At 69.3% G+C, this 56,750-nt stretch carries 50 protein-coding genes (1 of these 50 cut by a window edge); 18 read left to right on the forward strand and 32 right to left on the reverse strand.

Translation table 11 applies throughout. From position 1 onward, the window contains the following. Positions 1 to 402, forward strand: partial view of a sigma-70 family RNA polymerase sigma factor gene (locus tag AC5P1C_RS15800; RefSeq protein WP_493866450.1) — the 3' portion only. It extends 606 nt beyond the left edge of the window; 402 of the gene's 1,008 nt are visible here — the last part of the coding sequence; its start codon lies beyond the left edge, outside the window; the stop codon is at positions 400 to 402. Here the strand turns inward: AC5P1C_RS15800 and AC5P1C_RS15805 are convergent. The 13 genes from AC5P1C_RS15805 to AC5P1C_RS15865 form a co-directional block, all read right to left on the reverse strand. Next, positions 289 to 648 (reverse strand): STAS domain-containing protein, encoded by a 360-nt coding sequence (locus AC5P1C_RS15805; RefSeq protein ID WP_493866451.1) that lies wholly within the window; start codon positions 646 to 648, stop codon positions 289 to 291. The genes AC5P1C_RS15800 and AC5P1C_RS15805 overlap by 114 nt on opposite strands. 248 nt (positions 649 to 896) lie before the next feature. After that, positions 897 to 2,174 carry a thymidine phosphorylase gene (locus AC5P1C_RS15810; protein ID WP_493866452.1) on the reverse strand — a complete coding sequence of 426 codons (1,278 nt, stop codon included), beginning with the start codon at positions 2,172 to 2,174 and terminating at the stop codon, positions 897 to 899. 109 nt (positions 2,175 to 2,283) lie between these two features. Further along, positions 2,284 to 2,673: a cytidine deaminase gene (locus AC5P1C_RS15815; protein WP_493866453.1), complete on the reverse strand. Its 390-nt coding sequence runs from the start codon at positions 2,671 to 2,673 to the stop codon at positions 2,284 to 2,286. Further along, complete coding sequence (locus AC5P1C_RS15820; protein ID WP_493866454.1) at positions 2,670 to 3,932, reverse strand: ABC transporter permease; 1,263 nt, start codon at positions 3,930 to 3,932, stop codon at positions 2,670 to 2,672. Before AC5P1C_RS15820 ends, AC5P1C_RS15815 begins: the two co-directional genes overlap by 4 nt. Further along, the gene (locus tag AC5P1C_RS15825; RefSeq protein ID WP_493866455.1) at positions 3,929 to 5,080 is read right to left on the reverse strand and encodes an ABC transporter permease; all 1,152 of its coding nucleotides are present in this window, start codon (positions 5,078 to 5,080) and stop codon (positions 3,929 to 3,931) included. The genes AC5P1C_RS15820 and AC5P1C_RS15825 overlap by 4 nt, the downstream gene beginning before the upstream one ends. Next, complete coding sequence (locus AC5P1C_RS15830) at positions 5,077 to 6,678, reverse strand: ABC transporter ATP-binding protein (RefSeq protein ID WP_493866456.1); 1,602 nt, start codon at positions 6,676 to 6,678, stop codon at positions 5,077 to 5,079. Before AC5P1C_RS15830 ends, AC5P1C_RS15825 begins: the two co-directional genes overlap by 4 nt. Positions 6,679 to 6,865: 187 nt before the next feature. Then, positions 6,866 to 7,921: a BMP family lipoprotein gene (locus AC5P1C_RS15835; protein WP_493866457.1), complete on the reverse strand. Its 1,056-nt coding sequence runs from the start codon at positions 7,919 to 7,921 to the stop codon at positions 6,866 to 6,868. Positions 7,922 to 8,129: 208 nt separating this feature from the next. Next, positions 8,130 to 9,230 (reverse strand): BMP family lipoprotein, encoded by a 1,101-nt coding sequence (locus AC5P1C_RS15840; protein ID WP_493866458.1) that lies wholly within the window; start codon positions 9,228 to 9,230, stop codon positions 8,130 to 8,132. 171 nt (positions 9,231 to 9,401) lie between these two features. Continuing rightward, a complete protein-coding gene (locus tag AC5P1C_RS15845) occupies positions 9,402 to 10,667 on the reverse strand; it encodes a M20 family metallopeptidase (protein WP_493866459.1) in 1,266 nt (421 codons plus the stop codon). A 170-nt stretch (positions 10,668 to 10,837) separates the two neighbouring features. Continuing rightward, positions 10,838 to 11,962 (reverse strand): hypothetical protein, encoded by a 1,125-nt coding sequence (locus tag AC5P1C_RS15850; protein ID WP_493866460.1) that lies wholly within the window; start codon positions 11,960 to 11,962, stop codon positions 10,838 to 10,840. Positions 11,963 to 12,031: 69 nt separating this feature from the next. Continuing rightward, positions 12,032 to 12,964, reverse strand: a complete 933-nt coding sequence (locus AC5P1C_RS15855; RefSeq protein WP_493866461.1) for an N-acetylneuraminate synthase family protein — start codon at positions 12,962 to 12,964, stop codon at positions 12,032 to 12,034. 14 nt (positions 12,965 to 12,978) lie between these two features. Beyond that, positions 12,979 to 14,265: a cytidylyltransferase domain-containing protein gene (locus tag AC5P1C_RS15860; protein WP_493866462.1), complete on the reverse strand. Its 1,287-nt coding sequence runs from the start codon at positions 14,263 to 14,265 to the stop codon at positions 12,979 to 12,981. A 98-nt stretch (positions 14,266 to 14,363) separates the two neighbouring features. Continuing rightward, positions 14,364 to 15,701, reverse strand: coding sequence for a DUF6716 putative glycosyltransferase (locus tag AC5P1C_RS15865; RefSeq protein ID WP_493866463.1), 1,338 nt, complete (start codon positions 15,699 to 15,701; stop codon positions 14,364 to 14,366). A 198-nt stretch (positions 15,702 to 15,899) separates the two neighbouring features. Here AC5P1C_RS15865 and AC5P1C_RS15870 point away from each other — a divergent pair, with 198 nt between their 5' ends. Genes AC5P1C_RS15870 through AC5P1C_RS15880 form a run of 3 tightly spaced genes read left to right on the forward strand, consistent with a single transcriptional unit; the run spans position 15,900 to position 19,368 of the window. Further along, on the forward strand, positions 15,900 to 16,877 hold the full coding sequence (locus tag AC5P1C_RS15870) for a glycosyltransferase family 2 protein (RefSeq protein WP_493866464.1): 978 nt from the start codon (positions 15,900 to 15,902) through the stop codon (positions 16,875 to 16,877). Further along, a complete protein-coding gene (locus AC5P1C_RS15875; protein ID WP_493866465.1) occupies positions 16,877 to 18,226 on the forward strand; it encodes an alpha-2,8-polysialyltransferase family protein in 1,350 nt (449 codons plus the stop codon). The genes AC5P1C_RS15870 and AC5P1C_RS15875 overlap by 1 nt, the downstream gene beginning before the upstream one ends. Continuing rightward, a complete protein-coding gene (locus AC5P1C_RS15880; RefSeq protein WP_493866466.1) occupies positions 18,223 to 19,368 on the forward strand; it encodes an acyltransferase family protein in 1,146 nt (381 codons plus the stop codon). Before AC5P1C_RS15875 ends, AC5P1C_RS15880 begins: the two co-directional genes overlap by 4 nt. Here AC5P1C_RS15880 and AC5P1C_RS15885 read toward each other — a convergent pair. Both AC5P1C_RS15885 and AC5P1C_RS15890 read right to left on the reverse strand, forming a co-directional pair. Next, positions 19,352 to 19,528 carry a hypothetical protein gene (locus AC5P1C_RS15885; protein ID WP_493866467.1) on the reverse strand — a complete coding sequence of 59 codons (177 nt, stop codon included), beginning with the start codon at positions 19,526 to 19,528 and terminating at the stop codon, positions 19,352 to 19,354. The two genes, AC5P1C_RS15880 and AC5P1C_RS15885, sit on opposite strands and share 17 nt — an antisense overlap. Before the next feature lie 9 nt (positions 19,529 to 19,537). Continuing rightward, positions 19,538 to 20,194: a TetR/AcrR family transcriptional regulator C-terminal domain-containing protein gene (locus AC5P1C_RS15890; protein ID WP_493866468.1), complete on the reverse strand. Its 657-nt coding sequence runs from the start codon at positions 20,192 to 20,194 to the stop codon at positions 19,538 to 19,540. A 62-nt stretch (positions 20,195 to 20,256) separates the two neighbouring features. Between AC5P1C_RS15890 and AC5P1C_RS15895 the strand changes: the two genes are divergently transcribed. Both AC5P1C_RS15895 and AC5P1C_RS15900 read left to right on the forward strand, forming a co-directional pair. Further along, a complete protein-coding gene (locus AC5P1C_RS15895) occupies positions 20,257 to 21,747 on the forward strand; it encodes an FAD-dependent oxidoreductase (RefSeq protein WP_493866469.1) in 1,491 nt (496 codons plus the stop codon). Positions 21,748 to 21,780: 33 nt separating this feature from the next. Continuing rightward, positions 21,781 to 22,245, forward strand: coding sequence for a MarR family winged helix-turn-helix transcriptional regulator (locus AC5P1C_RS15900; RefSeq protein WP_493866470.1), 465 nt, complete (start codon positions 21,781 to 21,783; stop codon positions 22,243 to 22,245). Between the two features lie 2 nt (positions 22,246 to 22,247). Here the strand turns inward: AC5P1C_RS15900 and leuE are convergent, their stop codons facing one another. Both leuE and AC5P1C_RS15910 read right to left on the reverse strand, forming a co-directional pair. Then, positions 22,248 to 22,907 (reverse strand): leucine efflux protein LeuE, encoded by a 660-nt coding sequence (leuE, locus tag AC5P1C_RS15905; protein ID WP_493866471.1) that lies wholly within the window; start codon positions 22,905 to 22,907, stop codon positions 22,248 to 22,250. A 77-nt stretch (positions 22,908 to 22,984) separates the two neighbouring features. Continuing rightward, entirely contained in the window at positions 22,985 to 24,565 is a 1,581-nt protein-coding gene (locus AC5P1C_RS15910) for an acyl-CoA mutase large subunit family protein (RefSeq protein ID WP_493866472.1), read from the reverse strand. A 206-nt stretch (positions 24,566 to 24,771) separates the two neighbouring features. Here AC5P1C_RS15910 and AC5P1C_RS15915 point away from each other — a divergent pair, with 206 nt between their 5' ends. Continuing rightward, entirely contained in the window at positions 24,772 to 25,620 is an 849-nt protein-coding gene (locus AC5P1C_RS15915) for a L,D-transpeptidase family protein (RefSeq protein WP_493866473.1), read from the forward strand. A 208-nt stretch (positions 25,621 to 25,828) separates the two neighbouring features. Here the strand turns inward: AC5P1C_RS15915 and AC5P1C_RS15920 are convergent, their stop codons facing one another. The 5 genes from AC5P1C_RS15920 to AC5P1C_RS15940 all read right to left on the reverse strand — a co-directional run bounded on the left by AC5P1C_RS15920 (position 25,829) and on the right by AC5P1C_RS15940 (position 30,246). Continuing rightward, positions 25,829 to 26,896, reverse strand: a complete 1,068-nt coding sequence (locus AC5P1C_RS15920; RefSeq protein ID WP_493866474.1) for a hypothetical protein — start codon at positions 26,894 to 26,896, stop codon at positions 25,829 to 25,831. Continuing rightward, on the reverse strand, positions 26,896 to 27,597 hold the full coding sequence (locus tag AC5P1C_RS15925; RefSeq protein WP_493866475.1) for an RNA polymerase sigma factor: 702 nt from the start codon (positions 27,595 to 27,597) through the stop codon (positions 26,896 to 26,898). The genes AC5P1C_RS15920 and AC5P1C_RS15925 overlap by 1 nt, the downstream gene beginning before the upstream one ends. A gap of 472 nt (positions 27,598 to 28,069) precedes the next feature. Beyond that, on the reverse strand, positions 28,070 to 28,684 hold the full coding sequence (locus AC5P1C_RS15930) for a hypothetical protein (RefSeq protein ID WP_493866476.1): 615 nt from the start codon (positions 28,682 to 28,684) through the stop codon (positions 28,070 to 28,072). Further along, on the reverse strand, positions 28,681 to 29,310 hold the full coding sequence (locus AC5P1C_RS15935; protein ID WP_493866477.1) for an RNA polymerase sigma factor: 630 nt from the start codon (positions 29,308 to 29,310) through the stop codon (positions 28,681 to 28,683). Before AC5P1C_RS15935 ends, AC5P1C_RS15930 begins: the two co-directional genes overlap by 4 nt. 108 nt (positions 29,311 to 29,418) lie before the next feature. Further along, positions 29,419 to 30,246, reverse strand: coding sequence for a hypothetical protein (locus AC5P1C_RS15940; protein ID WP_493866478.1), 828 nt, complete (start codon positions 30,244 to 30,246; stop codon positions 29,419 to 29,421). Between the two features lie 257 nt (positions 30,247 to 30,503). On the opposite strand from AC5P1C_RS15940, the gene AC5P1C_RS15945 reads away from it, so the two are divergent. Continuing rightward, complete coding sequence (locus tag AC5P1C_RS15945) at positions 30,504 to 33,284, forward strand: FG-GAP-like repeat-containing protein (RefSeq protein ID WP_493866479.1); 2,781 nt, start codon at positions 30,504 to 30,506, stop codon at positions 33,282 to 33,284. A gap of 461 nt (positions 33,285 to 33,745) precedes the next feature. On the opposite strand, the gene AC5P1C_RS15950 is transcribed toward AC5P1C_RS15945, so the two are convergent. From AC5P1C_RS15950 to AC5P1C_RS15970, 5 genes are all read right to left on the reverse strand, one after another. Then, complete coding sequence (locus AC5P1C_RS15950; RefSeq protein WP_493866480.1) at positions 33,746 to 34,300, reverse strand: hypothetical protein; 555 nt, start codon at positions 34,298 to 34,300, stop codon at positions 33,746 to 33,748. Between the two features lie 18 nt (positions 34,301 to 34,318). After that, on the reverse strand, positions 34,319 to 34,975 hold the full coding sequence (locus tag AC5P1C_RS15955) for an RNA polymerase sigma factor (protein ID WP_493866481.1): 657 nt from the start codon (positions 34,973 to 34,975) through the stop codon (positions 34,319 to 34,321). 75 nt (positions 34,976 to 35,050) lie between these two features. After that, a complete protein-coding gene (locus tag AC5P1C_RS15960; protein ID WP_493866482.1) occupies positions 35,051 to 35,485 on the reverse strand; it encodes a hypothetical protein in 435 nt (144 codons plus the stop codon). Positions 35,486 to 35,658: 173 nt separating this feature from the next. Beyond that, a complete protein-coding gene (locus AC5P1C_RS15965; RefSeq protein WP_493866483.1) occupies positions 35,659 to 36,183 on the reverse strand; it encodes a hypothetical protein in 525 nt (174 codons plus the stop codon). A 90-nt stretch (positions 36,184 to 36,273) separates the two neighbouring features. Then, entirely contained in the window at positions 36,274 to 43,056 is a 6,783-nt protein-coding gene (locus AC5P1C_RS15970; protein ID WP_493866484.1) for a DNRLRE domain-containing protein, read from the reverse strand. Between the two features lie 333 nt (positions 43,057 to 43,389). Here AC5P1C_RS15970 and AC5P1C_RS15975 point away from each other — a divergent pair, with 333 nt between their 5' ends. Together AC5P1C_RS15975 and AC5P1C_RS15980 are read left to right on the forward strand one after the other, a co-directional pair. Continuing rightward, positions 43,390 to 43,902, forward strand: a complete 513-nt coding sequence (locus AC5P1C_RS15975; protein ID WP_493866485.1) for a hypothetical protein — start codon at positions 43,390 to 43,392, stop codon at positions 43,900 to 43,902. Positions 43,903 to 44,019: 117 nt separating this feature from the next. After that, positions 44,020 to 45,414 (forward strand): hypothetical protein, encoded by a 1,395-nt coding sequence (locus AC5P1C_RS15980; protein WP_493866486.1) that lies wholly within the window; start codon positions 44,020 to 44,022, stop codon positions 45,412 to 45,414. A 156-nt stretch (positions 45,415 to 45,570) separates the two neighbouring features. Here AC5P1C_RS15980 and AC5P1C_RS15985 read toward each other — a convergent pair whose 3' ends face one another. The 3 genes from AC5P1C_RS15985 to AC5P1C_RS15995 all read right to left on the reverse strand — a co-directional run bounded on the left by AC5P1C_RS15985 (position 45,571) and on the right by AC5P1C_RS15995 (position 48,669). Then, positions 45,571 to 46,158 (reverse strand): hypothetical protein, encoded by a 588-nt coding sequence (locus AC5P1C_RS15985; protein WP_493866487.1) that lies wholly within the window; start codon positions 46,156 to 46,158, stop codon positions 45,571 to 45,573. A 93-nt stretch (positions 46,159 to 46,251) separates the two neighbouring features. Next, positions 46,252 to 46,758, reverse strand: a complete 507-nt coding sequence (locus AC5P1C_RS15990; RefSeq protein ID WP_493866488.1) for a hypothetical protein — start codon at positions 46,756 to 46,758, stop codon at positions 46,252 to 46,254. Between the two features lie 303 nt (positions 46,759 to 47,061). Further along, positions 47,062 to 48,669 (reverse strand): beta-N-acetylhexosaminidase, encoded by a 1,608-nt coding sequence (locus AC5P1C_RS15995; RefSeq protein WP_493866489.1) that lies wholly within the window; start codon positions 48,667 to 48,669, stop codon positions 47,062 to 47,064. Between the two features lie 241 nt (positions 48,670 to 48,910). On the opposite strand from AC5P1C_RS15995, the gene AC5P1C_RS16000 reads away from it, so the two are divergent. The 7 genes from AC5P1C_RS16000 to AC5P1C_RS16030 all read left to right on the forward strand — a co-directional run bounded on the left by AC5P1C_RS16000 (position 48,911) and on the right by AC5P1C_RS16030 (position 54,293). Continuing rightward, the gene (locus tag AC5P1C_RS16000; protein ID WP_493866490.1) at positions 48,911 to 49,462 is read left to right on the forward strand and encodes a 2-oxo-4-hydroxy-4-carboxy-5-ureidoimidazoline decarboxylase; all 552 of its coding nucleotides are present in this window, start codon (positions 48,911 to 48,913) and stop codon (positions 49,460 to 49,462) included. A gap of 149 nt (positions 49,463 to 49,611) precedes the next feature. Further along, positions 49,612 to 49,992, forward strand: coding sequence for a succinate dehydrogenase, cytochrome b556 subunit (gene sdhC, locus AC5P1C_RS16005; RefSeq protein ID WP_160506796.1), 381 nt, complete (start codon positions 49,612 to 49,614; stop codon positions 49,990 to 49,992). Between the two features lie 8 nt (positions 49,993 to 50,000). Next, entirely contained in the window at positions 50,001 to 50,483 is a 483-nt protein-coding gene (locus tag AC5P1C_RS16010; RefSeq protein WP_493866491.1) for a succinate dehydrogenase hydrophobic membrane anchor subunit, read from the forward strand. Positions 50,484 to 50,499: 16 nt separating this feature from the next. After that, positions 50,500 to 52,254, forward strand: a complete 1,755-nt coding sequence (sdhA, locus tag AC5P1C_RS16015) for a succinate dehydrogenase flavoprotein subunit (protein WP_493866492.1) — start codon at positions 50,500 to 50,502, stop codon at positions 52,252 to 52,254. Next, positions 52,254 to 53,024, forward strand: a complete 771-nt coding sequence (locus tag AC5P1C_RS16020; RefSeq protein ID WP_493866493.1) for a succinate dehydrogenase iron-sulfur subunit — start codon at positions 52,254 to 52,256, stop codon at positions 53,022 to 53,024. Before sdhA ends, AC5P1C_RS16020 begins: the two co-directional genes overlap by 1 nt. 179 nt (positions 53,025 to 53,203) lie before the next feature. Continuing rightward, entirely contained in the window at positions 53,204 to 53,629 is a 426-nt protein-coding gene (locus tag AC5P1C_RS16025) for a hypothetical protein (RefSeq protein WP_493866494.1), read from the forward strand. Between the two features lie 205 nt (positions 53,630 to 53,834). After that, the gene (locus AC5P1C_RS16030; RefSeq protein WP_493866495.1) at positions 53,835 to 54,293 is read left to right on the forward strand and encodes a VOC family protein; all 459 of its coding nucleotides are present in this window, start codon (positions 53,835 to 53,837) and stop codon (positions 54,291 to 54,293) included. A 15-nt stretch (positions 54,294 to 54,308) separates the two neighbouring features. Here AC5P1C_RS16030 and AC5P1C_RS16035 read toward each other — a convergent pair whose 3' ends face one another. Further along, a complete protein-coding gene (locus AC5P1C_RS16035) occupies positions 54,309 to 54,872 on the reverse strand; it encodes a MarR family winged helix-turn-helix transcriptional regulator (protein ID WP_493866496.1) in 564 nt (187 codons plus the stop codon). A 79-nt stretch (positions 54,873 to 54,951) separates the two neighbouring features. On the opposite strand from AC5P1C_RS16035, the gene AC5P1C_RS16040 reads away from it, so the two are divergent. Beyond that, complete coding sequence (locus AC5P1C_RS16040) at positions 54,952 to 56,265, forward strand: MFS transporter (protein ID WP_493866497.1); 1,314 nt, start codon at positions 54,952 to 54,954, stop codon at positions 56,263 to 56,265. Here the strand turns inward: AC5P1C_RS16040 and AC5P1C_RS16045 are convergent. Beyond that, positions 56,202 to 56,648 (reverse strand): Lrp/AsnC family transcriptional regulator, encoded by a 447-nt coding sequence (locus AC5P1C_RS16045; protein WP_493866498.1) that lies wholly within the window; start codon positions 56,646 to 56,648, stop codon positions 56,202 to 56,204. The genes AC5P1C_RS16040 and AC5P1C_RS16045 overlap by 64 nt on opposite strands. Positions 56,649 to 56,750: the final 102 nt, after the last annotated feature.

Genomic DNA, 56,750 nt, shown 5'->3' on the forward strand with positions numbered 1-56,750 from the left:
GACGAGCAGCAGAAGCTGCTCGAGCGCTATGTCGCCGCCTTCGAGGGGTACGACATGGCGGCGCTGACGGCGTTGCTGCACGAAGACGCCATCATGACGATGCCCCCGTTCGACCTGTGGCTGCGCGGCACGTCCGACATCACCGGCTTCATGTCGACCATGGGCGCCTCCTGCGCCGACAGCCGTCTGTTCCCGGTCAACGTCAACGGCACGCCGGGCTTCGCCCACTACAAGCCCGACCCCGAGAAGGGTGGGTTCGCGCCGTGGGCGATTCAGGTCATCGAGATCTCAGAGGGGCGGATCGCGGGCTTCCACTGCTTCCTGGACACACCCCGGTGGTTCCCGCTGTTCGGCATGCCGGTCCACCTCGACCTCCATGGGGAGCCCGACGAGGTGCAGTAGCTCGCGCAGGTCCGGGGCCGGATTCCGCAGGCGGATCCGGCCGCCTGCGCGGCGGGCGGTGAGTTGCAGTCGGGCGAGGGCGTCCACCGCGGCGAGGACGGGTGGGCCGAGGCCGGCCACGTCGCATACGAGGACGTCCGCGTCGCTCGCTTGCAGCGTGACGCGGGCCTCCTCGCAGAGGCGGTGCGTGGCCTCTCGGCTGAGGGTGCCGGTGAGGGTCAGGTCTGGCGGGCTATTGGCTTCCACGTTGAGGGAGACCGTGCGGGGGCCCGGAACTCATCGGTAGGTGCGCCGGTGCGCCTGCGGCGGCCCGTCCCCAACCCCGCCCCTTCCCGAAAACCGTGCCTGCGCCCCGGGCCTACCTGGGACTCCGCCCCAGACCCCGGTCCTCAAACGCCGGACGGGCCAGAAATAGCCCGTCCGGCGTTTGAGGTGCGGCCCGCGGCTGAGCCGCACATGTCACAGCCGGGAAGGCGCGCGGTTGGGGAAAACCCCTACGCGATGCGGTCCAGCACGATCGGAGTCGCCGCGAAGCCCGTCCCCTCGGGGGCGATGTCGAAGGACCCCGCCACCGCCTCCAGTGCGTACTGGAACCGCTCGGGAGTATCCGTGTGCAGGGTCATGATCGGCTCCCCCGCGCGGACCCGAGCGCCCGGCTTCGCATGCAGCTCCACCCCCGCCCCCGCCTGCACCACGTCCTCCTTGCGCGCACGCCCGGCGCCGAGCCGCCACGCGGCGACCCCGACGTCGTACGCGTCGAGCCGGGTCAGCACCCCGGACGACGGAGCCGTCACGACGTGCGTCTCCCGGGCCACCGGGAGCGTCGCGTCCGGGTCGCCGCCCTGGGCGGAGATCATCCGGCGCCACACGTCCATCGCCGAGCCATCGGCCAGCGCCTTCGCCGGGTCCACATCACGCAGCCCCGCCGCGTCCAGCATCTCCCGGGCGAGCGCGAGGGTCAGTTCGACCACGTCCGACGGGCCGCCGCCCGCGAGGACCTCCACCGACTCCCGGACCTCAAGCGCGTTGCCCGCCGTCAGGCCCAGCGGCGTGGACATGTCCGTGAGCAGCGCCACCGTGCGTACGCCGTGGTCCGTGCCCAGGCCCACCATCGTGGACGCCAGCTCACGCGCGTCCTCCAGGGTCTTCATGAAGGCTCCCGTGCCCACCTTCACGTCCAGGACCAGCGATCCCGTACCCTCCGCGATCTTCTTCGACATGATCGAGGAAGCGATGAGCGGGATCGCCTCCACCGTGCCCGTCACATCCCGCAGCGCGTACAGCTTCTTGTCGGCCGGGGCCAGGCCATCCCCCGCCGCGCAGATCACCGAGCCGACGCCGTCCAGGACGGAGAGCATCTCCTCGTTCGAGAGCAGGGCGCGCCAGCCCGGGATCGACTCCAGCTTGTCCAGCGTGCCGCCCGTGTGGCCCAGGCCCCGGCCCGACAGCTGCGGGACCGCCGCGCCGCACGCCGCGACCAGCGGGGCGAGCGGCAGCGTGATCTTGTCGCCGACGCCGCCGGTGGAGTGCTTGTCCGACGTGGGGCGGGACAGGGACGAGAAGTCCATGCGCTCGCCGCTCGCGATCATCGCGGCCGTCCAGCGGGCGATCTCGCCACGGTTCATGCCGTTCAGCAGGATCGCCATGGCCAGGGCGGACATCTGCTCGTCGGCGACCGCGCCACGCGTGTAGGCGTCGATGACCCAGTCGATCTGCTCGTCACTGAGCTCGCCTCGGTCCCGCTTCGTACGGATGACGGAGATGACGTCCATGGCATAACCCCTCTTTGCGCCTAAAACGGTGATCGCGACTCTACGCGCATAGAGCCGCGAGATGAAGACGGCCCCCGCCCGGCCTGAGGCAACGGGCAGGGGCCGTACGTCAGTTGAGGTGCTGCGGGCCGAACGCGTCCGGCAGCATCTCCCCCAGCGTCCGGATGCCCGCGGCCGTCTCGAGCAACAGCCCCGAGCCGCCGAACTCGTACAGCAGCTGGCGGCAGCGGCCGCACGGCATCAGGATCTCGCCCTTGCCGTCCACGCACGTGAAGTGCGTCAGCCGGCCGCCCCCGGTGAGCTGGAGCTGCGACACCAGGCCGCACTCGGCGCACAGGCCGAGGCCGTACGACGCGTTCTCCACGTTGCAGCCCGACACCGTGCGGCCGTCGTCCACGAGGGCCGCGGCACCGACCGGGAAGCCCGAGTAGGGCGCGTACGCACGGGACATGGCCTCGCGCGCAGCGTCCCGCAGCGCGTCCCAGTCGGTCTCGGTCACGTTCCTTGTCCCTTTCGGTAGGGCTGGCCGTCCGCCTTCGGCATCCGCAGCCGCTGGGCGGAGAGCGAGAGCACGAGCAGCGTGACGACGTACGGCGTCGCGGTGACGACCTGGTTGGGCACCTCGTCGGTCAAGCCGTACCACGCGAACATCAGCGCCGAGACGGCCGCGGTGATCGCCGCGGGGACGTAACGCTTGCGCCATACGAGGTACGCCGCGCCGATGACCAGCAGGATCGCGAGCAGCAGGAGCAGTGCGTGCACGTTCGTGCCGCCGCCCCGGAGCTTCAGGCTGTCGGTGTAACCGAACAGGCCGGCACCGAGCGCGAGTCCGCCCGGCATCCAGTTGCCGAAGATCATGGCGGCGAGGCCGATGTAGCCGCGCCCGCCGGTCTGGCCCTCCAGGTAGATGTTGGAGGCGACCAGGGAGAGGAACGCGCCGCCGAGGCCCGCGAGGCCGCCGGAGATGATCACTGCCAGGTACTTGTACTTGTAGACGTTCACACCGAGGGACTCGGCCGCGACCGGGTTCTCGCCGCAGGAGCGCAGACGCAGACCGAACGACGTACGCCACAGGACCCACCAGCTCAGCGGCACCATCGCGACGGCGATGACGGTGAGCGGCGACAGGTTGGTGAACAGGCCGCCGAGCAGGCCCGCGAGGTCCGAGACGAGGAACCAGTGCTTCTCGTTCAGGTCCTGCAGCCAGCCGGAGAGGCCGGGTACGGAGAACTCCCCGAGCGAGTCGACCGGCGGCGACTGCTTGGACGTACCGCCCTCCTTGCCCTCGAAGGCGAAGGTGGAGAGGTAGCGCGTGACGCCCAGGGCGAGGATGTTCAGGGCCACACCGGAGACGATGTGGTTGACGTTGAAGGTGACCGTCACGATCGCGTGCAGGAGGCCGCCGAGCGCGCCGCCGAGTACGCCGAACAGGATGCCGACCCACGGGCCCCACTGGTAGCCGGCGAACGCGCCGAACCAGGTGCCGAGAATCAGCATGCCCTCAAGACCGATGTTGACCACGCCCGCGCGCTCGGCCCACAGACCGCCGAGGCCCGCGAGGCCGATCGGCACGGCGAGGCGCAGTGCGGTGGACATCTGGCCGGTGGAGGTGATGCCGTTCGCGTCGGTGATCAGGCGGACCACGGACGTCAGGACGAGGACGCCCGCGATGACGAGCAGGAGGACGGGGAGCGAGATGCGGCGGCGGCCCGGCGCGGGCTGCTTGGCCGGGGGCTTGGCTACGGTTGCCGAGCTCATCGGGCAGCCACCTCCTTCACGGTGTCGTTGTTGCCGTCGTTGCCGTTGTGGCCGTTGTTGCGGGCGGCGGCAGCCAGCTCCTCGCCGACGCGGCGCTGCTGACGGCTCAGGCCCCAGCGGCGTACGGCCTCGTAGGAGACGACGACCGCGATCACGATGAGGCCCTGCATGATCACCGCGATCTCCTTGTCGTACGCGACCGGGGTCGCGTAGTCCAGGGCGGGTGACGCCTTGTCGAGGAAGGCCCAGAGCAGCGAGGCGAACGCGATGCCGACCGGGTTGTTGCGGCCGAGCAGGGCGATGCCGATGCCGGTGAAGCCGAGCCCCGCGGGGAAGCTGAGGCTGTAGGTGTGGGTGTCGCCGAGCAGGATCGGCATGCCCGCGAGACCCGCGACCGCGCCGGAGATCAGCATGGCGCTGAGCACCATGCGCTTGGCGTTCACGCCGGAAGCCGCGGCGGCCGACGTGGAGGCGCCGGTGGCGCGCAGGTCGAAGCCGAAGCGCGTGCGGTTGAGGACCAGCCAGTACAGGACGCCCGCGAGCGCGGCAATGATCACGAAGCCGTAGATCTCGCCGGACTCGCCCATGCTGATCCCCGGGAACCAGCCGGACTCGTGCATCTCGCCGGTGGTCTGGTTGTTGCCGACCGGGACACCGAAGTTGTCGGTGAGGGTCATATAGCCGATGACGCTCGTCGCGATGGCGTTGAGCATGATCGTCGCGACGACCTCGCTGACCCCGCGGGTGGTCTTGAGGATGCCCGCGATGCCCGCCCAGAAGGCGCCGGTGAGCATGGCGACCAGCATCAGGAGCGGGATCTGGAGCGGCGCCGGAAGCGCGACGTGCGCGCCGACGACGGCGGTGGTCACCGCGGCGAGGCGGTACTGCCCGTCCACACCGATGTTGAACAGGTTCATGCGGAAGCCGACGGCCACCGCGAGCGCCGCCAGGTAGTACATCCCGGCCTGGTTGATGGTCAGGACCTGGACGTCGGAGTAGCTGATCTGCTCCAGCATCAGGGTGTACGGCTCGATCGGGTTCTTGCCCGACGCGAGCAGCACGACCGAGGTCAGCGCCACGGCCACGACGAGCGCGATGACCGGTCCGGCCACCGCGAGGAGCACGCGCTCCTTGTCGAACTTCTTCATCGGGCCTCGTCCTCCGAAGTGTCGCCAGAGCCCTCTTCGGGGTCTTCTTCTACGTGTTCGAGGTGGCCCGACGCCGCACCGGTCATGGCCGAACCGAGCTCCTCCGGCGTGATGGTGGCCGGGTCGGCGTCGGCGACGAGCCGTCCGCGGTAGATCACACGGAGGGTGTCGGAGAGGCCGATCAGCTCGTCCAGGTCCGCCGAGATGAGCAGGACGGCGAGTCCTTCGCGGCGTGCCTCGCGGATCTGGTCCCAGATCTGGGCCTGTGCGCCGACGTCCACACCGCGGGTGGGGTGGGCGGCGATCAGGAAGCGGGGATTGTGGCTCATCTCGCGGCCGACGATCAGCTTCTGCTGGTTGCCGCCGGAGAGGGACGCGGCCGTGACGTCGATGCCGGGCGTACGGACGTCGTACGCCTCGACGATGCGCCGGGTGTCGGCCTGCGCACCCTTGGTGTCGAGCCAGAAGCCGCGCTTGCCGCGGGAGTTGGGCTTCTCGGTGACGTGCCCGAGGATGCGGTTCTCCCAGAGCGGCGACTCCAGGAGGAGGCCGTGGCGGTGGCGGTCCTCGGGGATGTAGCCGATGCCCTGCTCGCGGCGGTGCCGCGTGGCCAGGCCTGTGATGTCCTCGCCTGCCATGCGGATGACGCCGGAGTCGGCGTGCTTGAGGCCGATGAGCGCGTCGATCAGCTCGGTCTGGCCGTTGCCCTCGACGCCCGCGAGGCCGAGCACTTCGCCCTCGTGGATGGTGAAGGAGATGTCGTCGAGGAGTGCGCGGCCCGACTCGCCGTCGGCGAGCAGCTTGAGCTCCTTGACCTCGATCATCGCCCGGTCGGTGACCGTCGACTCGGCGGTCTCCGGGGTGGGCAGCTCGCTGCCGACCATCAGCTCGGCGAGCTGGCGCGGGGTCGTCTCGGACGGGATCGCCGTGCCGACGGTCGTGCCGCGCCGGATGACGGTGATGTCGTCGGCGACGGACAGGACTTCGCCCAGCTTGTGGGAGATGAAGATGACGGACAGGCCCTCGGACTTCAGCTCGCGCAGGTTGTCGAAGAGCGCGTCGACCTCCTGCGGCACGAGCACGGCCGTGGGCTCATCGAGGATGAGCGTGGTGGCGCCGCGGTAGAGGACCTTGAGGATCTCCACGCGCTGCCGGTCGGCGACACCGAGGTCCTCGACCATGGCGTCGGGGCGCACCCCGAGGCCGTACCGGTCGGATATCTCCGCGATCTTGCGGCGGGCGGCGCCGCCGATGCCGTGCAGCTTCTCGCTGCCGAGAACGATGTTCTCCAGGACCGTGAGCTGGTCGGCGAGCATGAAGTGCTGGTGGACCATGCCGATGCCGCGCGCGATGGCGTCGGCCGGGCTGGAGAAGGCCACTTGGGCCCCGTCGACCGAGATGGTGCCCTCGTCCGGCTTCTGCATGCCGTAGAGGATCTTCATCAGGGTCGACTTGCCCGCGCCGTTCTCGCCGACGAGGGCGTGCACGGTGCCCTTGCGGACGGTCAGGCGGATGTCATGGTTGGCCACGACGCCCGGGAAACGCTTGGTGATGCCGGTGAGTTCGACGGCAACGGCCTGGGCGGTGGTCTTGCCCATGTCTGGGCTGGTGGACGCGTCGATGGCGCACTCTCCTCGGGAATCCTCAGGAAAGGGGCCACCTACGCGCGTAGCGCCCCTGGTTCGACGGGAGTTGAGCAATGGGCCGCGCGAACGGGGCGCGGGGAACCATCGTCCCCCACACCCCGTTCCGCGGCCGTGACTTCGCGGTTAAGGCGCAGTCCCGTTACAGCGCGGTCTTGACCTTGATCTTGCCGCTGATGATGTCCTGCTCGGCCTTCTTCAGCGCGGCCTGCAGGTCCTTCATCTCCATGAACTCGGGGTTCGACTCGGCGAGCGCGACACCGCCGGACTTCAGGTCCGCACGGACCACGCCGCCCTTGGCAGTGTCATCCTGGACCGACTTGGTCAGGTTGTACACCGCTCCGGCGACGTCCTTGGTCGCCGAGGTCAGGATGTACTTCTTGTACTTGTCCAGGGCCTTCTGCTTGTACTGGTCGGAGTCGACACCGATCGCCCAGACCTTCTTCGCGGCGGCCGCCTCGATGACGCCCTGACCCGAGAGACCGGCCGCGTGGTAGACCACGTCGGCGCCACCCTCGATCTGGCCGCTCGCCGCCTCCTTGCCCTTGTCGGGGCTGGAGAAGCCGCCGTCCTCGGCCTTCTCGGTGAGCATCTGGCGCTTGATCTTCACCGACTTGTCGGTGTCCTTGACGCCCTGGACGAAGCCCGCCTCGAACTTGCGGATCAGGTTGTTGTTCACGCCGCCGACGAAGCCGACGCTCTTCTTCTTGCTGGCCTTGGCCGCGGCGACACCCGCGAGGTACGAGGACTGCTCCTCGTTGAAGACCAGGTCGGAGACGTTGTCCGCCTTGATGGTGGCGTCGTCGACGATGCCGAAGGTGACCTTCGGGAACTTCGCGGCGACCTCCTTCACGGCGGGGGCGTAGGCGTAGCCGATGCCGATCACCGGGTTGTAGCCCTGCTTGGCGAGCTCGGTCAGGCGCTGGGACTTGTCGGCGTCGGACTCGCCGTCCGTCGGCTCGACGGCCTTCTTGCCGACCTTCAGGTCCTTGGCGGCCTTGTCCATACCGGCGGTCGCGGCGTCGTTGAAGGACTGGTCGCCCTTGCCGCCGACGTCGTACGCGATGGCGACGCCCTTGTGCTTGCCGTCGCCCTTGGAACCGGCGGCGTCGCTGGACGTGCCGCCGCAAGCGGTGGCGGAGACGGCGAGGGCGGCGGTCGCGATGCCCGCTGCGGCAATTCGGGAAACCCGGCGCATAGAGAGGAACTCCTTATGTACAAGCAAGCACAAGCACGTACGAGCGCCTCACCTGGCGCTGATTTCGCCGCAGCGTAACGCGCGTAGACCTGACATAAGAACCCTTCTGTCCCGTCCGTTATCGAGCTGTGGCCGCGAGGTTGCGGGAGCATGGACGCACAGTGGGGCGCCCCGCACACGCGGGGCGCCCCAGCTGTCGCGGGTCGGGCTACGGCGTGGTCTTGACCGTGACCTTGCCGTCGACGATGTCCTTCTCGGCCTTCTCCACGGCGGCGACCACGTCCTTCATCGCCGCGTACTTCGGGTTGGAGTCGGCGAACCCGACGCGCCCGGACTTCAGGTCGTAGCGCTGCTCGCCCGTGATCGGCTTGCCCTCGACGACCGACTTCGTCAGGTCGTAGACCGCGCCGCCGACGTCCTTGAGCGCCGAGCCGAGGATGTAGTCCTTGTACTTGGCCAGGGCCTTCTGCTTGTACTGGTCGGAGTCGACGCCGATCGCCCACACCTTCTGGGAGCCGGCCTCCTGGATCACGCCCTGCCCGGAGAGCCCCGCCGCGTGGTAGAGCACGTCGGCGCCCGACTCGATCTGACCGCTCGCCGCGTTCTGTCCCTTGTCGGGGCTGTTGAAGCCGCCGTCCTCGGGCTTCTCGGTGAGGTACCTCTTCTCGATCTTGATCTTGGGGTCGATGGACTTGACCCCTTGCACGAAGCCCGCCTCGAACTTGTGGATGAGGTTGATGTCGACGCCGCCGATGAAGCCGACGTGGTCGGCCTTGGTCGCCTTCGCGGCGGCGACGCCCGCCAGGTAGGACCCCTGCTCCTCGTGGAACACGAGGTCGGCGACGTTGTCGGCCTTGACGGTGTTGTCGTCGATGATCCCGAACGTGGTCTTCGGGAACTTCGCCGCGGCCTCCTTGATGGCGGGGGCGTAGATGTACCCGACGCCGATCACCGGGTTGTAGCCCTGCTTGGCCAGCTGCTCGATGCGCTGGACCTTGTCGGCACTGGACTCGCCGTCGCCCGGCTCCATGTCCACGCCGCCGATCTTGAAGTCCTTGCGCGCCTTGTCGTATCCGGCGTATGCGGCGTCGTTGAACGACTGGTCGCCCTGGCCGCCGATGTCGTACGCGAGGCCGATGCCCTTGCCCTTGTACTCCGAGGAACCACCGGACTTGTCGCCCTCGTCCTCTGACGCCTCGCTGCTGGTCTTGCCGCACGCTGAGGCCGCGAGGGCGAGGGACGCCACCACGACGGCCACTTGGGAGAGCCTCGATCCCCGTGTTCCACGAGATCCTCGACGAAGACGCATAGGACGCACCCCTTACGTTCCCCAAAGCACCCTTGAAGGGCCTGATTTCGGCGCACAGTAACGCGCGTAGAAAGGGAGGGGAACGGGGTTTCGCACTGCCGTTACCTATTCGTGCCGAGGGCCGGTTACGTCCGGGTGAACGGGTGGTCCGTAACCGGCCGATAGCGGTGGTTACCTGTCGGCGCCGTCAAGCAGCGCCGCGGCGGTGAAGAGCTCGACGCCGACGGTGATCGCCGACTCGTCCGCGTCGAAGTCGCCCTGGTGCAGATCGCGGACGGTGCGCTCGCCGGGCGTACGGACGCCGAGGCGGGCCATGGCGCCGGGCAGGTGCTCCAGGTACCAGGAGAAGTCCTCGCCGCCCAGGCTCTGTTCGGTGTCCTCGACGGAGTGCGTCCCGCGCCGCAGCTCCATGGACTCGCGCAACAGGTCCGTCACCTCTGGGTCGTTCACGACGGGCGGCACCCCGCGGATGTAGTTCACCTCGGACTTGGCGCGGTAGAGGTCGGCGATCTCCTGGATGGCGCCGACCACCAGGTCGGGCGCCAGCCGCCAGGCGGCGAGGTCCAGGCAGCGGACGGTGCCGGAGAGTTCGGCGTGCTGCGGGATGACGTTGCAGGCGTGCCCGGACTCGATGCGGCCCCACGTCACGGAGAGGCCCGAGCGGGCGTCGACACGGCGGGCGACCAGGGCGGGGACCTCGGTGACGACCTTGGCGGCGGCGGTGACGAGGTCGGTGGTGAGGTGCGGGCGCGCGGTATGGCCGCCCGCTCCGTCGAGCGAGACCTCGAGCCGGTCGCAGGCGGAGGTGATCGGGCCGTGCCGGAGGCCGATCTTCCCGGCGTCGACGCGCGGATCACAGTGCACGCCGATGATCCGCCCGACCCCTTCGAGCACCCCGGACTCGATGGCATCGGGCGCGCCGCCGGGCAGGACCTCCTCGGCGGGCTGGAAGATCAGCCGTACGGGAAAGGGCAGTTGCCCCTGCTTGGCGAGCTCGGCCAGGACGAGCCCGGCGCCGAGCACCACGACGGTGTGCACGTCGTGTCCGCAGGCGTGGGCGCGGTCGGGCACGGTGGAGCGGTACGGCACGCCGAGCTTGGTGTCCGGGATGGGCAGCGCGTCGATGTCGGCACGCAGGGCGAGCATGGGGCGCACGCCGTCCCACTGTTCGGTGCCGATGTCACAGACGAGGCCGGTGCCGATGTCGAGTACGCGCGGCTCCAGACCTGCCCGCTCGAGCCGGGCCTTGAGGGCCGCGGTCGTACGGAACTCCTGGTTGCCGAGCTCGGGGTGCATGTGCAAGTCGCGGCGGAAGGCGATGAGTTCAGCGCGCAAGGCGTCCGGGAGCGCGCCGGGGAGTGCTGCTTCCCCGGGGGCGTCCCCCGCTGCTTCCCCGGGCAGATCGGCCTCGGACCCTCGCTCGGAATCTCGTGACATCAGTTGGTTCACCCTCTGAAGGGTAGGGCGAGGCCCGGGTCAACTGACCCACGATCAACAAAAGTTCAGCCCGATAGGGTAAGAAAAAGTGGCCGCGTGGCGCATAGCCGCTAGTTGAGGTGGGTAAACTCTCACGCCTTCCGGAGGGCTTCCAGGGGGAAAGACGCTGGTCACGCCGGGGCCACGGCCCCCCGCGGCGCCGCAGTCGGAGCCGATGCCACCGAAGCGAGGCGATGCACGTCACGCGCCGTGCCCGTGACGCCCGACAGGAAGCCCTGGGCCCGCGGCGACGCGTTCTCCGTCAGCCAGGCGGGGTCGATGTCGCACACCGCGACGCGGACCTCGGTGCCGGCGAGGGCCAGCGGCAGCGTGTGCACCACCGTCGAGGGGAAGCTCAGGATCGTGCTGCCGATCGGGCCTCGGCGGGCGATCAATTCGAGGGGGAGGTCGGGGCGGACCACTTGCAGGCCCGTCTCGACCGCAAGGCGGTGCAGCTTCTCGGAGCTCTCGCGCCGATGCGCGAAGTAGCGCGTCGCGCCGTGTGCGCGGGCCAGCGAGCGGACCGCCTCCACGTAGCGGTCCGGGTCCACCACGCCCGTCTCCACGAGTGAGGTGCCCACCAGGTCCGCCCCCTTCGAGACGCGGGGCGGGCCGAAGCGCTCCCGCGTCCAGGCGAAGGTGTTCGACGTGATGCGGACGCCCGCGGGCGCCGAGTCGATCGGCATGGAGGAGAACACCTCCACCGTGCGCTTGCCGCCGGGCGTCAGACGGCGCCGTGCGGAAGCGGAGATCGGGGCGAAGGCCAGGTCGCGCGCGCCGGGGCGGCCGCCGCGCCGGTGCCAGCGCACCAGGCGTTCCCCGGCCGCCAGCTGCGCCACGAACTCCATCGTGGCCGTGCCGTCGTCCACGACCACGAGCGAGCGGGCCCTGGTGATCGTCAACAACAGCTGTACGTAACGCGAGAACGGATCGCCGATCACGATCCGGTCCGCCGCCCGCAGCGAGCCCGTCAGGCCGCCGATCGTCTGGAAGGGAGCAGCCGCACCGCCGCGCGCCTCCTCCCAGCGGACGTTCAGGCCCTCGTCACGGGCCAGCTGGGCCATGCGGCGCAACTGGCCGCGGGTCATGGGGTCGTTCGGGGAGAGGACGACGACGGTGAGACCCCCGGCCGGGCCGGTCGCCCCTGCCGAATGCGCCCACTCAAGGACGTTGAGGAGCTGCACAGGGCTCTCTACGAACGCCAGCGTGGCGGGCGCCGCAGCGGTGGGGGCCAGCGGCCCGGGTCGGGGGCTCATCGTCGTATGACCGTGTCCTGTCCTTGTGGGGGGTCCCGGTGGGAATTCCCGGTAAGAGCGCCTGCGCGCTCAGACCGCGACCGGCTCGCGCTCGGCCGCGTCGGCCTCGGCGACGACGCCCGCGACGCGGCGCAGCTTCTTCATCGGACCGAGCTCCGACTCGTAGACCTTCTTGACGCCGTCACCGAGGGAGGCCTCGATGGTGCGGATGTCGCGGACGAGGCGCGTGAGGCCCTGGGGCTCCACCGATGCCGCCTGGTCCGAGCCCCACATGGCGCGGTCGAGCGTGATGTGGCGCTCCACGAAGGTGGCGCCGAGCGCGACCGCGGCGAGCGTGGTCTGCAGGCCCGTCTCGTGGCCGGAGTATCCGATCGGGACGTTCGGGAACTCCTGCTGGAGGGTGTTGATGACGCGGAGGTTCAGCTCCTCGGCCTTCGCCGGGTACGTCGACGTGGCGTGGCAGAGCAGGATGTTGTCCGAGCCGAGGACCTCGACCGCGTGACGGATCTGCTTCGGGGTCGACATGCCGGTGGAGAGGATGACCGTGCGGCCCGTGGCGCGCAGCGAGCGCAGCAGCTCGTCGTCGGTCAGGGAGGCCGACGCGACCTTGTGGGCCGGGACGTCGAACTTCTCCAGGAAGGTGACGGCCTCGGTGTCCCACGGCGATGCGAACCAGTCGATGCCACGCTTCTTGCAGTGCTCGCCGATGGCCTGGTACTCGGACTCGCCGAACTCCACGCGGTGGCGGTAGTCGATGTACGTCATCCGGCCCCAGGGGGTGTCGCGCTCGATGTCCCACTGGTCGCGCGGGGTGCAGATCTCCGGGGTGCGCTTCTGGAACTTGACCGCGTCGCAACCGGCGTCGGCGGCCACGTCGATCAGCGCGAGCGCGTTGTCGAGCTCGCCGTTGTGGTTGATGCCGATCTCACCGGTGATGTAGACGGGGTGGCCGGGACCGGCGGTCTTCGAACCGAAGGTGCGCAGACGGGAGTTGGAGCTCATGGCAGGAACTTTCCTTACTTGTTGAGGGAGGGGCCGAGGATCCATGCGGCGATCTCTCGGATCGCGCCGTCACCACCGGGGAGTGCGGTGACCGCGCGTGCGGCGCCGCGTACGACGTCGTGGGCGCTCGCGACCGCCACGGGCCAGCCGACGAGGCCGAAGCACGGGAGGTCGTTGACGTCGTTGCCGACGTAGAGCACGCGCTCGGGAGCGATGCCCTGCTCCTCGCACCACTGCTTGAGTGCGAGGTCCTTGCGGTCGATGCCGTGCAGGACGGGAAGCTTCAGCTTCCTGGCCCGCGCGGCGACGACCGGGTTCTGTTCCGTGGACAGGATCAGCAGCGGGATCCCCGCGTCACGCAGGGCCGCGATGCCGAGGCCGTCCCCGCGGTGCACGGAGACGAACTCCCGTCCTTCGGAGTCGATCAGCACCCTGTCGTCCGTCTGGGTGCCGTCGAAGTCGAGTACGACCGCGTCGATGTCGTCGCGGGTCGGAAGCGCGTCGGCCCGGCCGCCGTCGAACAGCGGGGCGAGCGCGCGGGCACGGGCGAGGTCGTGCGGGTCGTCGACCTCCAGCACGCGTGCCGGGTCGGTCCGAACGAGCTCGGTGCGCCCGAAGAAGCGGTGCTTGTGCTCGCGGAAGCCGGCCACGTCCATCGCGTAGACCGCGCCCGTCTCCAGGAGGTCCTGGGGGCGGTCCTGGCGGCGCGGCCGGAAGGACTTGTCGTGGTTGACGCCATAACCGCCGTCGGTGGCCGTCGCGTTGGCGACCTTCGTGGTGCCGCCCACCTCGCCGGTGCGCCGCGCGTCCAGGGCCGCGGGCTCGTCGTCGGCGTCGCGCCACACGAAGCCGTGGAAGGGCGCCACGGTCAGCGCCGTGTCCGCGCCGCCGTCGATGATCGAGCCGACGACGCCGTCCACGTCCTCGCGGACGATGAAGGGGCTGGTGCACTGCACGAGCAGGACCACGTCCACCGCGACGGAGTGCTGCGCCTCGTGCGCGTCCATCGCGTGCAGGACCGCGGCCTCGCTGGTCGCGGTGTCCCCCGCGATCGCCGCGGGCCGCAGGACGACCTCGGCGCCGGCCGAGCGCGCCGCCTCGGCGATCACGTGGTCGTCCGTGGAGACGACGACGTCCGTGACGAGCCGCGCGGCCAGGCACTCGCGGATGGCGCGCGCCACCAGGGGCACACCGCCGACCGGGGCGAGGTTCTTGGCGGGCACGCCCTTGGAACCGCCGCGGGCCGGGATGACGGCGAGGACACGGCGCGCTGGCGCGCTCCCTGGGGCGGGGTGGGACATGGGGGCTCCTTGAGAGGGGTGGGGGATCACGGCTCGCCCGCGGTTCGCGTCTCGGCCGCGGTTCACGTCTCGCCCGCGGTTCACGTCTCGCCCGCGGTTCACAGCTCGCCCATCCGCCGGATGACGGGGGCCACGCGCTGCACCCCGTGCCGGTAGGCGCCGCGCGCCGCGCTGCGGACGGCCTGGCGCACGGGGCCCGGCTCGCGGTCCGCCGCGGGGGCGCCCGGCAGCGGGGAGCCGTCCGGGCCGAGGTGGTGGCGGGCCAGGATGCCGGGGAGGTAGCCGGGGGCGGTGGTCAGGCTGTAGTACGGGGCGATCGCGGGCAGCGCGGGCTGCGCCAGGAGGCTCGCGACGCGCTCACGTGCCGCGTCGAAGGCCTTCTCGTACGTCCCGTCGGGCGCGACGCCCTGCCGAGCGACCCACTCCGGAGCGGCCTCGGGGCTGTACCCGGCGTCGATCTCGTCCCAGGACGCCAGGCATCCGGAGCCGATGAAGTGGTGGTTGCCGAGCGCCTCGCGCACCCCGAGGTCGGTGAGGACCGCGGTGGGAATGCGGCGGTGCAGGGATTCGAGCGCGGCGGTGGAGCTGACCGTGACGAGCAGGTCGGTACGGTCCAGGACCTCGCCCATGTTCCCGTAAACGAGGCGGCAGTTGGGCGGCAGGTCCTCACCCTTGGCGAGCTTCTGGTAGGGCAGTTCCTCGATGTGCGTGGTGTGTTCGCCGGGCTTGCTGCGCAACTTGATCAGGACCTCGCGGTCCGGGTGAAGCCGTGCGTGCTTGACCATGCGGCTCAGCAGGTACGTCCGGTGTGCGCGACTGTCCGGCACGGAGGGCTGCGCGGCGAAGACGACCGTGTAGGGGTCGTGCTTCTGGTCCTTCTTCTGGTCCTTCTCGAGGTAGGCGGCCCCGCCGAGGAACGGCAGCGCGCTCTCCACGACGCCCGACGCGTCGGCGCCCACTCCCTCGTACACGGCGCGGAAACGCTCCGCGTCCTGACGGGAGTTGGCGAGGACGACGTCCGCGCCGTGCCGAAGCAGCAGGCCGTCGGCGAGCTTCTCGTAGACGACGCCGACATAGCCGGTGACGACGACGGGCCGCCTGCTACCGGCGGATCCCTCCGCGATGCGGGCGAGCCCGTGCAGCACCGCCTGGACCGCGCCGCCCACGAGGGCGAGCACGATGACGTCGGGCGCTTCGCGCTCCACCTCGCGCAGGAACTCGACGGCGGTGACCTCGCGCAGGGAATCCGCGCGCACCCCGACCTCTTCGAGCTGCCGGACGGTGGGCGTGGCCCGGCCGCGGAGGAGGCGTCCGTCGAGGTGTGTGTCCGCTCCCTCGCCGGCGAGGCGGCTCGCGGTGAGCGCGCCCCATTTCCACCGGGTGTCGGAGTCGGCGAGCACGGTGATCCGTGTCGTCCCGCTGTTGCTTACTGGCACAGGAAGGACGCTAGGAAGGCATTGAGATTGGCGGCCCAACTCAGGTGCAACAAACGGTTAACAGCACGCCGACGAATGGCGAATCAGCCCGGGAAACCGCCGGTGGACAGGCGGGTTAACCATTCCGCCATGCGTCGTTCACCTGACATCTCACCTTCGGCCAAGACGAATGCCGGGCCGACACCTAACGTCACCCACGTGGTTAAGCTCTCCGTCATCGTGCCGTTCTACAACGTGCAGCAATACGCGCCCGACACCTTGAAGAGTCTGCGGGCGAACGCACGCGAAGACTTCGAATTCATTCTCGTCGACGACTGTTCGAAGGACGAGACTCCAGAGATCCTGGAGCGTGCCGCGCGCGAGCTGCCCGGCGCCGTCCATCTCAGACATGAGACGAACGGCGGTCTGGCGACCGCCCGCAACACGGGCCTTGACGCGGCGCGCGGCGAGTACCTCACCTTCCTGGACGGTGACGACTGGCTCGCACCCGGTTACTACGCACAACTCGTCGCGGCCATCGAGCAGTTGGGCTGCGACTTCGTGCGTACCGATCATGTGCAGTGCACCGCGCGGGCCCGCTCCGTCCACCGCGTCCCGCACGGCAGGCGCGGCGTCGTCATGCCGCCGCGGGACGTCATCCTGCCCGCTGACCGGTCGACGTCCGTCGACTACGCCTACGCCTGGGCGGGCATCTACCACCGGCGCCTGGCCGACCAGGGCCTCCTTCACTTCACGGACGGCCTGCGCACCGCGGAGGACCGGCCCTGGATCTGGCGGCTGCACCGCGAGGCGGAATCCTTCGCGGCGGTGGGTCTTCTCGGCGTTTTCTACCGGCGCGGGGTCGCGTCGTCACTGACACAGATCGGTGACGTACGCCAGCTCGATTTCATCCGGGCATTCGACCAGGTGGTCCGGGAAACGGCAGAGGACCGCGACGCGGACAAACTCCTGCCGAAGGCCGTCCGTACTTACTGCGCGATCATTTCCCACCATCTGGGATCCATCGAAAGGTTCGAGCCACAAGTGGCGCGGAAATTGAAGTCACTGAGTGCGGCCGCCCTGAAGCGGATGCCGCAGGGCGTTCTCGACGACGCCCTCGACTCCATGGACATACAGCGGGCGACCCGCCTTCGCCGGCTGCGCCGGCGCCCGGTGTCGGCGGAGGTGGCCGCGTAATGGCGACGACGCAGATCTTCTTCGCGTCCACGCTGTACGGCACCGCGACGCTCGCCGCCGCGATCGACGCCGACCTCTTCGGCCCCGCCGACCGGCGGCTGCTCCTGGTCAGCAACAACGCGGCGACACCGGAGACGACGGTCGCCGTCGACGAGATGCCGGGCTTCGGGCAGCTGCGGGACCGGTTCGACGACGTACGTTCCTGGAACGAGGCCATCTCCCCCTTCCACCCGGGCGGTTGGGCCCCCCGGTCGGACGACATCCCGATGTGGGAGCGGTACATCCGGCTCCTGTGGGACCTCGGTGACGACGACGTCGAGCTGGCCGTCGAGTCGATCCAGGTCAACCCGGCCCTGGCCCTCGCCCAGATCTTCACGGGCGCGCCCGTGGACGTCTACGCGGACGGCCTGATGAGCTACGGCCCGACCCGCAACAAGATCGACCCGCTGGTCGGCACGCGGGTGCGCCGCCTGCTGCACCTGGACCTGGTGCCGGGCCTGACCCCGCTGCTCCTGACCGAGTTCGACGTGGAGCCGCAGATCGTGCCGACCGAGGCCTTCCTGAAGGTGCTCGGGCGACTGGCCGACACCGGGACGGACGTCCCGGACATCGCCGAACCCGCCCTGCTGCTCGGCCAGTACCTCTCCGCACTCGGCATCCTGACCGCCGAGGAAGAGGAGGACCTGCACGTACGCATGGTGCGCGGCGCCGCCGAACTCGGCCATACGCGCGTGGTCTTCAAGCCGCACCCGACGGCCCCGGCCCGCTGGTCGCGGACGCTGGAGAAGGAGGCGGAGACGATCGGCGTGGAGCTGACCGTCCTGGACTCGCCGGTCCTCGCCGAAGTCCTCTACCAGCGCATGCGTCCCGCGCTGGTCATCGGCTGCTTCTCGACCGCGCTGCTCACCGCGTCCGCGCTCTACGACCTGCCGGTCGCCCGCACCGGCACGGAGACACTCCTGGAGCGGCTCGCGCCCTACCAGAACAGCAACCGCGTCCCGGTCACCATCGTGGACGCGCTGCTCCCCGACCTCGCCGACAAGAGCGCGGTCACCGGGCGCCGGCCGGGCATGCCGGTCGCCGACCTGGGCGGGCTGCTCGTCGCGGTCGGCTTCGCGATGCAGCCGCAGATCTACCCGCGCCGGCGCGGGGCCGCCGAGCGGTACCTCTCGATGAACCTCACCCCGCACACCTGGCGCTACTTCAAGCGGCGCCGCCTCACGGCCCTCGCCCTGCCCGGAGCGCTGCCCTCGCAGCTCTCGTTCATCCCGCGCAACGCGGCCGTACGCCGGGTCGCGCGCCGCGCCCGTTCGGTCCAGCGCTCCATCAAGCGGACCGCACTCGGATGACCTCTCCCCAAGCCACGCTCCCGAAGCACTCCCCGGGGGCGGACGCCCTGACGCGCACGATCGCGGCCCCTCCGGTGATCAGGCGCGCGCGGCCCCGCCTCAGGGCCCTTGACGGCCTGCGGCTCATCGCGGCCCTGATGGTCGCGGCCTACCACTACGGCGGCCGCGACGGCGAGATCGGCGAGGCCTGGGGCAGCTCGCCACAGCTCCAATTCCCCACCACCCACAGCTGGTTCGCCTACGGCTGCCTCGGCGTGCAGATCTTCTTCGTGATCAGCGGCTTCGTGATCTGCATGAGCGGCTGGGGCCGCCCGCTGCGCGCGTTCTTCGCCTCGCGCGCCTCGCGGCTCCTGCCCTCCTACTGGGCGGCGATCATCCTGGTGACGGCGGTCTTCGCGCTGCCCGTCGTGGCGTACCAGGCGGTCTCGCCCAGCGACGCCCTGGTGAATCTGACCATGCTGCAGCAACCGCTGGGCGTGGACCGGGTGTTGGGGGTCTGCTGGACGCTCTGGGCCGAGCTGCGCTTCTACGCCCTCTTCGCGCTCTGCGTCGTCATGCCGGGCGCGAACCGGGCCCGCGTGATCCTGTTCTGCGCGGTGTGGACCCTGGCCGCGGTCGTCGCGGAGGGCGCGAACGAGCCGCTGCTCGACCTCGTCCTGATGCCCGAGTACGCCCCCTTCTTCATCGGCGGCATCGGCATCTACCTCGTCCACCGCGACCGCAAGGACCTCACGGCCTGGGGCATCGTGGGCGTGAGCTGGCTGATCGGCCAGCACTACGCGGTCTCGCGCCTGTGGCACGCCCCGAACCCGGAGTTCTTCTCCTACCGCACGTCCTTCGGCATCATCGCGGTCGTGACGGCGGGCTTCGCGGCGGTCCTGCTCATCGCGCTCGGCGCGCTGCACCGGGTCGACTGGAAGTGGCTGACGGTGGCGGGAGCCCTGACGTACCCGTTCTACCTGGTGCACGAGCACCTGGGCTGGGTGACGGTGGCGGCGCTGCACCGGGGGCTCGGCCTCCCGTCGTACGCGACCTTCGGCCTGACGATCGCGGCGATGCTGCTGCTCGCGTGGCTGCTGAACCGTTTCGTGGAGGAGCGGCTCACGCCGCTGATCCGGAACGGTCTCATGACCCGGAAGTAGAGCCCTCCGTGTCGGCGCCTGTCTCCGTGGTGGTGTCGGCGGCGCCGTCCGCCGACACCGCACGGGCGACGTCGACGGCCTCACCCATGGCGACCTCGGCCTCCCCCATGGCGTCCACCAGCTCCTGGACCAGCCGCTCCAGCGTCTCGCCTTCGTTCATGGGGCCAGACTACGCTCGGCGGGTCTCCACCATCGTGGCCCCGATCCCGGCGACCACCGCGGCCAGACCCTTCTCGAACCCGCCGTCGTAGTCCCGGAACATCTCATAGCCGGCGGCCGCCGCGAGCGGATACGCGGCGAGGCGCTCGGCGCGGGCCGCCAGGTCGTAGCCGCCCTCCTCCTTCGCCGGGTCGGACCCCATGGACTGCTCCTCGATCACGTAGCCGATCGTGTAGCTGTACGCCGTGAGCCAGGCGCGGGCCGCGCCGCCCGGTGTGAAGCCCGCTGCGGTGAGCGTGCGCAGGTGGGCCTCCATGGGGGCGGCGTACGACATGTCCGTGAAGTGCGTACCGCTGTAGACCTTCGCGCCGTCGCGGTACTTCAGCAGGTGCTGCCGCAGGCCCCGCATCGCGGCGGCGAGGGCGGTCGGCCACTCGGCGTCCGGCGTCCCGCCCGCCGTGAGGTCCGCGTTCATGCGCCGCAGCATCTCCGTCGCCATCTCGTCGAGCAGCGCCTGCTTGTCCTTGAAGTGCCAGTACAGAGCGGGCGCCTTGACGTCCAGTTCCTTGGCGATGGCGCGCAGGGAGAGCCCTTCGAGGCCCGTCTCGTTCAGGAGCTTCAGGGCGGCGCGCGCCACGCGGGTGCGGTCCAGGGGTGTCGTAGCCACCTTGACAATTTAACACCGTTAAGCGCAGGCTCTGGAGCATGGGACTTAACAGCGTTAAGGACATGAGGGACGTCGGGGGCGGCGCGGCCGGGCTCATGACGGACGTACTCGTCGTGGGCGCGGGGCCCACCGGCCTGACCCTCGCCTGCGACCTCGCCCGTCGCGGCGTGCGCGCCCTGGTCGTGGAGCGGGCCGACACCCTCTTCCCCGGATCACGCGGCAAGGGCATCCAGCCCCGCACCCAGGAGGTCTTCGACGACCTCGGCGTCATCGAGGCGGCCGAGGCGGCGGGCGGCACCTACCCGGTCGGCATGGTCTGGAAGGACGGTGAGCGGCAGGGCGAGCACCGGCTGTTCGACGAGAAGGAGCCGACGGAGGACTCCCCGTATGACCGGCCACTGATGGTCCCGCAGTGGCGTACGCAGGAGATCCTGTACGCCCGCCTACGCGAACTCGGCGGCGACGAGATCGAGTTCGGCGCCGCGCTGACCGGCCTCACGCAGGACGACGAGGGCGTCACCGCGCGGCTCGCGGACGGCAGGACCGTCCGCGCGGCCTACGTCGTGGCGGCCGACGGCGGTCGCTCGACCGTGCGCGCGGCACTCGGTATCGGCATGACGGGCGATTGGGGTCTCCCCTGCTCGAACGAAGCTGAGAGCTCGGGGAAGGTCGACCCGCACCCGATCCTCGTCGCCGACGTCCGCATCCCCACCCTGGACCGCGACAACTGGCACATGTTCCCGCCCGCCACCGAGGGCGCGGGCTTCCTGGCGATCTGCCCGCTCGCGGGCACGCCGGACTTCCAGCTGACGGCCCAGTTCACGGACGGGACCGGCCCCGACACCTCGCTCGAAGGCGTACGCAAGGTCGTCGCCGCCCGTACGCACCTCACCGCCGACGAGGTGACCGAAGTGCGCTGGGCCTCCGACTTCCGGCCGCGCGCGGCGCTCGCGGACCGGTTTCGCGCGGGCCGCGTGTTCCTGGCCGGTGACGCGGCGCACGTGCACTCACCGGCGGGCGGGCAGGGCCTGAACACCAGCGTGCAGGACGCGTACAACCTGGGCTGGAAGCTGGGCGCGGTCCTGAGGAGCGGCGCACCCGTGACCCTCCTCGACACCTACGAGGCCGAGCGCCTGCCCAACGCCGCACGGATGCTGGGCCTTTCCACCCGCGTCCACCGCGGCGAGGAGCGGCGCGGGGAGGCCACGCGCCAACTGGGCCTGGGGTATCGGGACAGCTCCCTCGCCGTGGAGACCCGTACGGGCCTCGCGGACGAGGCGCTGCGGGCGGGCGACCGCGCGCCGGACGGGCCGTGCGCCGGGGGGAGGCTGTTCGACGCGTTCAGGGGCCCGCACTTCACGCTGCTCGCGGTGGGCACGGATGCCGAACTTCCGTCACTGGACGAGGAGTTGGTGAACGTACTCCGCATCGGTGCGTACGCACCCTACGGCAAGGGCCTCTTCCTGGTGCGCCCCGACGGGTACGTCGGCTGGGCGGGCGATGAGACGACGGGCCTGACGCGATACCTGGGGAAATTCCACCGGGACAGTTGACCTCAATCAAACTTGAGGTTCTACGTTCTGGGCATGGAAACCTTCACGTACTCCCACAGCGACGAAGACCTCATCACCCAGCCCATCGGTTACTGGGCATCGGCCGCGGGTGAAGCCGTCGTCCACCACATCCGCACCATGCTCGCCGAGTTCGGAGTCACCCAGCCCGAGTGGTGGATCCTGAACCAGATCATCGCCGAGAACGGCAAGGACAAGGCAGCCGTCGTGGCCACGCTGCGCGGCTATCTGAACGTGGGCGACGGCTCCCTGCACCACGACATCCGCGCCCTGCGCGACCGCGGCCTGCTCACCGAGGGCGGCGACGGCCGTCTCCGCATCACCGACGAGGGCCGCGCGCTCCGGGAAGAGGCCGCCGCGCGGCAGAGCAAGACCCGTGCGGAGATCCACGCGGGCATCACGGACGAGGAGTACATCCGCACCCTCAAGGTGCTCCAGCGCATGATCCACAACGTCGGCGGATCAGCCTGGCACCACTGAGCTCAGCCGCCGGCGAGCGACAGCTTCGCCGCGAACCCGAGGAACAGCGCGCCCGCCGCCGACGTGGCTCCCGCCGAGAGCCGCTTGCGGCGGCGGAACGCGGCCGACAGCTTGGTGCCGCTGAAGATCAGGGCGGTGAGGTAGAGGACGCTCGCCGCCTGGGCGAGGACTCCGAGCACCAGGAAGGAGAGCGCGGGGTAGGCGTATCCGGGGTCGACGAACTGCACGAAGAAGGCGATGAAGAAGAGAATGGCCTTCGGGTTGAGCAGGCTGATCACCAGGGCCCTGCGGAACGGCCGTTCCCCCGCCCCGGCGGCCCCGGACTCCCCGCCCTCCTGCTCGGCGACCGGCTCGCGCCGCGCGCGCCACATACCGACGGCGGTGCGCAGCATCCCGAAGGCGAGCCAGGTCAGATATCCGGCGCCGGCGTACTTCACGATGCCGAAGAGCAGGGCGTTGGCCTGGAGGAGCGAGGCGACACCGGCCGCCGAGAGCGTCATCAGGACGGCGTCGCCGCACCACACGCCGGCCGCCGCGGTATAGCCGGTGCGTACGCCGCGTCGCGCGGCCACGGAGAGCACGTACAGCGAGTTCGGCCCCGGCAGCAGAATGATCAGGGCGAGGCCCGCGAGATAGGTCGGAAGATCGGTGACACCCAGCATGGGCGGAGTGTCGCACGCGCGTACGACATAGCGGACGCGGTGTCCGCACAGCGGACACCGCGTCCCCAGTCAGCGCTTCAGAACGCGTCCGTCGGCACGTACGCCCCCCACACCTCCCGCAGCGCGTCGCACACCTCGCCCACCGTCGCCCGCGCCCGCAGCGCGTCCTTCATCGGGTAGAGGACATTGGCGTCCCCCTTCGCCGCCTCCCGGAGCGAGGAGAGCGCCGCGTCCACCGCGCCCTGGTCCCGCTCCGCCCGCAGCTTCGCCAGGCGGGCCGCCTGCTGGGCCTCGATGGCGGGGTCGACGCGGAGGGGTTCGTAGGGCTCCTCCTCGTCCAGCTGGTAGCGGTTGACGCCGACCACGACGCGTTCGCCGGAGTCGGTCTCCTGGGCGATGCGGTAGGCGCTGCGCTCGATCTCGTTCTTCTGGAAGCCGTCCTCGATGGCGGCCACCGCGCCGCCCATGTCCTCGACGCGCTCCATGAGTTCGAGGGTCGCGGCCTCGACGTCGTCCGTCATCTTCTCGACGACGTACGACCCGGCGAACGGGTCGACCGTGGCCGTCACGTCCGTCTCGTACGCAAGGACCTGCTGCGTACGCAGGGCGAGGCGCGCGCTCTTGTCGGTCGGCAGCGCGATCGCCTCGTCGAAGGAGTTCGTGTGCAGGGACTGCGTGCCGCCGAGCACCGCGCCCAGGCCCTGGACCGCGACCCGGACGAGGTTCACCTCGGGCTGCTGTGCGGTGAGCTGGACCCCGGCCGTCTGCGTGTGGAAGCGCAGCATCAGGGACTTGGGGTTCTCGGCGCCGAACTCCTCGCGCATCACACGGGCCCAAATGCGCCTGGCCGCACGGAACTTGGCGACCTCCTCCAGGAGCGTCGTACGCGCCACGAAGAAGAAGGACAGGCGGGGCGCGAAGTCGTCCACGTCCATTCCGGCGGCGACCGCCGTCCGTACGTACTCGATGCCGTCGGCGAGGGTGAAGGCGATCTCCTGCGCGGGCGTCGCGCCCGCCTCGGCCATGTGATAGCCGGAGATGGAGATGGTGTTCCACTTCGGGATCTCGGCCCGGCAGTACTTGAAGATGTCCGCGATCAGGCGCAGCGACGGCTTGGGCGGGAAGATGTACGTCCCGCGCGCGATGTACTCCTTCAGGACGTCGTTCTGGATCGTGCCCGTCAGCGCGCCGGGGTCCACCCCCTGTTCCTCGCCGACCAGTTGGTACATCAGAAGCAGCAGGGCGGCGGGGGCGTTGATCGTCATCGATGTCGACACCTTGTCCAGCGGGATGCCGCCGAACAGGATCCGCATGTCGTCGACCGAGTCGATCGCGACCCCGACCTTGCCGACCTCGCCGGAGGCGATCGGCGCGTCCGAGTCGTGGCCCATCTGCGTGGGCAGGTCGAAGGCGACCGAGAGGCCCGTCGTGCCGTTCGCGATCAGTTGCTTGTACCGGGCGTTGGACTCGACGGCCGTACCGAAGCCGGCGTACTGGCGCATCGTCCAGGGGCGGCCGGTGTACATGGACGGGTACACGCCGCGCGTGAAGGGGTACGCGCCGGGTGCGCCCAGCTTCGTCGCCGGGTCCCAGCCGTCGAGGGTCTCCGGTCCGTACACGGGCTCGACGGGCAGTCCGGACTCCGACTCACGCGCCATCACTCTGTGCCTCCTGCCCGAGATCCCTGCTGACCCCTGCTGACCCCTGCCGATCCCTGCCGATCCCTGCCGATCCCTGCCGATCCCTGCCGGAGATCCTTCTCCGTTACTTCTCCGGTATGGCGGTCCTCCTCCAGCATGCGGCAACGTTCAGGGGTGGTCACTCGCGGGAAGCACTCTCAGCGAGTCTGTCGATGCGTCGAGCGATGACGGGGGTCGTTGTGGGCAAAGGTGCGATAGCCGTGGGGGCCGTGGTCGCGGTCGCCCTCGTGGGCGGGTGCAAGGCGCAGGCCGTCGACTCGGACGGCAAGGCGCAGCCGGTCAAGATCTCTCCCACCAAGATCTCTCCCACCAAGACGAAACAGGACGGCCCCGATAAGCCGTCCGGGAAACCGGAGCGGACGGCGGCCCCGAAGCCGCCCCCGAGGACCCTGCTCGCCCCGGGACAGCGCGGCGGCCAGGTGCGGGAGCTGCAGGCCAGGCTCCGCCAGATCGCCTGGTTCTTCGACGACCCGTCGGAGACGTACGGCGCGTCCACGGCCACCGCGGTCAAGGGGTTCCAGGGCAAGCGCGGGCTTCCGCGCACGGGTAGAACGGACACGGTCACCTGGCAGAAGCTGGTCGGCATGACGCGCAAGCCCACGAAATACGAGCTGTACTCGGGGGGCGGTATCCCGGCGTCGAAGCCCGACAAGCGCTGTCTGACCGGCCGCGTCCTGTGCATCAGCAAGGAGAGCCGCACGCTGACCTGGATGGTCGACGGCAAGGCCATGTCGACGATGGACGTGCGCTTCGGCTCGCAGTACACGCCCACGCGCGACGGCGAGTTCACCGTCTACTGGAAGTCCCGGCACCACGTCTCGACGCTGTACGACACGGCCATGCCGTACGCGATGTTCTTCAGCGGCGGCCAGGCGGTGCACTTCTCGTCGGACTTCGCGGCGACCGGCTACAACGGCGCTTCGCACGGCTGCGTGAACGTACGGGACCAGAAGAAGATCGCGAGCCTGTTCGCACAGGTGCGGAAGGGCGACAAGGTCGTCGTCTACAAGTAATCAGCGTGGGCGGGATCGGGGGAACGTCTCCCGCCCACGCTGGTGGCACCGAGCCAAAGGTACGGGGGGAACCCCTGGCTCGTGCGCGGGCCGATGACCAGTCGGCTCACTTCTTACTGCGTCAGTGCTTCAAAAAACGTCACACCTGCCGCGCGCGGGGCATCCGAGCAGGTCAGAGCCGCGTCGGCGGCGGGCAGGGAGGGGCGCTTCAGGGGCTCGGCAGTTCGGGCTGCGCGCTGTACGAGTCGCTCGGATCGGGCGTGGGCGTCGGCTTCGGGGCGGGGGCCACGATCGGCGGGACGGGCTTTATGCCGCCGTTGCCCCAGTGATCGTTGCCGCCGGATGACCCGTCGTCGCCCTTGTCGCCGTCGTCGTCACCGCCGCCACCGCCGCCCTTGCCGTCGTCGCTGCCGCCGCCGGTCTGCTCGCGGTCGCTGCCCGATCCGTTCAGGACGCGACCGCAGAACTCGGTCACCCGCTGGGATCCCTTGGCGGCTTCCTCCAGGCGGCGCCTCTTCTCGCCCTGGAGTTCGCCGCTGCGGTAGTCACGGCAGGCGGAGACCACCTTGCGGTACCAGTCCTTGGCCTCGTCATCGCGCTGCGGATCGCCGGTGCCGGGCTGCGTGGTGCCCGCGCCGCCCTTGGACGCGCCCTCGGATTCCTCGACGTCCTGCGGCGGCGCGCTGCTGCCGGGTGCGCGCGAGGGGTCTTCCGGGGTGGTGGTCACGTCGTCGGGCTCCACGTCCGGGGTGCCGCTCGCGCCGTCCGACGGGGACGCGAGCGGTTCGGGCGAGGCGACGGACGACGCGGATGCCGCAGGGCCCGGCTTGCTCCGGTCGCCGAACGGCGAGGGCAGCACGCCCGTTCCCGCCGCGACGGCGACTCCGCCGACCATGCATCCGGCGAGCACGGCGGCGAGACCGTAACGCACGGGGCGCGCCCAGCGGGCGGGGCGCGAAGGGGCGCCCGAGCGCCCGATACGCACCGTATCGGGCGCTCCCACGCGCGTAGAAGCTGTCCGTGCCGAGGGGACACGAGCCTCCCTGAACGCCGCGAGCGCGGCGGCCTCACCAGGGAGTTCGGAGGAGATGTCGGCGGGTACGACGGAGCCGGCGCGGTCGTCCGCGGCCAGCGCGGCCAGGGCCTTGGCCAACTGTGCGGCCTGTTCCCGTGCGTGAGGGTCGGTGCTGTCGATGGCGGTGCCGTCGATGGGCTCACCGCTCAGCAAACGTTCCGCCGCGTCGCGGTCCAGCCACCTGTAGTCCTCGTCGGCCATCACATGTCCTTCTGCGCCCGCGAACGCGAATGCGTCACACCGGCAGATGTAACTGGACGCCCGCGAGGTTCCCTCTGAGGCGGTACGGCGTCCAGCGCTCCCGCGCTCGACGGTCCCTTCGCGCCGTCCGCACCGTCCGCTCCGTCCGCGTCGTCCGCTCCGAGCAGTTCCGCGAGCCGCTTCAGGCCGCGGTGCGCGGCGGTACGAACCGCTCCGGGGCGTTTGCCGAGGGTCTCGGCCGCGCTCTTGGCGTCGAGGCCGACGACCACCCGGAGCACGACGGCTTCGGCCTGGTCCTGCGGGAGCTGGGCTATCAGGGCGAGGGCGTCGCCGGTGGCGAGGGACTCCATCGCCTCGTCGGCGGTGTTCGCCTCGCCCGGCTTTCCGGTGAGCTCGGTCTCGTCGCCGCCTATCGCCGGGCGGCGGCCCCGCATGCGTATGTGGTCGAGGGCGCGGTTGCGCGCTATGCGTGCGGCCCAGCCGCGGAACCGGTCCGCGTCGCCGCTGAACCGGTCGAGGTCACGGGCTATCTGCAGCCAGGCCTCGGACGCGACGTCCTCCGCGTCCGGGTCACCGACCAGTGTCCGTACGTAGCCGAGCAGCCGCGGGTGCACGGCGCGGTACACAGTCCGGAACGCGGTCTCGTCCCCGTCCTGCGCCGCAAGCACCGCGGCGGTCAGTTCCGCGTCGTCCCCCAGCACAACTTCTCCCTATGCGCCTACACCGGTTGCGGTCCTGCCCCCGCAGCCTGGCGCGAAGCAGCACGCTACGGGCTGAAGTGGGCTCACGTCCATGTTTGGTACAACGCGCAACTAGCGCGTGACGGAACGCGGTGTGACAGAAAACGCACGCACGGCGCTGAAGGGAGTACGGGCCGCGTGCGGTCCGTCCGCGTGACGGCCGGGGTCTCTCCTGTGGGGGGTGGCGACCCCGGCCGCTCACCTTGGCTGGGGCCCGCGGGAGTTTCCCCCCTTGCTCCACCCCACCGGAGCTTCGGTTGCTGGGCCTTGGCTTGGCCCCCGGGCCGGGGCAGGGCTTTCTTTTTGTCCGCGGGCTTGTTCGTGGCTGGGCGCGGCAGTTCCTCGCGCCCCTGTGGGGCGGCTGCCGGGCTCTTCCCCTGCGGGTGCGTTGTGGCTGCGCGCGCCGTTCCCCGCGCCCCTGCCGGGGACGCTCCTAGCGGGGCTTGTTCGTCCTCTTCTTGGAGGCCTTGGGCTGGGCCGGCTTGCTCTGGGCTTCGCCTTCGCTCTTGGATTTGCCCTTGCTCCCGCCTTTCGCCCCGTCCTTGGCCTTGGCCTTGGCCCCGCTCTCGTCCTCGGCCCTGGCCCCGCCCTCGTCCTCGGCCTCGGCCTTCGCTTTGGGCTTCGTCTCGTTGAGTGCTTCCGGATGTGTCCGCGTCTGCTCCGGTCGTGGGAGCGGTGGTGGTGTCCGGTGTTCTGCCGGGGGCGTGGTGTGGGGTGGGGGCCGGTGGTCGGCGGTAGGTGGGGTGCCGCCGTCCTGGGTGCGGGACGCGTTCATCGTGGCCAAGGCGCCCCCGCCCAGCAGCACGCTCGCCAGCACCGCGCCCACCGCCGCCCGCAGCGAGACCAACGCGCGGCTTCGTGCGCTGGGGCGCCAGTCGTCGCGGCGGCGGGTGCGTGCCCGGTGGTCACCCTCGTCCCGCGCGGAGCGGAACGCGGCGACCGCGCGGTGCTCTGCCTCGGTGTCGATGGTGCCGGGGCGCACCGCCTCGCCCAGCACCGCGTCCACGCGCTCGTTCGCGTCCATCCTGAATCCCGATTCCCCGGTCATCCCGACTCCCCAAGCGGACCGGCGCCGTCATCCGTCACACCCCGCGCCGCACCCAACTGCTCGGCGAGCCGCTTGAGCCCCCGGTACGAGGCGGTCCGTACCGCCCCGGGGCGTTTACCGAGCACCCGCGCCGCCGCCGGGGCGTCCAGGCCGACCACGACCCGCAGCAGCACCGCCTCCGCCTGGTCGCGCGGCAGCCCGGCGATCAGCGCGAGTGCCTTCTCCGTGGAGATGGATTCGAGCGCCTGTTCCGGCGTGCGGTGCGGCCCGGGAAGATCGAGTACGTCCTGTTCGAGGGTGGACGGACGCGGCCTGACCTTCTGGCGCCGCAGATGGTCGAACGCCCGGTGGCGCGCGATGGTCGCCGTCCAGCCGCGGAAGCCCGCGCCGTCGCCGCGGAACCGCCCCAGATCGCGGGCGATCTCCAGCCAGGCCTCGGCCGCGATGTCCTCGGCGGTCTCACCGTCATGGCCGACCAGGCCCCGCAGATAGCCGACGAGCCCCGGCTGCACCAGGCGGTACGCGACCGCGAAAGCCGCCTCGTCGCCCTCCTGCGCCCCCGCGACCGCGGCGCCAAGCTCCTCGTCGCGCGCCCTTGCGCGTCGGGGTTCCCCTCCTCGACCCACGCTTTCCCATCCGTACCGCTACGGCACAGCTCACCGTGTCCGTGCCCCCACGGTGAGCTGCGTCAAGGCCGCCAGAAATGTCACAGGCCCCGGGATGGTGGCGGCCCCTCAGACCTCGAACACGGAGCCCCCGCCGTCCATGCCGAGCGCTTCGAGATCGAGGACGAGGGACGGGTCGGGGGCCCGCGCGACGACCGGCTTGCCGTAGTCGGACATCCGCATCTCCATCTGCTCGTCGCCCCGCTTCTGCGTCATGCCGACGATGTACGGTTTGTCGCCCGCCGCCAGATAGACCGTCATGTCGCGGCCGCCGTCCGTCGCGGCGAGCGGGGTGACCTTCTCGCCGTGCCACCGCCTGTCCGGCAGAGCGCGCGCGCCGCTCAGGTCGTTCTCCGACGAGCCGTCCAGCTCACCGAAAATCTTGTCCAGGTCGCACGTCTGCGTGGGTGACACCCCGCCCGGCGCCCTGCCGCCCGTCGGGAGCTTCACGTACTTGCCGCGCGCGAGCTCCGTACGCTCCCTGGCCGTGGCCCCCGCCTCCGGGCCGCGCGCCACGCCGGCGTCGCGGATCGCGTCGAGCGCGTCGTCCGAGAACCGGAAGTAGGCATCGCCGGTGCCGATCATGAGCACCTCGCCCCTGTTGGTGGGCCCGGAGTCGAAAGTTCCGGTGCAGTTGTTCCGGCGGTCCATGTGCACGGAGACCTTCTGGTACTTCCCCGGGGCGTTCATCTCGACCCCGATGCGCACGGAGTCGGTGTCCTTCAGGAGCCGCATGGCCTCACGCGAGAGCCGCTCGCCCCGCACCTCGTCGGCGGGCTTCTGCGGCTCCGCCGGTTCCGACGGCGTCCGCGTGACCAGTCCCTCGTACACCTTCCCCTCGCCGCCGCCGCAGGACGCGAGCGCGCCCATCACGAGACAGCAGGCGACTCCACGCACCCACCGGTGTCTCTTTCCCACCCACCGGTGTCTCTTCCCCACCACAGAAACCACGCTCCCCACCCGCACTTGTCTTCCACTCCCCGTTCACAGCTGTCAGGTGACCCAGCGCACCGCCACGTCCACATGTCACACCTCAGGAGTGCGGGATACGTCACGTCACATTTCGCCCACCCTCGTACAACCGTTTGACCCTTGGGGTGGTCGTAAGCACTCGTTTTGGTCAACCGGCAATTCACCGGCAATTCCGCTAAGGGGTGGGGCATTTGAGCCCGCGCAAACCGCGCGAAACAGCGCGAACCACGCACGCGTACAGACCGCTGAGTCTCAAGCGCAGGGCGTGGCTGACGATCGGAGCCGTCGCGCTGGGGGGCGCGGGGGCCGTCACGTACGCGATGGCCGATCCCTCTACGGGGGATCCGACGGACGAGGTCTCCCGCGGCAAGCGCCCGGTGAGCGTGCACGACATCGCGCTCAAGGCGGACGGTGCCAAGGAGCGGGAGCTGCCGCGCACGTCGACGAAGCAGTTCTCGCTGCTCGGCGTCTCGTGGACCGGCGTGACGAAGGAGCTGGAGGGCACGGCCCAGGTCCGTACGCGCTCCATCGAGACCGACAAGTGGACCGACTGGCAGCACCTCGACCTGGAGCTGCACCTTCCCGAGAAGGTCGAGGCGGGCATGCGTGCCGCCTCCGAGCCGCTGTGGGTCGGCCCATCGGACGGCGTGGAGGTCCGCGTGGTCGGGGCGGACGGCACCTCAAGTACCGCTCTCCCCAAGGGGCTTGAGGTCAACCTCGTAGACCCCGGTGTGACGTCCAAGGAGGCGAAGAACCCGGCCCTTGACGGCTCGGCGATGGCCCCGGCGGCGTTCGCGGCGCCCGTGCCCGACGAGTCGGAGACGCCGGTGCCCCCGAACCCCGAGACCGGCGGCGGAGACGGCTCACCCGCACCGTCGGAAGCCCCGACGGAAACCCCGACGGAAGCCCCAACCGAGGCCCCGACGTCCCCCGCACCCACGGACGCCCCCTCCCCCACCGCCTCCCCCGACCCGGAGCCGGAGCCGGAGCCCACGGTTCCGCCGGCTCCGCCGTCCACGGTCACCAAGCCGCCCATGATCGGCCGGGCGGCCTGGGGCGCGGACGAGTCCCAGGTCGAGGACCCGCCGGAGTACATAGACAAGGTCAAGGCGGTCTTCGTCCACCACACGGTCGGTACGAACGACTACAGCTGCGCCCAGTCGGCGTCCCTGGTCCGCGGCATCATGACGTACCACGTGGAGACCGAGGGCTGGAACGACCTCGGCTACAACTTCCTCGTGGACAAGTGCGGCCAGGTCTTCGAGGGCCGCGGCGGCGGCACCGATCTGCCGGTGCGCGGCGCGCACACGTACGGCTTCAACGGCGAGTCCGCGGGCATCGCGGTGCTCGGCGACTTCGAGGGCGACCCGGCCACGAACAAGCCGGCGGGCAAGCCGACCCGCGCCGCACTCCAATCCGTCTCACGCGTCGCGGCCTGGAAACTGGGCCAGTACGAGGGCGACCCGTCCGGCAAGGTCACGCTGACGGCCGCGGACGACACGGGCGTGTGGAAGAAGGGCGACACCCCGTCGCTGAACACGATCTCGGGCCACCGGGACGGCTTCGCGACGGCCTGCCCCGGCAAGAACCTGTACTCCAAGCTCGGCGAGATCCGACGCTACGCGACGAGCGCGGGCCGCAACTCCGCGATCCCCACGGCGGACTTCAACCGCGACGGCATCACGGACCTGGTGGCGGGCACGCCCAAGGCATCGGGCGGCGTAGGCACGCTGACGCTGATCCCCGGCGGCCTTGACGGCCCAGTGGCCGGTTCCAAGAAGACCCTCACCCAGTCGAGCCCCGGCGTCCCCGGCGCCTCCGAGGCGGGCGACAACTGGGCGGCGGCCACGGCCTGGGGCGACATCAACGGCGACGGATACGCGGACCTGGCGATCGGCGCCCCCGGCGAGGACGACGCGACGAACAAGGACCGCGGCGCGGTCACGATGCTCTACGGCCCGGACTTCACCTCCGGCACGGACATGCAGTTGGCGGACGACTTCCACTACCCCGGCGCCAAGTTCGGCTCGGCGGTGGCAGTCGGCGACTTCAACGCGGACGGCAAGGCGGACGTCTTCTCGGCGTCCACCGGCACCGGCGGCACGTGGGCGGCGCGCTTCAAGGCGGGCAGTGAGGTGGGCGGCACGCTGACGTCGGGCGACACGGCCATCTCGTACGCCGACGCGGCATCGGGCGACTTCAACCGCGACGGATACGCGGACGTGGCCCTGAACTACCGCGACCAGGCGGGCACCGGCCGCGTCCAGTGGTTCAAGGGCACGAGGTCGGGCCTGAGCAGGGTCGGTTCACTGTCGGTGAAGGGCGGCCGCTCCCTGGCGGTGGGCGACGTGAACGGCAACGGCTACGACGACCTGGTGATAGGCCAGCCGTACACGGCGGAGTCGGGCGCGCACGCGGGCGGCCAGGTGACGGTGATCCCGGGTACGTCGACGGGCTTCACGACGACAGGCATGAAGACGATCCACCAGGACACGTCCGGGGTCCCGGGCGCCGCCGAGTCGGGCGACGCGATGGGCTGGTCGGTATCGGCGGGCGACTTCAACCTGGACGGTTACGCCGACGTCCTGACGGGCGCACCGAACGAGGACATCACGAGGTCGGGCACGGCAAGAAAGGACGCAGGCACGTCGCTCTTGCTGAAGGGCACGTCATCGGGCCTGACGGGCACGGGAGCGCAGGCATTCACCCAGGACACGGAGGGAATCACCGGCTCCACGGAGTCGGCGGACCGCCTGGGCGCGTCGGTGTCCCTGACGGACCTGTCGGGCTACGGCCGCGCGGATCTGGCGATCGGCGTGGACGGAGAGGACACGGGCAACGGCACGATCCTGCAGCTGGACAGCGGCTCGTCGGGCGTCTCGACGACGGGCGGCGTCTACTACGGGCGTACGCAGTTGGGGACTCCGACGGGGGCGCACTTGGGGCAGGTGCTGACGCCGTAGTGACGGCAGGTTCCTGAGCGGTACCTATGCGCCGTGCTGCTCCCCGGAGTTGGGGGTAGCACGGCGCTGGGCGTTGCGGTGCCGGCCACGGGGGATCACGGGAGATCACAGGGGAGGGCACGGGGGACCAGCCCCGCCCTCCGCGCCGGGAGGCTACGGCGCACCTCCCCCACGCCCGCAGGGCTCGGCACCCCGCACCCCACCTCTCCGCATGGCAGCACGCACAGCGTCCGCACCGCGCACGGCGGTCTGGACCCCGGCAGCGGTCTCCGCCCGCCCCTCGGCGGCTGATCTGCCGAATTGCAGAAAAGTTCCACACCGCACCCGCATCGGCGCAGGTCATCGCCCCGGTGGGTGGAACTTTCCCGCAACTCGCTACTACGCCACGGGGATGATGTGACTCTCCAGAACGGTGTGCGGGATCGGCAGCGGACCTCCCGGCCGGTGCGCCAACGGCGGACTCACCACCACCCCCTGTTGATCGCAACGGTGAATCGCTCGACGGCAGTCCTACGCCGGGCACCGAAGCCGAAACGGCAGTCATGACGCTCCTCGCGCCAGACCACCGTCAACCGGCGCCCCTTCGGGACGAGTTCCGCCGAGCACTCCCGGCGCGGCGCGGACCAGAGGAGGTCTGTCGCGACATCCGTGATCTTGTTGTGGGAGAACACCAGCACCCGCCGGTTGGTAACCACGAGAAAGCCGCCCACCCCAACCCGTCGCCTCAGCAGAGTGAGCCGGTCAGGCCCGACCGGGAAGGCCGCAACCAGCTCCTCACCGTCATCGAGCAGGGCCCTCACCCGCGCAGGGTTCCTCCACGCCTGCCCGCCGCACAACACCGTGAACGCCAGCCCTATACCCAGGCCGTTGAACCACGGGCGCGAGTCGGACCCGAGAGCGACATTCACCAGAACGAGCGCCGAGGGCATGACGCCCAGGCACCACACGACCACGATGAGCCGGGACCTCATCCCCCGCCGAGCCACGCGCCGCAGCCGTACGTCGAACCCCTCCATCAACACCCCCCAGCTGCTTCAGCACACCGCCCGTCTCTCCCGCCGCGTGGCATACCCGCTCCCCATTGGACGCCGCCGAGGAGGACAGACGGGCTCCCCATCGCAGGCCAACTGCCGTGCCAGCCCCCGCAATCCGCGATAGGTAGCCGCACGCACGGCCCCAGGCCGCTTACCGAGGACTTGCGCGGCTGCCGGCCCATCGAGCCCCACCACGACCCGCAAGAGCACCGCCTCACCCTGGACCGGCGGCAGTTCAGCCACAAGCCCCAGGACGCGCGAGGTGGTCATCGACTCCAGGACCTCAGCGGCGGTGTCATCGGCGGCCGGCAGAGCGAACGCGTCCCACTCCAGGGGGGAGGCCCGCGGCCTGGTCTTCTGGCGACGGAGATGGTCGATGGCACGGTGCCGTGCAACGGTTGCGGTCCAGCGCCGGAAGTCGGCCCCGCCCCCGCGAAACCGCCCCAGATCCCTGACGATCTGCAGCCACGCCTCGGAAGCCACGTCCTCGGCATCCTCGCGAACGAGCCCACGCAAGTACCCGAGAAGCCCGGGCTGGACGCACCGATAGACGACCCCGAAGGCCGCCTCGTCCCCGTCCCTGGCACTCCCCAGGGCCCGCGTCAGCTCCTCATCGCTGGCCGACGCACGGCGATATTGTTCCCCACCCTGCCCCACGCTCTCCTCTTAACCCCGCTGACACTGTTCACCGTGCCCGTGCCCCCGAGAAGGACCCTCCGTGAGCGCGGCGAACTACGCCACACCCCGAGAGCGCCCCGGAAGGGTGAGGTAGAAGGTCTGCAGTGACTGCTCCGCAGTATCAGCGGCGGCGTCAAAGCAATTGACGACCTTCCCCAGGGGATTCCACACCCTCTCGTCCGGCATCCGTACACCCACAGAATGCCCAAAGAAGTGGCGCTGGCTTTCGTCGAAATCGACCCAGACGGCACCCGCCCGCCGCACCAACACCTCCCCCACATAGGCGCCGAGCCCCAAGAGCGCCCCGGCAACCTCGTCACGCCCGCGCCCACCCTTGCGCAGCCCCTCGATGAGGAAGTCGACGACCCGCAGACTCGCGACGGAGAAATCGAGCGGCAACCGATTCCGCACGGTCACCCGCGCAACGAACTCCCGGGCCTGCCCCCGCATCTCCTCGGCTCTCGGCACCCGTCTTCCCTCACCGTCCATGACTCCCACCCCTTCATCTCGGCAACCGAGAGGGCGCGCGACCGCACCCTCCTCCTACCAAGCGGAAGTCATCTCTCTACCGTGACGGCTCCGAGTCGTGCCCCTTCTCACAGGGTCAACTCCAGCCAGCTGTACAACCATTGGACACACTCATGAGTCCCGCGGCCGTGTCACTACGATGGATCAATCGGGTAGAAGTCCGGCTCCGGGAACATCTGGGCGATCGAGAACGGTTCGAAATCCGGGTCCGCCAAGACGCGGTAGATGAATTCCGATGTGCTCACGTCCACTTGACGCCACGGATAGCGTTCACCCCGCGTGACAACAGGCCAACTCGCCGGGTCGTCTTCTGCAGAAGCGAGCCAAAAATACCCGCACTTCAGCTCACCGTACCCCCAAGGAATGAGACCGCGTCGGCCGGGCCGATAGATCTCATACGGCTCGAATACGGGATCCGCCCCCTCCTGTGGAGTGCCGTCCAAATGCCTCCGCCAGGTACGAGCCAGGTCGAAGTGGCCCACATGATCAACAGAGAGGACTTGCAAAAATTCCGAGAACTCGCCCTTTCCGAACGTTTCCGAGATCCTCTTGTAGTCCTCGGGGAGTGGCGTTCTCAGCTCTTCCTCAATATCCCTCCATGGGATGGCGATATTCAAAGGATCCCAGTTCACAGCCGAGACGAGTCGCTCAACCCACATGCGTCAAACTCCTAACCGTTGCTCACGCCAGGGACCGTGCCACCATTGGTGGCACGGTCCCTGAATTCTAACCGGTAACCTCATGCAGCCCTAGGGCACGTTGGGGACTTTGATGACCCCCTGGCTTCCGGCACCGCTGGAGCTTTGCCAAACTATGTCAAAGCGATCCGGCAGTGGATTCTTGCCATTCGGGTAGTGAACCATGACTTCATAGTAGACAGAATGGTTCCCCTTGATCTCGGATGCCACCTGCTCCTCCACCGATGCCATTACCCTCTGGTTCACGTCGGGGTACATGGGCGCCAGGTTGCGAATGTCCTCGCCTGACCCTCCGAATCGGTTGGCGATCAAGTGACCTCGGTGCAGACCCTTTCGGTAGAGCGGCCCGCCCTTCTGCATCGCCTTGGGGATGAATTTGGGGTCCTTCGTGGGCCAGACCGTCTCTGTCCCGAAGATCCCGTCACCGCCGCTGATCTCGCCGGTCTTCTTGTCCACATTGTTGATGTCGTCACGGTTCAAGCAGCCCAAAGCCCCTTGAGCTCGCCCCCCGCCGTCCAGCGGCATGTAATACAACATGCTCTGGCCGCCGGCACAGTCCTGCTTCTGGAACGGGAACCGCGCGGCACCGGGCTGCCATTCCTTCTCTGAGCCCGGCTTGGTCAACACTCCCTTGTCGTAATCCGGCTTGGCACCGGGCTCCGACTCGTACCCGTTGGACGCAGTGGGCGAGTTCCAGCCGACGACGTTGAGGAAGACCTCGGCGGCAGTCGTAATGCCACGGCCAGCCGTCTTGGTGGCGGCCTTCGCCCCGCCTTTGATGGCTCCGACGGCCTTGTCGATCACGTCACTGCAGACACCGCATCCGAAGATGTGGCCGTCCAACTCCACATTGCCGACGGGGTTGCCCCCACCGAAGGCATAGCGGTTCCCCGTCATCGGGTCACTACCGAGCCCCATATCCGCAAGAGCCCCGTTGTACATATCCCGAGTAGTGAACCGATTGAGCCCCGGACTGTAATCACGGAACCCCATGTCATACGTGGCCGAAGCCGCGTCCCACCGCTTTGAGTTGAAGCGGTACGGGTTGTACGCGTCCTTCGTGGGGTCCCCGGCGTCCGGCTTGTCGATTCCCGTGAAGTCGGCCTTGTCATCCGACCCGTACGCCGAATACCCGTACGTCGCCTTCGTGTTGCCGTCCTTGTCGGTCAGCGTCTCGACGTCCGTGTGGCTGTTGTAGCCGTAGTACGAGTCCTCGGTCTTCCCGTCCGCCGCGTGCTTGATCTGCGAGAGACGATCTCCCCACGGCCCGTACTGGTACGACTTCGTCAGCTTCCCTGCGACCTCCTCGCCCAGAACCTCGCCCGACATGCCGAGGTAGGTGTAGTCCGTCGACTTGCCTCCCGCATCCGTCCGTGACGACGTGCGGTCCAGCGGGTCGTACGCGTACTTCGTCGTCTTCAGGGCGCCCGTCGACGCGTCCGCCTTCTCGTGCTGCTTCACGCGGTCGAAGCCGTCGTACGCGTTGCGCTCGATGACCTTGCCGCCCGACGTCACCGACTCCTGGCGACCGAAGGCGTCGTACGTGTGCGATGCCGACGCGCCGCCCGTCGTCGTCTTCAGCAGACGATTGCGGTCGTAGCCGAACGTCGTCGTCTTGCCCTTGACCGTCTGCGAGATGACGTTCGCGTTGTCGTCGTGGACGTATGTCTCGGTCCCTGCCCCGTCGCCCGTACGCGTCGACTTCGCGAGGCGGTCCGCCGGGTCGTACGTGTAGTCCGTCGTCGACGACACGTACTTCGTGTGGTCGTCGGCGTTCATCTTCTTCGCCACGTCCTGCGCCTTGTTGCCGTTCGCGTCATAGGCGTAGGTGTGGGAGGAGACGAGGGTCGTGCCGTCCGGCTTCTTCTCCGTCTGGGACTTGAGCGCGCCGTCCAGGTAGTAGGCGTAGTCGACCTTGTTCTTGTTGGCCTTGTTCTCCGTCTTGCGCTCGCCCCGGTACGTGTAGTCGTACGTCGTGACCTTCGGTGACGCGTCCGACGCCGACTTGCCCACCGTCGCCGTCCTCACCAACTCGCGCAGGTCGTAGGTGTACTTGGCGTACTGGTCCGGGTGGGTGAGCGTCTCTGGCTGGCCGTTCGCGTCGTATGTGTACGACGTCGTCTTCTTCTCCTGGCCTGCCAGCGCCTCCGCGACCTTCTCGACCTGGTTCAGGCCCGTGTACGACATCGTGTACGCGTCGACCTTCGTGCCCGTCGAGGTGTCGTCGATCGACGTCAGGTTGCCGTTGATGTCGTACGCGTACGCGAAGCGCTTGCGCTCGGTGTCCGCCGCCTTCTCCGCCGAGTTGTCGCGGACCAGCTTCACGGTGTCCGCGGGCGCCTTCAGGGCGGCGTTCTCGCCCTTCTTGTAGGTGGCGGTGCCGAGCTTCGTCCACTCGCCCGACTTCCCGGACTCCGCGTACGCCGTGTACTTGCCCGCCTTCGCGATGTTCAGCTTCCAGGTGTGCGGGGACGACTCCGTTCCCTTGCCCCCGCTCGCCTGCGACTCGTACGCGACCAGCTCACTCGCGCCCACCGGAATGCCGTCGTCGTCACGCGACTTGAGCTTGCCGTCGGGGTAGTGGCCCCAGCGCATCGTCCGGCTCGTCGAGCCGCCGGCCGACGTCAGTTGGCGGGCCGTCTGCTGGCCGAGGGCGTTGTAGTCGTACGTCGTGCGGATGTCCCACACGTCCTGCGACGTCTTCACCCAGCCGTTGTCGTAGTAGCCGTACGTGGTGTCGTTGCGCGTCGTCTCGCCCTCCGAGGGCGGCATCGACGTCTTCGCCACCCGTCCCACCGCGTCGTACGTCGTCTCCGACCAGACCTTCCTGTTGTAGCGGGGGTCCTTCGGGTCGTACGGCTGGATCTGGCGGGAAGGGCGGTTCAAGGGGTCGTACGTCGTCTCCGCGACGAAGTCGTCCGGTTCGTCCTCCGTCGCCACGCCTCTCGGCGTGAAGACCTTGACCTGGTTGCCGACCTCGTCGTAGCCGAACTTCGTCGTGCGGACCTTCGTCCCCTCGTGCGGGGTCTCCACGACCGCGAGTTTTCCGCGCTCGTCGTAGTGGTTCCTGGTCGTGTTCTCCTCCGCGTCCGTCGTCGAGACGGTCAGGGAGTCCTTGTCGTACGCCTGCTTGACGGTGCGCCCCGCCGCGTCCGCGACCGCGACCACGCGGTGGTTCATGTCGTAGTCGGTCTTGGTCGTGTAGTCGTCCGGGTCGGTCGTCGCGTTCTTCTTGGGGTCGATGACGCGGACCGGGTTGCCGACCCCGTCGTAGACGTAACTGACCTTGTCCTTCTTGGCGTTCACCACCGACGTGAGCTGGTAGATCTCGTCGTAGGTGTTCGTCGTGACGTAGTCGTCGGGGGTGGCGGCTGTCGCTGTGCCCTTCGGCTCCGTCGTTGTCCTCAGGTTGCCTACGCTGTCGTACGTGTACGCCGTCCTGCGCTCGCCGGAGGTGTCCGTGTCCTTCGGCGCGGTGGCCGACACGACCTGGTCCGCGTCGTCGTAACTCGCCGTGGAGACAGCGCCGTTCGGGGCGGTCGACTTGGTGACGTTGTCGTTCGCGTCATACTCGGGCGCCGGAGTCGTGATGAACACGCCCGCCGCCTGGTCCTTCGGCGCCTTCGACACCAGCGGGCGGCCGAAGCCGTCGTACGTCTGGGTCGTCTTCTTTCCCAGGGCGTCGACGACCTCCGTCACCTGGCCGCGTGCGTCGTACTCGGTTGTCGTGATCTTCGCGAGGGCATCCGTCGTGGTGCGTGGGTAGCCGGCCGCGACGAAGTCCTTGTACGCCGTCGCGTTGCCGTTGGCGTCCGTCGCCCGCGTCAACTGGCCGTAGGCGTCGTACTCGTACGACGTCGTGTAGTCGCCCTCCTCGGACGAGGCGACACCCTTCGGGTCCGTGACCGTCTTCAGATTGCCCTTGGCGTCATGGCCGAACTGCCAGACACGGCCCTCCGCCGAGGTCTTCTTGGTCAGGTCGGCCGAGTAGCCGTCCTCTCGGGTCCTGTATTCGTAGCGGGTCGAGTGGGCCGGGGCCTTGCCCGGTGCGCAGTCCGCCTCCGAGGGGACACCGCCCTTGTTCTCCTCCGCCGAGCGTTCCCAGAGCGGGTAACCGGTCCTCGCGTCGTAGCAGTACGCCGTCTTGGCACCGTTGTTCTCCTCCAGGAGCGTGACGTTGTGGTCGTCGTCCCACGTCGTCCTGGTGGTCTCCGACTTGGCGTTGGTGACCTTGACCGGGCGGTCCTGCGCGTCCGTCGTGTACGTCGTCGCGTGCTTCTCGGCGTCGGTCGCACTGGTCTCGGTGCCGTTCTCCGCCGTCGACTTGTACGTGAAACCGGTCGTCGCGCGCAGCCGGTCCGTGATCGTCTTGGTCGACGCCATGGAGTCGGGGCCTTCGGCGTACTCGACGCCGGTCGCCTTGCCGCGCGGGTCCGTGACCTTGGTCAGCTTGGTGTTCTTGTTCCCCTGCGCCGCGTCGTACGCGAAGTTGAAGACCTTCGGCTGCGCCGCGCCGTCGCCGTCCGTGAGACGCCCGAGGTGGCCCTTCTCCGTGTAGAGGAAGGAGACCTTGCGGCCCGAGACGTCCGTCATGGACTTCAGGTGGTCGTAGATCTTCGGGTTCCACAGGTCGGTGCCCGTGGCCTTCTCGCCCTTGTCGTCGATGTAGTCGTACGTCGCGTCGCCGGCCCCGTAGTAGTCGAGCTTCAGGGAGCTGCGGCCCGCCGGATCCTTGATCTCCTTGAGGAATTTCACCCAGCGGTTGCCGGAATCGCGCACCTCGTAGACGTACGTCTGGGTGTTGCCGTTCTTGTCGATGACCGCCGTGAGATAGCCGTCGCAGCCGATCACGAACCGCGTGCCGTCGGGGCGGGTCAGTGTCCAGGCGTCCGGAACCTCGGGGCTGCTGCCGGTCTGGCACACCTTCGCGACGTCCGGCTTCGCGGTGAGCCGGTAGTGGTAACCGGCCGACGGCTGCCAACTCCCGTCCTCCTGCTTGCGGAACAGGTGCTGCGTGCCATCACCGTCGATGACGTACGCCTCGCCGGGCTCCGCGTCCGGGTGGAAGTCGAGCATCGAGCCGAGCCGCAGAGGCCCTGCCGCCTGCGCCGACCAGCCGTGGCCGAGCTGGCTGTCGGAGGTGTCCTGAGCGTTGTAAGTGAAGCGCGCGAAGGTGTTGATGCCACGGCCGGGATTGGTGAAGGCGTTGTACGACCACGTCGCGTTGCCCGAACCGAGGTTGTTCATCAGGGTCGAGCCCGCGCCGGTGTTCTTGCCCGTGTACGCGTGCTGCTTCTCCATGCCGACGCGGTCCGCGGTCGGGTCCTCGACGGCCGTGGTCTGCTCCAGGCCGCCGATGCCCGGCTTCTGCGAGAGCCAGCTGCCGTCGGTCTTGTTGAGGATGTCCCAGGTGAGCGTGTAGCCCGAACGCCGGTTGCCGTCGGCCGTGTACGGCGACTTGACCGTCGCGTTGACCGTGGCGGTGGCTCCGGGGGCGAGGGCCGGGATGTCGGCCTTCAGCTGGTTGTCGGCGGTCGTGGCGTCCGTGCCGTCCGGCAGGGACCACTTGTACGACAGCGCGCGCTCACCCTCCGGCCAGGCGGTGGTCGTGGTGTTCGTGACCGTGACGTCCACCGGGTAGGTGTTGTTCTCGGACATGCGGGTGGGCGTGTCCGGCGCGTAGTACGTGTCCCAGGGGGTGGGCTCGGCGGTGATGACGCGGAGCTCGGGCCGCTGCGCCGTATTGGGTGTCTCGCTCGACAGGAAGCGCACGGGCTTCCGCGCGGCTGCCGAGGACTCGCGCGCCCCGGGTGACTCGTCGGCGGCGCTCAGGAGGACGCCCTTGTTGGTGCTCGGGCGCTTCTCCCACTGACGGACGAGCGAGGTGACGTCCCAGGTGTACGCCCCACCGCGGGCGGTGGTGTCGGAGACGGCCGCCGACGCGTCGCCGCCGCCGGTGGTCCACGGGGTATTGGCGCCCGCCTTCTTCCAGGTGGCGGACTTCTCGGTGAACTCGCGCTTGAGCGGGCTGAGTTCGAGGAGTCTCTGTTTCCCCTTGGATGCCCTCCCTGCCGCCCGTAGGCGCAGATCGGCCTGGAGGACGGTCGCCTTCTTGGGGATGCCGGAGGTCGGGAACCTCAGGGCCGCGCGTGTGGTGCCGTACGCACCACCGTCGTCCGCTCCGACGCTCAGCCACTTCTCGTCGAGGTTCGCCCCCGGCTCGGCGGAGGAGAGCGTGGTGTCCGTCTGTCCGGCCCGCATGCTCCGTAAGGTGTGCCCGGCCTTGGGCACACCCACGCGGCGCACCGGCGAGGCGAGCAGACGGCCGTCCCTGGTCTTCACCAGGAGGCGGTACGAGTAGCGCCGCGCTGTCTCCGTCGCGCTGTCGGCCGAGGTCGGCTCGGCGGTGGTGTCCTTGTAGGAGGTCGCGCCCTTGGCGAGCGGGGTCACCAGCGTGGCGCCGGTCGCCTTGAAGTCGGGGCGGGTGGAGCGGTGCAGCTGGTAGCCGACCAGGTCGTCGCCCGCGCCCTTTCCGGATGTGTACTTCGGCCAGGACAGTTCGGCGCCGGTGCCGTGGACCACCTTGGGGGCGTCGAGAGTGGTTCCGCCCTCGCCGTAGGTGACCTTGGGGTCACGGGAGTTGGCGGGGTACTTCCGGGGTGGGGTTCTCGGGATCTTGGGGCCCTTCGGCGGGCCCTCCCCCCCGTCCGCGGCCGGCGCCCGCACGGGCGCCGGTCTCTCCTCCGTCTCCGCGAAGGCGGCTTGGGGCAGCACTGTGCCCACCACCGCCGACGCGACAAGGCCGACCAGCAGCCTTCGATAACTGTTTCTCACCGTGTCTACTACCCTTCCGGAGCCTTCTTCCGTAAATTCGCGCAGCTCGCTCGCATGAACTCGTACGAACTCGCACGAACAGAAAGAGGGCAGGATCGAGTACCGCTCGAGGAATTCCAGGAGCGGCGCAGAAGCATGGATCAAGTGGCAGGCGAGAGTTCTACGCAGTCGTTCGATGCCGCGTCAACAGCCTTGACATTACGGACACTCGGTGATCTATCGCGATATCTTCTCCCCCTGGTGAACCCTCCTAGATGTGCTGTATAACCAGCCGGAATTCGAAGGGCACACATCGGCTCGGATCACTCATGGGGTGGGGATATGACAAAGGAAATGGCGACTGAAGTAGCGAATGAAGTAGCGTCCAAAATCAAGGACTCCGTCGATACGGAGTACGTCACGGGAAGCGAAGCCCTGGCCGACGCGAAGGTGGTCGGCGAGATCTCGAACCGGCGCGTGGTCGCGGTGGGTGCGGTGCTGTTCGGCGTCTGCGCCGCCTTTGTCGCGTACGCCTTCCTCGGCGGCGACGAGCCGGTACAGAGACCCGTGCCCACGGCATCGGTGACCTACCGCATCACCGGCACGGGCGACGCCAGCGTCTCGTATCTGGCGCGGAACACGGAGGGCAGCGCCACCGTAGAGGCAGGTGTCGAGCTCCCGTGGAAGAAGACGGTGCGCGTACCGCTCGGCAAGGATCCGGCCGTCAGCATTCAGCTCGGGAAGAAGGGCGGTGAGGCGAGCTGCGCTCTGGAAGTCCGGGGCGAACACAAGCAGCGGGCCACCGCATTCGGTTCCTACGGTCGGGCCACCTGCACCGCCGAGTTACCCGCCCGCAATTCTCGCTAATGTTCCCGAGAACATTTCAACTGGAGTAGGGATAAGGAATTCGGAGTTGTAATTCCCTTACCCAAAAGGAAGGATCACCAACCGCAACCAATTACCCATGCGCACAAGGAGATTCACATGTCACGCAAGGCGGCAGCCGCCCTCGGCTCGTTACTCGCGGCCGCGCTCCTGCTCAGCGGCTGCGGCGAGGGCGACGACGGGGCGGGCGGACGCGGGAGCGGGGGCACCGGGGCCGAATCAGCGGCCGTCGAAGCGAAGTTGCTGGGCCAGGTGCCCATGGCCAAGGTCAGCGACATGTCGGGGGCCATGGGGATGTGGGCGACCGACAAGCACTTCGTGAAGGTCGGCCTGAAGAAGATCGCGGGGTACCCCCTTGATCTCGGCGGTGCAGACGGCGCGAAGGCCGAGTGGCAGATACCGCTCGCCGGTGAGATCTGCTGGTCCTCACCCGAGCCCACTGAGGAGGGCCTCGTGGCCGTCCTCTTCCAGGACAGCGCGAAGGACCCCTCCGTCTGCACGGAGGTCGGCCTCGTCGACCTGAACAAGGGCAAGTTGCTCTGGCAGAAGCAGGCCGTCGACGAGTACGGCTCCCCGCAGATGTTCGACGAGGTGACCATCGGCGGCGGCACCGTGGCCGCCGCGGGCACCAGCGCCGACGCCGGCTGGTCCGTCGCGGGCGAACTCCTGTGGAAGCCCTCCGACGAGAAGTGCCCCGTCGAGGGCTACGCGGGCAGCGAGGCAAAGCTCCTCGCGCTCCGCGACTGCGGTGAGGTCGAAAACCCGCAGCTGACGCTTCAGACGATCGACCCCGCCACCCGCGCGGTGAAGTCGGCGTACAGGCTCCCGGCAGGCACCGAATACGCTCACGTCGTCTCCACCGAACCGCTGGTCGTCGCGGCGGACGGCGGTGACTCCAAGAAGAGCGCCGCCGGGAAAGCCTCCTCCGGGGCCTCGGAGTTCCTCACCGTCGACGACAGCGCCCCGCAAGGAAAGCTGCTGAGCACGATCAGCACGGTGGGCGGCAAGTACGGGAAGTACAAGCTCGACTGCCCCGCCACCGAGGTCACCGGCTGCCGACAGATCGCCGTCACCAACGACACACTCTTCCTTGGCACTTCGGAACCCGGCAGCGCCTCATCCGATGCCGAGAACGACCTGGTCGCCCTCGATCTGAAGACCGGCAAGGAGTCGGGGAGGGCCGAAGGGGTCGACGGCGGTCCGCTGACCCCGATCGGCGTCGCGGACGACGACGGCAAGGTCATCGCGTACCAGGAGGCCGATGTCGTCGATGAGGCGGGCGGCGCGGTCTGGTCGCTGGACCCGAAGACGTACAAGAAGACGAAGCTCCAGCAGAACCCGTCCTCGACCTACGAGATGGAGGCGAGGTTCACGACGGAGCGCCGCATGCTCTTCGCGGGCGACCGCCTCTACATCGGCGGCGAGCACGTCACGGCGCCGTCCACCGTCTTCAAGAAGAAGCAGCCGCTCGCAGCCGCCTTCGGGGCGAAGTAGACGGGGCCACTTACTGGGGCCGCCCCAGGCCGGAAGCCCAGGCCTGGGCCGCCCCAGGCCGGGAGCCCAGGCCGGAAGCCCAGGCTGAGAGCTGGGGGGGGCGGGAGCCGGGGGGCGGGAGCCGGGGGGACGGGAGCCGGAGGGGCGGCCCCGTGGTCAGACCCTGCTCCCCCGCTCCCGCCGCGAGACGACCGCCCGCAGAACCCGCCGCCCCTCCATCGACACATCCAACGCCTGGCGCAGCCCACCCGCACCCGCGCCCTGATTGGCCAGCAGCTCCAAGATCCGCACCTGCCGCCTCAACTCGGCGGCCACCAGCGGCGACATCCCCTCCGTACGCCCCTCACGCCTCGCGCTCAGCGTCGACGGGCTGCCGCCTCCGTCCGGCACGGTGTCCAGCAGCCGATGGATCTGCAGCGCGGCGACGGAGCAGGCGTCGGCCCACTCCCGCAACCTGGCCGCGGAACGCGTGGAGGGCACGGCGCCGAGCATGCGGTAGGCGAGGGTGATGGCCTCGTCAGCCGATGCGTCCTCCAGGACGTCCGCACCGCCCAACTCCACCCGCGCGTCGGCGAGCGCCGCGTCCCAGGACCCGCCCTCGGCGAGACTGCCCCACAGCGGACGCAGGACCTCGTCCCCGCCGCCGAGAAGCGGAACACACCGGTCGAGGCAGGCGAGCCCGCTCGCCGCCAGCCCCCTCTCGTCGGCCTCGGCAATCAGCTCGACCAGACTCGGGCCGCCCATGTCGTACGCCTCCCGTTGCGGACAATGCACGTCACCTACTGCGTGCGAGCCGCCAGGAACGTCACTGCAACTGCGTACGGACCCTCAGAAAAGTCACTGCGGCACCACGCCGAGCCGGTCGAGGAAGCGGAAGAAGAGCTCCTCCGCCGATGGTTCCGCTGCGGCGTTCAATACGTCGAGCAGGGGCGCAGGCGCCACCGTCCTGCCCGATTCCGCCGCCCATGTCACCGCCCGCTGCGCCGCGTCGCGCGGCTCGAGGAAGTAGTCGTCCAGGCTCAGGCCGTCGTCGCCGAGGTAGCCGGCCATCGACTCGCGAGCCAGGCACGTCGTCCACACGCCGCTCTCCGGGGCCGCCGCCTCGACGACCACGCAGTCGCTGTCCATCACATAGCCGAAGAGCGCGGGCGAACCCGTCTCCAGGGCCAGGGTGTTCATGTTGCCGACGTCACGGGTGCCGTCGCCGCCGGGCACCTCCCACACCTGCCAGCCGTCGTCCCGCTGCACGAGGAGACTGAGCTCGTCCCGCACTCCCGCCACCGCCGAGAGCTCCACGAGTGGCCGCTCGCTCCTGCCCACGACGTAGTAACCCCAGTAGCCCATGCGCGCGTACCCCCGTGTACTCGACTCTGCTCGAACTCAAGTGCCCTCGACGGCCTTCAAGGGCTGAGATCGGCTTTTGCCGAATACACCACAGACGTATGCAAGTTCGCCACCGGAAAGCCGAAAACGGATCTACTAGACCTCTCCGGCACAGTGCGCCGGTCAGGCGATGGGGAACCCGACCTCGCCTTCACGTCCTGCATCCGCGTCAGCCGCAGCACGAACAGGATCACCGTCACGGCAGCCCCGTCATGCAGGACGTCAGCCCACGTCCCTCCCCAGGGCGTCGACGGCCTCCGGGACCTATCCCACCTGGTCGGCCAGCTTGACGAATTCTCCCCAGGGCAGGACCGGTTCGCGTGCATCCCACAGCTTCTGGACCGTGGCCCGCAGCGGCATCCGGATCCCCTGCGCCACCTGCTCCTGCGTCTGCGAGTCGGCGAGGTCGCACCAGACCGCGAAGGATCCGCCGAGGATCTGGCCGTCGTACTCCTTGCTCACCGGCTTCGTCCCACGGATCACCAGCGGGGTCCACTGCTCGTAGATCCGCTGCCCGGTGGGATAGCGGAAGTCGTTGGGCTGGCCGAGGACGTAGTAGAGGTACTCGTCGTTGTAATTGATGACCTTCCGGCCGTCCTTCAGATACTCGACCGGCTCCCTCGCCCCGATCTCCTTGCCCGTCCAGTACGCGACCTGGAGATCGTCGTCGGCCTTCTCGACGCCGCCGCGGAAGAACCCGTCGTTCCAGGCCCTGAGCCCCCGCTCAAAGGGGCGCATGGTCTCGGCCCGGTCGTTGAGCCAGCCGGTCGCGAGGTCCTGGACGCGGGCGTCGGCCCCGTACTTCTCGCGGGCGGCGGAGGCCAGCTGCGGGTAGCTGGCCTCGGGGTCGGAGACCATCAGGGCGCGGTACTCGTCGGCGCCGAGGTGCCAGTAGCGCCCCGGGAAGAGATCCGCGTACTCCTCGAGCAGATCGTCGACGATCTGCGCGGCCTGCGGCTTGGAGATGTCGACGGCGCCGCGCGCGGCGACGCCGCGGGTGTCGCGGAGCTGGAGCGAGGGGTGCGCGGCGATGACCGCGCCGAGGTGCCCGGGCGAGTCGATCTCGGGTACGACGGTGATGTGGCGGCTGGCGGCGAGCTTGAGGATCCGGCGGACCTGGGCCTTGCTGAGGTGGTCGCGCGAGACGATCTCGGGGTGCGAGTCCGACTCGATGCGGAAGGACTGGTCGTCGGAGAAGTGCAGACCGATCTGGTTGTACTTGAGGTCGCCGAGCTCCCGGATGCGGTCCTCGATCCACGCCGCGTCGAAGTGCTTGCGCGCGATGTCGATCATGAAGCCGCGCTGGGGCTTGGCGGGGCGGTCGCGTACGACGCCTTCGGGCGCGGTCTTGCCGCCGCGCACCTCCTGCTTCAGGGTGCGCGTCCCGTAGAAGACGCCCGCCTCCTCGGGGGCGGTGATCTTCACCCGCTGCCCCTTCACGGAGAGGGTGTACGACTCGTCCCTGCCGTCGGATGTGCCGGCCGCCTTGGACTCGTCCGGGGTGAGCGCGAGCTCCACGTCCCCTTCGCGGGGGTCGGCGTCACCTGCGTACTTGAGCTTGAGCTCCCCGGCGAGCAGCTTGCCCTCGTCCGCGAGGTCGCCGTCCCCGATGACCACGCGTCCGCTGCCCCTCGGCTTCCATCCCGGCCCGCGCGCCGCGGTGTGCTCGCTCACGGCGGGGATCGTGGAGGGGGCCTTGGAGAGGGGGTAGGACTTCGTGGGCGAGGGGGCCCTGGAGACGGCGGACTTGTTGTCGGAGGGGGGAGACGCGGGCGCGCCACCGTCCCCGTCATCGGGCCAGACGGCGACGGTCAGGGCGACGGCACCGGCGGCGACGGCTGCGGAGGCGAGGGCGAGGCGGCGGGGGATCACTGGCTACCGTCCTTCGTCGGGCGATGCCCTGCGGGGCACATGGGCGGGCGGGCGGTACAGGAGACCCTCCACCGGGCGGCACGGGCGGCAGTCATCCGCACACCGTAAAGCGGGGCTTGCGGCCACCCCGTCCACCACGCGAAGCGAAACTCTCCCATCCGGGTGAAGTTCACGCATCCGTCAGACACTCCTCACCACTCCTCGCTAGCGTTACGACAAATCCCCCACCCGTCCCTCATCGATGCCCCCTGCCCAGGAGCCCCCGCTGCCCGCGCACAGTTCACCCAACCCTCCGGCGGAGCCGAACCGCGCCCCGGAGTACCTGAACACGGCAGAGCCCGGCGCGGCCGAAGCCGCCTTCCTCACCTGCTGCGGCAGCCGCCTCTGGGCCCGCCGCCTCGTCGCGCACCGGCCGTATCCGGACCTGGACGCCCTGCTCGCCGCGTCCGACGAAGCGGCGTACGACCTGCCGCCCGCGGACCTCGCCGAGGCCCTGGCCTGCGAACCTCTGCGCCCGGCCATCCCCAGCCAGGGGACCTACACCGCCGCGGACACCGCCCTGCGGGCCGCGCACGCCGCGTACGAGAGCCGCTTCGGTCACGTCTTCGTGATCTGCCTGGACGACGTCCCGCCGACCCAGGCCCTGGACCATCTGCTCGCCGGAATCCGCGCCCGGCTCGCGGCCGAACCGGAGGAAGAGCGAGTCCTGGCGGCCGAGGAGATGCGCAAGCTCGCCCGCGGGCGACTCACCCGACTCGTGCACGACCTGAATAGCCCGTACGTGCCTGTTTGATTGCCTGTTTGATCACACCTGGCTACCCCGCGCGAGCGAACCGACAACTCGTCGATACGATGACGAGCGGCCGGTGGACCGTACCCGGCCGGGCCCGTCCGACCACCCAAGCCGGCTGGCCCCAATCCCCGCTCCCGGAGGGTTCTGCCGTGCCGGCTGGAACGCTGTACCGCGGCCGGGAAGGAATGTGGTCCTGGGTGGCTCACCGAGTCACCGGCGTCCTCATCTTCTTCTTCCTGTTCGTGCATGTGCTGGACACCGCTCTCGTCCGCGTCTCCCCGGAGGCGTACGACGATGTCGTCAGCACTTACAAGACGCCCCTCGTCGCACTCCTTGAGTACGGCCTGGTCGCCGCCATCCTCTTCCACGCCCTGAACGGCCTGCGTGTCATCGCCGTCGACTTCTGGTCGAAGGGCCCGCGTTTCCAGAAGCAGATGCTCTGGACCGTCATGGGCATCTGGATCGTCCTGATGGTGGGGGCGCTCTACCCGGTCCTCGGCCACGCCGTCCGCGAAGTCTTCGGGAGCTGACGCCAGACATGTCCGACACCACGCTCGACACATCCGGAGTGGGTCCCGTCGAAGGCGCCTCGCTCTACGACGTCGACAACCCGGCGCCCCTCATCGAGGCGCCGCGCAAGCGCACCTCCAAGACCCCGCGCTCGACCCGCGGCAACTTCGAGATGGCCGCATGGCTCTTCATGCGCCTGTCCGGCGTCGTCCTGGTCGTCCTTGTCATCGGCCACCTGCTGATCCAGCTGGTGCTCGACGGCGGCGTGAGCAAGATCGGCTTCGCTTTCGTCGCCGGTCGCTGGGCCTCGCCGTTCTGGCAGGTCTGGGACCTGCTGATGCTGTGGCTCGCGATGCTGCACGGGGCCAACGGCCTGCGCACGGTCATCAACGACTACGCGGAGCGCGCCAACACGCGCCTGTGGCTCAAGGGCCTGCTGTACACCGCCACGGTGTTCACCATCCTTCTGGGCACGCTGGTGATCTTCACCTTCGACCCGAACATCCGCTAAAGCCGAGGCGAACCCAGTGAAGATTCACAAGTACGACACTGTCATCGTCGGCGCCGGCGGCGCGGGCATGCGCGCGGCCATCGAGGCGACGAAGCGCAGCCGGACCGCGGTCCTGACGAAGCTCTACCCGACCCGCTCCCACACGGGCGCGGCGCAGGGCGGCATGGCCGCCGCGCTCGCCAACGTGGAGGAGGACAACTGGGAGTGGCACACCTTCGACACGATCAAGGGCGGCGACTACCTGGTCGACCAGGACGCCGCCGAGATCCTGGCGAAGGAAGCCATCGACGCGGTCCTCGACCTGGAGAAGATGGGCCTGCCCTTCGGCCGTACGCCCAAGGGTGAGATCGACCAGCGCCGTTTCGGCGGTCACTCCCGCAACCACGGCGAGGCTCCTGTCCGCCGTGCCTGCTACTCGGGCGACCGCACCGGCCACATGATCCTCCAGACCCTGTACCAGAACTGCATCAAGGAGGGCGTGGAGTTCTTCAACGAGTTCTACGTCCTCGACCAGCTCCTGGTGGAGATCGACGGCGTCAAGAAGAGCGCGGGCGTGGTCGCCTACGAACTCGCGACCGGCGAGATCCACATCTTCCAGGCGAAGGCCGTGGTCTACGCGTCGGGCGGCACCGGCAAGTTCTTCAAGGTGACGTCTAACGCGCACACACTGACGGGCGACGGCCAGGCGGCCTGCTACCGCCGCGGCCTGCCGCTGGAGGACATGGAGTTCTTCCAGTTCCACCCGACCGGCATCTGGCGCATGGGCATCCTTCTCACGGAAGGCGCCCGTGGTGAGGGCGGCATCCTCCGTAACAAGGACGGCGAGCGCTTCATGGAGAAGTACGCGCCGGTCATGAAGGACCTGGCGTCCCGAGACGTCGTGTCCCGCTCCATCTACACGGAGATCCGAGAGGGCCGCGGCTGTGGTCCCGAGGGCGACCACGTCTACCTGGACCTGACGCACCTCCCGCCGGAGCAGCTGGACGCGAAGCTTCCCGACATCACGGAGTTCGCCCGCACCTACCTCGGCATCGAGCCCTACACGGACCCGATCCCGATCCAGCCGACCGCGCACTACGCCATGGGCGGCATCCCGACGAACGTCGAGGGTGAGGTCCTCGCGGACAACACCACCGTCGTGCCGGGTCTGTACGCGGCGGGCGAGGTGGCCTGCGTGTCGGTGCACGGCGCCAACCGCCTGGGCACCAACTCGCTCCTGGACATCAACGTCTTCGGCAAGCGCGCGGGCGTCGCCGCCGCGGAGTACTCGGCGAAGCACGACTTCGTCGAACTCCCCGAGAACGCCGAGGAGCTCGTCGTCGCCCAGGTCGAGCGCCTGCGCGACGCCACGGGCACCGAGCGGGTCGCCGAGCTCCGCAAGGAGCTGCAGGAGACCATGGACGCCAACGTCATGGTGTTCCGCACGGAGCAGACGATCAAGACGGCGGTGGAGAAGATCGCGGAGCTCCGCGAGCGCTACCTCAACGTCTCGATCCAGGACAAGGGCAGGCGCTTCAACACCGACCTCCTGGAGGCCATCGAGCTGGGCAACCTGCTCGACCTGGCCGAGGTCATGGCGCAGTCGGCCCTGGCCCGCAAGGAGTCGCGCGGCGGTCACTACCGCGAGGACTTCCCGAACCGCGACGACGTCAACTTCATGCGCCACACCATGGCGTACCGCGAGGTCGGCGACGACGGCGCCGAGTCGATCCGCCTCGACTACAAGCCTGTCGTCCAGACCCGCTACCAGCCGATGGAGCGTAAGTACTGATGGCAACCCCGACCCTCGACAAGGAAGACGCCAAGCCCGAGGCCGGCTTCGCCGACTCCCCGTACATCACGGTCACCTTCCGCATCCGCCGCTTCAACCCGGAGATCTCGGCGGACGCGACCTGGGAAGACTTCGAGATCGAGATCGACCCGAAGGAGCGTGTCCTCGACGCCCTTCACAAGATCAAGTGGGACATGGACGGGTCGCTGACCTTCCGTCGCTCCTGCGCCCACGGCATCTGCGGCTCGGACGCCATGCGCATCAACGGCCGCAACCGCCTTGCCTGCAAGACCCTGATCAAGGACATCAACCCGTCCAAGCCGATCTCGGTCGAGCCGATCAAGGGTCTGACGGTCCTGAAGGACCTGGTCGTCGACATGGACCCGTTCTTCCAGGCGTACCGCGACGTCATGCCGTTCCTGGTCACCAAGGGCAACGAGCCGACGCGCGAGCGTCTGCAGTCGCCGGAGGACCGCGAGCGGTTCGACGACACGACGAAGTGCATCCTGTGCGCGGCGTGCACGTCCTCGTGCCCGGTCTTCTGGAACGACGGCCAGTACTTCGGCCCGGCCGCGATCGTCAACGCGCACCGCTTCATCTTCGACTCGCGTGACGAGGCGGGCGAGCAGCGCCTGGAGATCCTCAACGACAAGGACGGCGTGTGGCGTTGCCGCACGACGTTCAACTGCACGGACGCGTGCCCGCGTGGCATCGAGGTCACGAAGGCGATCCAGGAAGTAAAGCGCGCACTGATCACGCGCCGCTTCTGAGCACGTACGTCTTCGGCAGTACGTTTTCGGCAGTACGTCTTCGGCAGTACGTTTTCGTGGGCCCCGCTCCTGGTTTCGCACCGGGGGCGGGGCCTTCGCTGTTACGTTACGGCCGCGGCTGCCCCGGGCGGCGGTCCACGGCGGTCAGGTCGATTGCGACGTCGAAGGGCGAGGAGACCTTGAGGCGGTCGCTCGGCCTGGTCCCCGCCCCGAACCACTACGCGTACGTCGACAATCCCTTGCGCTGGAGCGACCCGCTCGGCCTTGAGGGCGATGATCCGGTGCGCGTCTACGACGACTCGACGTACGACAAGCATGGTTCGGGAAGCAGCGGGTCGGCCAAGGGCGAGATCGGCCGCGCTCCCGCGAACGGCCAGGCGGCGCTGTGCCGGTCCATCCCGTTGGGCGACCCGAACAACCCGGCCAAATTCCGGCGCCTCGGCATGGATCACGTCAACAACGAGATCGTGGTCGTGGACCGACACGACTACACCACTGACAAGAACGGAAAGATCGTCAAGGAGATCTACCACGGCCACGTCCAGGGCCCTGCACCAGTGCTTGACGAGATCGCGCGGTGCGATGCGGACCGGCTTGAGGGGTGAACCGGACCGGCTTGAGGGGTGGACGGGCAGGACCTCGGCTGATCCGCCGAGACGGAACGAACCCCGAGAGCGTGGCACGTACAGGGGTTCGACACGCCCCGGCCCGAGGGATCTGCCTCGGCCGTTTGGGCGGCGATTGGTCCGAGTGCCCCGCCGACCATCCGCGATGCGGCCGAATTGCCGTCTACCGACCTACCCTGACGGAATGTCAGACAACCAGTCGGTCGGCCTGTCCGTTGACCAGTCCGTTCGTCAATTCGGTGAGCAGTCGCCGACCGAGCTGCTCGGCTTCGACAATGTCCTCTTCCCCGTCGGCGACCTCGCGGAAGCCGTCAGCTTCTACGAGCGCGCCGGGTTCCCCGTGTCGCACCGGATCGACGAGATCGGGCTCGCGATCCTGAAGGTGGGCAAGGAGACGCCCGGGCTCTTGCTGCGGGTGGAGGAGGGGATCGAGCATCGGCCGTCCGCCTGGGCCACGCCCCGGGTGTGGATCGAGGTGCCCGACGCGCGGGCCGCCGGAAAGGCCCTCGATGATGTCGGGGTCAAACTCCTGGCCCCGCCCTTCTCCGTCGCCACCGGGTACACCGTGGAGTTCGCCGATCCGTGGGGGAACGTCATCGGGTTCACCGACTACCGCAAGCGGCCTGAGCTGGCTCGGAGTTGAGCGGTGGGGCGTGCGTCACTTCCACTGCGCCCCGCCACCCTCCTCCGCCACCACCATGATGCGGCGCAGCATGTCCGAGAGCTGCGCCCGCTCCTCCTCGGGGAGCGCCCCGAGGAGGCGGTACTCCTCGTGGCCCAGTACATCCATCGCGCCCAGCCAGATCGACCTGCCCGCGTCGGTCAGTTCCACGTCCACCCGGCGGCGGTCCGTCTTTGACGGCGTGCGGCGGATCAGGCCCCGCTTCTCCAGACCGTCCAGGCGGCCCGTGACGGAGGCGGGGGCCAGGTCCAGGTCCGCGGCCAGTTCGGAGGGGGTCGCCCGGCCACCTCGGCCCGCCAGTTTGTGGAGGGTGTCGAACTCGTGGCGTTCCAGGGCGAAGTCGACCAGGGACTGTTCGCGCACTCTGCGCAGATGGACCGTCAACTTCTTCATGCGCGTGACCGCGCCCTCGACGTCGGGGTCGAGGGCGGGTAGCACCGGCAGCCAGCGTTCCACGTGACCGTCCGTCCAGTCGCGGACCGGCCCGCTCTCGCCGGGCTCCCCGTCCCCGGGGTTCTCACTCTTACGCCTCTTCGCCATATGCAGCAGCCTACTTCGCATGCTTCGGCCCCTTATATTTCGTTGACGAATAGTTCGGTACCGAAATACAGTCCCCTCCATGCTGTCGCACCCCCTGCTGCGCAACCGCTCCTTCCGGCTGTTCTTCGTCGGCCGCTCCCTGTCCGTCATCGGCGACGCCGTCATCCCCGCCGCCCTCGCCATCGCCGTACTCCGCGCCACCGGGTCCACCTCCGCACTCGCGCTCGTACTCGGCTGCGCGATGGGGACGAAGCTGCTGTTGCTGCCGCTCGGCGGTGTCGTGGGCGACCGGTTCAACGCCCGCACCGTGGCCCTCGCCGCCGACCTGGTGCGGTGCGTGACCCAGCTTTTCGTCGGCGTACAACTGCTCGGTGGCGATCCAGAGTTGTGGCAGCTCGCCCTCGCCGAAGCAATCGGCGGCGCCGCCTCCGCCTTCGCCATGCCGACCCTGTCACCGCTCGTCGCCGGGACGGTCGCCCCGAAGGACCGGCACGCGGCCAACGCCCTGCTGGGCGTGGTCAGCAGCGGCTCCCGCGTCGGTGGCCCCGCGCTCGCCGGGCTGCTGATCCTGGTCGCGGGGCCCGGCTGGGCGTTCGTGCTCGACGGCGTCTCCTTCGCCATCAGCGCGTGTCTCCTGGCCGCCGTCCGTGTCAACCGCACGGCCGAAGAACCCACCGCTCGCCGGTCCCTGCGCAAGGATCTCCTGGAAGGCTGGCACGAGGTCCGCAGCCGCGACTGGTACTGGACCAGCCTCGTCGCGCACTCCGCGTGGAACGGCGCCGCCGCCGTCCTCTTGACGCTCGGACCCGTCCTCGCCGTCGAGGAGTTGGGCGGGGAGGGGACTTGGATCGCGATCCTCCAGGCGGGCGCCGTCGGCCTCCTGGCCGGCTCCCTGCTCGCCGGGCGCGCGCGGCCGAGGCGCCCGATCCTCACGGCCAACCTCGGTCTCGCGACGTACGCCCTGCCGCTGGCTCTGCTCGCCGCCGAGGCCCCTGCACCTGCCGTGATCGCCGCGTACGGCCTCGCTCAGGCGGGGCTCGGCTTCCTCAGCCCCGTCTGGGCGACGTCGGTCCAGGCCGCGATACCGTCCGGAGCCCTCGCTCGCGTCACCTCGTACGACTGGCTGTTGTCGTTGGCCGCGATGCCCCTTGCGTACGTCCTCGGGCCGCTCGCGGCGGACGCGTGGGGCACGGCGACCCCGCTGTGGATCGCGGCCGTGGTGGTGGGCGTCGCGTGCGCGGGGACGGCGGCGGTGCCGGGAGTGCGCCGCTTCGGGGTGAGCGACGGCGGGTGTCAGGCCGACCCCGGACCTCAGGCCGACCCCGGACCTCAGGAGGCCGCCCCCGGCGACACCGGCCTCTCGAAGAACGTCTCCAGCGACACCGTCGCCTGAGTCCCACTCACGCCCTCGATCGCGTAGAGACGCCGCAGCACGTCCTGGAGCTGCTCCGTTGTCGACGTACGGACCTTGACCAGGACGCTCGCCGCGCCCGCGATGACGTGCGCCTCCTGGATCTCGGGGATCGCGGCGAAGTCCTCTGCCCGCTCCCCCATCCATGCCGTCGAGTCGACCATGACGAAGGCCAGCACGCCCTGCCCCACGGCCGCCGGGTCCACCTCGACCGTCGTACGGCGGATCACTCCGCGCTCACGCAGCTTGCGGACCCGTTCGTGGGCCGCGCCCGCCGAGAGGCCGACTGCCTTGCCCAGGGTCGCGTAGGGCTGGGCGGCGTCCTCTTGCAGCAGCGCCAGCAGCTCTCGGTCGGTGTCGTCCATCAGCGGTGCTCCCACCGGTGCTCCCACCCTCCGTTCGCCCGCCCTTGACTTCCACCATATCTGATACTGCATTATCGTCACACTGCCGAATGTGATTCACTC

It is taken from the genome of Streptomyces sp. A18, from assembly GCF_059026065.1.

Bases quoted from the DNA above. Each gene is read 5' to 3' on its own strand.
- AC5P1C_RS15810 (WP_493866452.1), bottom strand. From the start codon at position 2,174: ATGGACGTCATCTCCGTCATCCGTACGAAGCGGGACCGAGGCGAGCTC.
- AC5P1C_RS15820 (WP_493866454.1), bottom strand. From the start codon at position 3,932: ATGAGCTCGGCAACCGTAGCCAAGCCCCCGGCCAAGCAGCCCGCGCCG.
- AC5P1C_RS15825 (WP_493866455.1), bottom strand. From the start codon at position 5,080: ATGAAGAAGTTCGACAAGGAGCGCGTGCTCCTCGCGGTGGCCGGACCG.
- AC5P1C_RS15830 (WP_493866456.1), bottom strand. From the start codon at position 6,678: ATGGGCAAGACCACCGCCCAGGCCGTTGCCGTCGAACTCACCGGCATC.
- AC5P1C_RS15835 (WP_493866457.1), bottom strand. From the start codon at position 7,921: ATGCGCCGGGTTTCCCGAATTGCCGCAGCGGGCATCGCGACCGCCGCC.
- AC5P1C_RS15840 (WP_493866458.1), bottom strand. From the start codon at position 9,230: ATGCGTCTTCGTCGAGGATCTCGTGGAACACGGGGATCGAGGCTCTCC.
- AC5P1C_RS15845 (WP_493866459.1), bottom strand. From the start codon at position 10,667: ATGTCACGAGATTCCGAGCGAGGGTCCGAGGCCGATCTGCCCGGGGAA.
- AC5P1C_RS15850 (WP_493866460.1), bottom strand. From the start codon at position 11,962: ATGAGCCCCCGACCCGGGCCGCTGGCCCCCACCGCTGCGGCGCCCGCC.
- AC5P1C_RS15855 (WP_493866461.1), bottom strand. From the start codon at position 12,964: ATGAGCTCCAACTCCCGTCTGCGCACCTTCGGTTCGAAGACCGCCGGT.
- AC5P1C_RS15860 (WP_493866462.1), bottom strand. From the start codon at position 14,265: ATGTCCCACCCCGCCCCAGGGAGCGCGCCAGCGCGCCGTGTCCTCGCC.
- AC5P1C_RS15875 (WP_493866465.1), top strand. From the start codon at position 16,877: ATGGCGACGACGCAGATCTTCTTCGCGTCCACGCTGTACGGCACCGCG.
- AC5P1C_RS15880 (WP_493866466.1), top strand. From the start codon at position 18,223: ATGACCTCTCCCCAAGCCACGCTCCCGAAGCACTCCCCGGGGGCGGAC.
- AC5P1C_RS15885 (WP_493866467.1), bottom strand. From the start codon at position 19,528: ATGAACGAAGGCGAGACGCTGGAGCGGCTGGTCCAGGAGCTGGTGGAC.
- AC5P1C_RS15895 (WP_493866469.1), top strand. From the start codon at position 20,257: ATGAGGGACGTCGGGGGCGGCGCGGCCGGGCTCATGACGGACGTACTC.
- AC5P1C_RS15900 (WP_493866470.1), top strand. From the start codon at position 21,781: ATGGAAACCTTCACGTACTCCCACAGCGACGAAGACCTCATCACCCAG.
- leuE (WP_493866471.1), bottom strand. From the start codon at position 22,907: ATGCTGGGTGTCACCGATCTTCCGACCTATCTCGCGGGCCTCGCCCTG.
- AC5P1C_RS15910 (WP_493866472.1), bottom strand. From the start codon at position 24,565: ATGGCGCGTGAGTCGGAGTCCGGACTGCCCGTCGAGCCCGTGTACGGA.
- AC5P1C_RS15915 (WP_493866473.1), top strand. From the start codon at position 24,772: ATGACGGGGGTCGTTGTGGGCAAAGGTGCGATAGCCGTGGGGGCCGTG.
- AC5P1C_RS15920 (WP_493866474.1), bottom strand. From the start codon at position 26,896: ATGGCCGACGAGGACTACAGGTGGCTGGACCGCGACGCGGCGGAACGT.
- AC5P1C_RS15930 (WP_493866476.1), bottom strand. From the start codon at position 28,684: ATGACCGGGGAATCGGGATTCAGGATGGACGCGAACGAGCGCGTGGAC.
- AC5P1C_RS15950 (WP_493866480.1), bottom strand. From the start codon at position 34,300: ATGGAGGGGTTCGACGTACGGCTGCGGCGCGTGGCTCGGCGGGGGATG.
- AC5P1C_RS15960 (WP_493866482.1), bottom strand. From the start codon at position 35,485: ATGGACGGTGAGGGAAGACGGGTGCCGAGAGCCGAGGAGATGCGGGGG.
- AC5P1C_RS15965 (WP_493866483.1), bottom strand. From the start codon at position 36,183: ATGTGGGTTGAGCGACTCGTCTCGGCTGTGAACTGGGATCCTTTGAAT.
- AC5P1C_RS15975 (WP_493866485.1), top strand. From the start codon at position 43,390: ATGGCGACTGAAGTAGCGAATGAAGTAGCGTCCAAAATCAAGGACTCC.
- AC5P1C_RS15980 (WP_493866486.1), top strand. From the start codon at position 44,020: ATGTCACGCAAGGCGGCAGCCGCCCTCGGCTCGTTACTCGCGGCCGCG.
- AC5P1C_RS15985 (WP_493866487.1), bottom strand. From the start codon at position 46,158: ATGGGCGGCCCGAGTCTGGTCGAGCTGATTGCCGAGGCCGACGAGAGG.
- AC5P1C_RS15990 (WP_493866488.1), bottom strand. From the start codon at position 46,758: ATGGGCTACTGGGGTTACTACGTCGTGGGCAGGAGCGAGCGGCCACTC.
- AC5P1C_RS16000 (WP_493866490.1), top strand. From the start codon at position 48,911: ATGCCCCCTGCCCAGGAGCCCCCGCTGCCCGCGCACAGTTCACCCAAC.
- AC5P1C_RS16010 (WP_493866491.1), top strand. From the start codon at position 50,001: ATGTCCGACACCACGCTCGACACATCCGGAGTGGGTCCCGTCGAAGGC.
- AC5P1C_RS16020 (WP_493866493.1), top strand. From the start codon at position 52,254: ATGGCAACCCCGACCCTCGACAAGGAAGACGCCAAGCCCGAGGCCGGC.
- AC5P1C_RS16030 (WP_493866495.1), top strand. From the start codon at position 53,835: ATGTCAGACAACCAGTCGGTCGGCCTGTCCGTTGACCAGTCCGTTCGT.
- AC5P1C_RS16035 (WP_493866496.1), bottom strand. From the start codon at position 54,872: ATGGCGAAGAGGCGTAAGAGTGAGAACCCCGGGGACGGGGAGCCCGGC.
- AC5P1C_RS16040 (WP_493866497.1), top strand. From the start codon at position 54,952: ATGCTGTCGCACCCCCTGCTGCGCAACCGCTCCTTCCGGCTGTTCTTC.
- AC5P1C_RS16045 (WP_493866498.1), bottom strand. From the start codon at position 56,648: ATGGACGACACCGACCGAGAGCTGCTGGCGCTGCTGCAAGAGGACGCC.